This is a genomic window from Pseudomonas sp. F-14 TE3482, assembly GCF_053629455.1.
The window spans coordinates 4,433,753-4,491,423 of the sequence record NZ_JBRJII010000001.1; the positions used below are offsets into that span (position 1 = coordinate 4,433,753).

Annotated in this window: 48 protein-coding genes and 2 pseudogenes (2 of these 50 running past the window's edge); 32 read left to right on the forward strand and 18 right to left on the reverse strand. The window is 60.1% G+C overall.

The genetic code is table 11. From position 1 onward, the window contains the following. The 5 genes and pseudogenes from argE to AB7M26_RS19930 form a co-directional block, all read left to right on the forward strand. Positions 1 to 379 carry the 3' portion of an acetylornithine deacetylase gene (argE, locus tag AB7M26_RS19910; RefSeq protein ID WP_123494843.1) on the forward strand. 779 nt of this gene lie to the left of the window's left edge, so only the last 379 of its 1,158 coding nucleotides appear in the window; its start codon lies beyond the left edge, outside the window; its stop codon occupies positions 377 to 379. 187 nt (positions 380 to 566) lie between these two features. Beyond that, positions 567 to 1,790 (forward strand): annotated as a pseudogene (locus tag AB7M26_RS19915) (nitrate- and nitrite sensing domain-containing protein); the annotation flags it as partial. Beyond that, positions 1,785 to 2,648 (forward strand): methyl-accepting chemotaxis protein, encoded by an 864-nt coding sequence (locus AB7M26_RS19920; RefSeq protein WP_429378173.1) that lies wholly within the window; start codon positions 1,785 to 1,787, stop codon positions 2,646 to 2,648. The pseudogene AB7M26_RS19915 and the gene AB7M26_RS19920, both read left to right, overlap by 6 nt. Before the next feature lie 156 nt (positions 2,649 to 2,804). Then, the gene (locus tag AB7M26_RS19925) at positions 2,805 to 4,262 is read left to right on the forward strand and encodes an NAD-dependent succinate-semialdehyde dehydrogenase (protein WP_429376309.1); all 1,458 of its coding nucleotides are present in this window, start codon (positions 2,805 to 2,807) and stop codon (positions 4,260 to 4,262) included. 41 nt (positions 4,263 to 4,303) lie between these two features. Then, the gene (locus AB7M26_RS19930) at positions 4,304 to 5,383 is read left to right on the forward strand and encodes a tartrate dehydrogenase (RefSeq protein ID WP_429376311.1); all 1,080 of its coding nucleotides are present in this window, start codon (positions 4,304 to 4,306) and stop codon (positions 5,381 to 5,383) included. Between the two features lie 409 nt (positions 5,384 to 5,792). On the opposite strand, the gene AB7M26_RS19935 is transcribed toward AB7M26_RS19930, so the two are convergent. From AB7M26_RS19935 to AB7M26_RS19960, 6 genes are all read right to left on the reverse strand, one after another. Further along, positions 5,793 to 6,458 (reverse strand): aminotransferase class V-fold PLP-dependent enzyme, encoded by a 666-nt coding sequence (locus AB7M26_RS19935; protein ID WP_259698662.1) that lies wholly within the window; start codon positions 6,456 to 6,458, stop codon positions 5,793 to 5,795. A 29-nt stretch (positions 6,459 to 6,487) separates the two neighbouring features. After that, positions 6,488 to 6,712: a twin-arginine translocase TatA/TatE family subunit gene (locus AB7M26_RS19940; RefSeq protein WP_123494839.1), complete on the reverse strand. Its 225-nt coding sequence runs from the start codon at positions 6,710 to 6,712 to the stop codon at positions 6,488 to 6,490. Between the two features lie 82 nt (positions 6,713 to 6,794). Further along, positions 6,795 to 7,502, reverse strand: coding sequence for a cupin domain-containing protein (locus tag AB7M26_RS19945; RefSeq protein ID WP_123494838.1), 708 nt, complete (start codon positions 7,500 to 7,502; stop codon positions 6,795 to 6,797). A gap of 57 nt (positions 7,503 to 7,559) precedes the next feature. After that, the gene (locus AB7M26_RS19950) at positions 7,560 to 8,417 is read right to left on the reverse strand and encodes a GNAT family N-acetyltransferase (protein WP_123494837.1); all 858 of its coding nucleotides are present in this window, start codon (positions 8,415 to 8,417) and stop codon (positions 7,560 to 7,562) included. 337 nt (positions 8,418 to 8,754) lie between these two features. Further along, positions 8,755 to 10,095 carry an OprD family porin gene (locus AB7M26_RS19955; protein ID WP_429376314.1) on the reverse strand — a complete coding sequence of 447 codons (1,341 nt, stop codon included), beginning with the start codon at positions 10,093 to 10,095 and terminating at the stop codon, positions 8,755 to 8,757. 420 nt (positions 10,096 to 10,515) lie between these two features. Further along, on the reverse strand, positions 10,516 to 11,442 hold the full coding sequence (locus AB7M26_RS19960) for a 2-hydroxyacid dehydrogenase (protein ID WP_429376316.1): 927 nt from the start codon (positions 11,440 to 11,442) through the stop codon (positions 10,516 to 10,518). 288 nt (positions 11,443 to 11,730) lie between these two features. On the opposite strand from AB7M26_RS19960, the gene gabT reads away from it, so the two are divergent. From gabT to otnI, 10 genes are all read left to right on the forward strand, one after another. Beyond that, the gene (gene gabT, locus AB7M26_RS19965) at positions 11,731 to 13,023 is read left to right on the forward strand and encodes a 4-aminobutyrate--2-oxoglutarate transaminase (RefSeq protein ID WP_123494833.1); all 1,293 of its coding nucleotides are present in this window, start codon (positions 11,731 to 11,733) and stop codon (positions 13,021 to 13,023) included. A 93-nt stretch (positions 13,024 to 13,116) separates the two neighbouring features. After that, positions 13,117 to 13,773 (forward strand): HAD family hydrolase, encoded by a 657-nt coding sequence (locus tag AB7M26_RS19970; protein WP_123494832.1) that lies wholly within the window; start codon positions 13,117 to 13,119, stop codon positions 13,771 to 13,773. Positions 13,774 to 13,820: 47 nt separating this feature from the next. Next, a complete protein-coding gene (locus AB7M26_RS19975) occupies positions 13,821 to 14,309 on the forward strand; it encodes an Lrp/AsnC family transcriptional regulator (protein ID WP_008146530.1) in 489 nt (162 codons plus the stop codon). A gap of 149 nt (positions 14,310 to 14,458) precedes the next feature. Beyond that, positions 14,459 to 16,582, forward strand: a complete 2,124-nt coding sequence (locus AB7M26_RS19980) for a TonB-dependent siderophore receptor (protein ID WP_429385844.1) — start codon at positions 14,459 to 14,461, stop codon at positions 16,580 to 16,582. 407 nt (positions 16,583 to 16,989) lie between these two features. Next, a complete protein-coding gene (locus tag AB7M26_RS19985; protein ID WP_429376320.1) occupies positions 16,990 to 17,694 on the forward strand; it encodes a FadR/GntR family transcriptional regulator in 705 nt (234 codons plus the stop codon). A 41-nt stretch (positions 17,695 to 17,735) separates the two neighbouring features. After that, entirely contained in the window at positions 17,736 to 18,641 is a 906-nt protein-coding gene (gene ltnD, locus AB7M26_RS19990) for an L-threonate dehydrogenase (protein WP_429376322.1), read from the forward strand. A gap of 10 nt (positions 18,642 to 18,651) precedes the next feature. Next, positions 18,652 to 19,944: a 3-oxo-tetronate kinase gene (otnK, locus tag AB7M26_RS19995; RefSeq protein WP_123494828.1), complete on the forward strand. Its 1,293-nt coding sequence runs from the start codon at positions 18,652 to 18,654 to the stop codon at positions 19,942 to 19,944. A gap of 8 nt (positions 19,945 to 19,952) precedes the next feature. Then, a complete protein-coding gene (otnC, locus tag AB7M26_RS20000; protein WP_185022088.1) occupies positions 19,953 to 20,591 on the forward strand; it encodes a 3-oxo-tetronate 4-phosphate decarboxylase in 639 nt (212 codons plus the stop codon). 184 nt (positions 20,592 to 20,775) lie between these two features. Beyond that, entirely contained in the window at positions 20,776 to 22,236 is a 1,461-nt protein-coding gene (locus AB7M26_RS20005) for a GntT/GntP/DsdX family permease (RefSeq protein ID WP_192344561.1), read from the forward strand. Between the two features lie 21 nt (positions 22,237 to 22,257). Further along, a complete protein-coding gene (gene otnI, locus AB7M26_RS20010; RefSeq protein WP_429376325.1) occupies positions 22,258 to 23,040 on the forward strand; it encodes a 2-oxo-tetronate isomerase in 783 nt (260 codons plus the stop codon). Between the two features lie 4 nt (positions 23,041 to 23,044). On the opposite strand, the gene AB7M26_RS20015 is transcribed toward otnI, so the two are convergent. Next, a complete protein-coding gene (locus AB7M26_RS20015) occupies positions 23,045 to 23,863 on the reverse strand; it encodes a DeoR/GlpR family DNA-binding transcription regulator (RefSeq protein ID WP_063343788.1) in 819 nt (272 codons plus the stop codon). Positions 23,864 to 24,165: 302 nt separating this feature from the next. Between AB7M26_RS20015 and AB7M26_RS20020 the strand changes: the two genes are divergently transcribed. From AB7M26_RS20020 to AB7M26_RS20040, 5 genes and pseudogenes are all read left to right on the forward strand, one after another. After that, positions 24,166 to 25,023, forward strand: coding sequence for a sugar phosphate isomerase/epimerase family protein (locus AB7M26_RS20020; protein ID WP_123494824.1), 858 nt, complete (start codon positions 24,166 to 24,168; stop codon positions 25,021 to 25,023). Beyond that, positions 25,016 to 26,065, forward strand: coding sequence for an isopenicillin N synthase family dioxygenase (locus AB7M26_RS20025; RefSeq protein ID WP_123494823.1), 1,050 nt, complete (start codon positions 25,016 to 25,018; stop codon positions 26,063 to 26,065). The genes AB7M26_RS20020 and AB7M26_RS20025 overlap by 8 nt, the downstream gene beginning before the upstream one ends. Positions 26,066 to 26,091: 26 nt before the next feature. Beyond that, positions 26,092 to 26,889, forward strand: a complete 798-nt coding sequence (locus AB7M26_RS20030) for a transporter substrate-binding domain-containing protein (protein WP_123495393.1) — start codon at positions 26,092 to 26,094, stop codon at positions 26,887 to 26,889. 154 nt (positions 26,890 to 27,043) lie between these two features. Next, positions 27,044 to 27,541: pseudogene (locus tag AB7M26_RS20035) on the forward strand (amino acid ABC transporter permease); the annotation flags it as partial. 66 nt (positions 27,542 to 27,607) lie between these two features. Continuing rightward, positions 27,608 to 28,474, forward strand: coding sequence for an amino acid ABC transporter ATP-binding protein (locus AB7M26_RS20040; protein WP_429378175.1), 867 nt, complete (start codon positions 27,608 to 27,610; stop codon positions 28,472 to 28,474). A gap of 52 nt (positions 28,475 to 28,526) precedes the next feature. Here AB7M26_RS20040 and AB7M26_RS20045 read toward each other — a convergent pair whose 3' ends face one another. The 3 genes from AB7M26_RS20045 to AB7M26_RS20055 form a co-directional block, all read right to left on the reverse strand. Then, complete coding sequence (locus AB7M26_RS20045) at positions 28,527 to 29,291, reverse strand: substrate-binding periplasmic protein (protein ID WP_123494821.1); 765 nt, start codon at positions 29,289 to 29,291, stop codon at positions 28,527 to 28,529. A gap of 129 nt (positions 29,292 to 29,420) precedes the next feature. Further along, positions 29,421 to 30,326: an alpha/beta hydrolase gene (locus AB7M26_RS20050; RefSeq protein WP_123494820.1), complete on the reverse strand. Its 906-nt coding sequence runs from the start codon at positions 30,324 to 30,326 to the stop codon at positions 29,421 to 29,423. 108 nt (positions 30,327 to 30,434) lie between these two features. After that, positions 30,435 to 32,210, reverse strand: coding sequence for a sigma-54-dependent Fis family transcriptional regulator (locus AB7M26_RS20055; RefSeq protein ID WP_123494819.1), 1,776 nt, complete (start codon positions 32,208 to 32,210; stop codon positions 30,435 to 30,437). Positions 32,211 to 32,496: 286 nt separating this feature from the next. Here AB7M26_RS20055 and AB7M26_RS20060 point away from each other — a divergent pair, with 286 nt between their 5' ends. The 6 genes from AB7M26_RS20060 to AB7M26_RS20085 all read left to right on the forward strand — a co-directional run bounded on the left by AB7M26_RS20060 (position 32,497) and on the right by AB7M26_RS20085 (position 41,576). Next, positions 32,497 to 33,972: a benzaldehyde dehydrogenase gene (locus AB7M26_RS20060; RefSeq protein ID WP_123494817.1), complete on the forward strand. Its 1,476-nt coding sequence runs from the start codon at positions 32,497 to 32,499 to the stop codon at positions 33,970 to 33,972. Between the two features lie 59 nt (positions 33,973 to 34,031). After that, positions 34,032 to 34,799 carry a coniferyl-alcohol dehydrogenase gene (locus AB7M26_RS20065; RefSeq protein WP_123494816.1) on the forward strand — a complete coding sequence of 256 codons (768 nt, stop codon included), beginning with the start codon at positions 34,032 to 34,034 and terminating at the stop codon, positions 34,797 to 34,799. A 101-nt stretch (positions 34,800 to 34,900) separates the two neighbouring features. Next, entirely contained in the window at positions 34,901 to 36,550 is a 1,650-nt protein-coding gene (locus AB7M26_RS20070; RefSeq protein ID WP_123494815.1) for a DUF1302 domain-containing protein, read from the forward strand. Between the two features lie 15 nt (positions 36,551 to 36,565). Beyond that, positions 36,566 to 37,927, forward strand: a complete 1,362-nt coding sequence (locus AB7M26_RS20075) for a DUF1329 domain-containing protein (RefSeq protein WP_123494814.1) — start codon at positions 36,566 to 36,568, stop codon at positions 37,925 to 37,927. Between the two features lie 69 nt (positions 37,928 to 37,996). Further along, entirely contained in the window at positions 37,997 to 39,100 is a 1,104-nt protein-coding gene (locus tag AB7M26_RS20080) for a WD40/YVTN/BNR-like repeat-containing protein (protein ID WP_123494813.1), read from the forward strand. Between the two features lie 52 nt (positions 39,101 to 39,152). Continuing rightward, complete coding sequence (locus tag AB7M26_RS20085; protein WP_123494812.1) at positions 39,153 to 41,576, forward strand: efflux RND transporter permease subunit; 2,424 nt, start codon at positions 39,153 to 39,155, stop codon at positions 41,574 to 41,576. A gap of 75 nt (positions 41,577 to 41,651) precedes the next feature. On the opposite strand, the gene mhpT is transcribed toward AB7M26_RS20085, so the two are convergent. After that, positions 41,652 to 42,869: a 3-(3-hydroxy-phenyl)propionate transporter MhpT gene (gene mhpT, locus AB7M26_RS20090; protein WP_123494810.1), complete on the reverse strand. Its 1,218-nt coding sequence runs from the start codon at positions 42,867 to 42,869 to the stop codon at positions 41,652 to 41,654. A gap of 334 nt (positions 42,870 to 43,203) precedes the next feature. On the opposite strand from mhpT, the gene AB7M26_RS20095 reads away from it, so the two are divergent. Continuing rightward, positions 43,204 to 44,514 carry an OprD family porin gene (locus AB7M26_RS20095; protein WP_123494809.1) on the forward strand — a complete coding sequence of 437 codons (1,311 nt, stop codon included), beginning with the start codon at positions 43,204 to 43,206 and terminating at the stop codon, positions 44,512 to 44,514. A gap of 58 nt (positions 44,515 to 44,572) precedes the next feature. Here the strand turns inward: AB7M26_RS20095 and AB7M26_RS20100 are convergent, their stop codons facing one another. After that, complete coding sequence (locus tag AB7M26_RS20100) at positions 44,573 to 45,061, reverse strand: MarR family winged helix-turn-helix transcriptional regulator (protein WP_008073734.1); 489 nt, start codon at positions 45,059 to 45,061, stop codon at positions 44,573 to 44,575. Positions 45,062 to 45,273: 212 nt separating this feature from the next. Here AB7M26_RS20100 and AB7M26_RS20105 point away from each other — a divergent pair, with 212 nt between their 5' ends. The 5 genes from AB7M26_RS20105 to AB7M26_RS20125 all read left to right on the forward strand — a co-directional run bounded on the left by AB7M26_RS20105 (position 45,274) and on the right by AB7M26_RS20125 (position 51,766). Further along, positions 45,274 to 46,104, forward strand: a complete 831-nt coding sequence (locus tag AB7M26_RS20105; RefSeq protein WP_007895816.1) for a p-hydroxycinnamoyl CoA hydratase/lyase — start codon at positions 45,274 to 45,276, stop codon at positions 46,102 to 46,104. Positions 46,105 to 46,232: 128 nt separating this feature from the next. Beyond that, positions 46,233 to 47,681, forward strand: coding sequence for an aldehyde dehydrogenase (locus AB7M26_RS20110; protein ID WP_123494808.1), 1,449 nt, complete (start codon positions 46,233 to 46,235; stop codon positions 47,679 to 47,681). 156 nt (positions 47,682 to 47,837) lie between these two features. Next, the gene (locus AB7M26_RS20115; protein ID WP_123495391.1) at positions 47,838 to 49,721 is read left to right on the forward strand and encodes a feruloyl-CoA synthase; all 1,884 of its coding nucleotides are present in this window, start codon (positions 47,838 to 47,840) and stop codon (positions 49,719 to 49,721) included. Continuing rightward, positions 49,718 to 50,959, forward strand: coding sequence for a thiolase family protein (locus AB7M26_RS20120; RefSeq protein ID WP_123494807.1), 1,242 nt, complete (start codon positions 49,718 to 49,720; stop codon positions 50,957 to 50,959). The genes AB7M26_RS20115 and AB7M26_RS20120 overlap by 4 nt, the downstream gene beginning before the upstream one ends. Before the next feature lie 93 nt (positions 50,960 to 51,052). After that, positions 51,053 to 51,766 (forward strand): GntR family transcriptional regulator, encoded by a 714-nt coding sequence (locus tag AB7M26_RS20125; RefSeq protein WP_007895809.1) that lies wholly within the window; start codon positions 51,053 to 51,055, stop codon positions 51,764 to 51,766. Between the two features lie 11 nt (positions 51,767 to 51,777). Here the strand turns inward: AB7M26_RS20125 and AB7M26_RS20130 are convergent, their stop codons facing one another. From AB7M26_RS20130 to AB7M26_RS20155, 6 genes are all read right to left on the reverse strand, one after another. Beyond that, positions 51,778 to 52,728, reverse strand: a complete 951-nt coding sequence (locus AB7M26_RS20130) for a PDR/VanB family oxidoreductase (protein WP_429385853.1) — start codon at positions 52,726 to 52,728, stop codon at positions 51,778 to 51,780. Beyond that, positions 52,725 to 53,771: a Rieske 2Fe-2S domain-containing protein gene (locus tag AB7M26_RS20135; RefSeq protein WP_429376348.1), complete on the reverse strand. Its 1,047-nt coding sequence runs from the start codon at positions 53,769 to 53,771 to the stop codon at positions 52,725 to 52,727. Before AB7M26_RS20135 ends, AB7M26_RS20130 begins: the two co-directional genes overlap by 4 nt. 198 nt (positions 53,772 to 53,969) lie before the next feature. Beyond that, the gene (locus AB7M26_RS20140) at positions 53,970 to 55,193 is read right to left on the reverse strand and encodes a DUF3422 domain-containing protein (protein ID WP_429385855.1); all 1,224 of its coding nucleotides are present in this window, start codon (positions 55,191 to 55,193) and stop codon (positions 53,970 to 53,972) included. A 171-nt stretch (positions 55,194 to 55,364) separates the two neighbouring features. Then, complete coding sequence (locus tag AB7M26_RS20145; RefSeq protein ID WP_429385857.1) at positions 55,365 to 56,579, reverse strand: pyridoxal phosphate-dependent aminotransferase; 1,215 nt, start codon at positions 56,577 to 56,579, stop codon at positions 55,365 to 55,367. Further along, positions 56,576 to 57,214 (reverse strand): RraA family protein, encoded by a 639-nt coding sequence (locus AB7M26_RS20150; protein WP_429385859.1) that lies wholly within the window; start codon positions 57,212 to 57,214, stop codon positions 56,576 to 56,578. Before AB7M26_RS20150 ends, AB7M26_RS20145 begins: the two co-directional genes overlap by 4 nt. Continuing rightward, positions 57,214 to 57,671: the 3' portion of an RraA family protein gene (locus AB7M26_RS20155; protein ID WP_123494800.1), read on the reverse strand. The gene runs 205 nt beyond the window's last position; the window shows 458 of its 663 coding nt (coding positions 206-663); the start codon falls outside the window, past its right edge; its stop codon occupies positions 57,214 to 57,216. Before AB7M26_RS20155 ends, AB7M26_RS20150 begins: the two co-directional genes overlap by 1 nt.

Consider the following 57,671-nt stretch of genomic DNA (forward strand, 5'->3'; position numbering starts at 1 on the left):
CTTGCCGGCGGACGATCTGGATCAGTTTCTGGAGCAGATGCGCGAACGTGCCGAAGTGATCGTGCGCGAAGCTAAAAAGCTGTCCAGTGTGGCGGATATCGAAATTGAAACGCTGAACGTCTATCCCGGTCTCGATACCCACCCGAGCGTTGAAGCGGTGCGTTTTCTGAAGAACTTTGCCGCGCCGGATACCGGCACTGCCAAGGTTTCCTTTGGCACCGAAGGCGGGTTGTTCAAACAGCGGCTGGATGTGCCGGTTGTAGTCTGCGGCCCAGGCTCGATAGAACAGGCGCACAAGCCTGACGAGTTTATCGAGATCAGCCAGATGGAGGCGGGCGAGCACTTCCTGCAAGGGTTGTTGGGCTCGATGCGGTTTTAGAGTTCTGTTTGCCTATGCCGAATACTTGCACACCACGCTTGTGTCTCGGTTATGGCATGACGCCCGAGCTCGAGTTCACCCCTTCAATGTAGCTGACAGTGTGGGAAGTGCTGAGAAAGACTTCCCAGGCCTGACTGCGCCTATTCAGAAAACCGTTAGCCACTCGCAACCCTTCCGGAGTTTCACCATGAAAGTGCTTGAGCGCCTGTCATTCTCTGGCAAATTTGTCTTGCTCGGCTTGCTAGCCGTAACCCTTATTGCCATTCCAACCAGCCTCTACGTGCTCGGCGCCTATCAGAATAGCTCCCAGACAAACCAGGAGCTTCGCGGCATCCGGCCGGTGCAGGCATTGCTCCAGCTGATCCATTTGACGCAGCAACATCGCGATTTGTCATCCGTCGTGCTGGGCGGCAACCGGACTTTCCACGAGGCTCGTTTGAACAAGCAGGCTGAGGTGGATCAAGCCTTCGAGGCAACCGAGCGCGTGTTACAGGAGGCCAAGGTCAGCCCCGACATCCTGGCTGCCTGGGGACGGGCGCAGCAACAATGGCGTGAGCTGGCCGGCGAAGTGGGCCAGACCACAATCAAAGGTCCGCAGAGTCTGGCCCGACATAGCCAGTTGATCGCAGCCTGCCTGCTGATTGAGGATGCGTTGCTCGATCACTTCAAACTGTCGCTGGATCCGGTTCTAGAGACTTACTCGCTGATGGCGGGCGCCTTGATCGAGTTGCCGCAATCCACCGAGCTGTTGGGACAGTTGCGCAGTGCCGGTGGCCTGTATCTGGCGCAGGGGCGGATCCTGCCCGAACAACAAGGCGCATTGCGAGGCTTGGCCACCCAGGCGCTGAGCAGTGTTGACAAGACGGCACGTGCCTTGACCAAGGCGAGTGCCGCCGAGCCGGAACTCAAGGCTCTGCTGGAAGCGCCGCTAGCGGCGTTAGGTCCGCACATCCAGCAGGCGCTTGAACTCAGTAATGCGCGATTGGTATCGGCTGTCGAAATGGATCTGGATTTCGTGCCCAGTGCAAACCCCGCAGGAATTAACGAGCCTGCCGATGCCTTGTACGCGCTTAAGCTCAACTACCCGGTCGGCGACTACCTGACTGCTTACAACAAACCGGTTGATGCCTTGTATGCCCTTGGCCACTCAGCGCTGGCGGCGCTCGATGAGGCGCTGATGAAACGCCGCGACAGTGATCGGCAGAGACTCATCCTGATGTCTTCAGGTTTGCTGGCGCTGCTGTTAGCGGGCGGGACCTTGGCCACCTTGATCGTGCTGCGTCTGCTTGGACAGTTGGCGATTGCCATGGCGGCAGCCGAGCGTATCGCCAAAGGTGACCTGACCCAATCACTGGATGTCGTTGGGATGGATGAGGCGGCGCGGCTGCTGCAGGCGCTTGAGCGCATGCGGATAAACCTGCGCAATACCGTCAGGCAGGTGTTGAGTTCTTCCGAGCGACTGGCCACGACCTCCGCTCAGTTGAGCGCCGTGACCGATGACGCCACCCGTGGTGTGAGACGCCAGAGCGCCGAACTCGATCAGGCGGCCAGTGCCGTGACCCAGATGACGGGTGCGATCGAAGACGTTGCGCGCAATGCCGCCTGGGCCTCAAAGGTTTCCCTGGCAGCAGACCAGCGCTCGCGTCAGGGGCAGGAGAGCGTCAGCCGTACCGTCGGCGCCATCGAATCGTTGACCGAGGATATCGAGGATACCGCGGGAGCTCTGCAGACCCTGGCCGGCCAGATAGGTGATATCGGCTCGGTGTTGGATGTGATTCGCGGCGTTGCCGAACAAACGAACCTGCTGGCTTTGAATGCGGCGATCGAGGCGGCTCGCGCGGGCGAAAGCGGACGCGGTTTCGCCGTTGTGGCGGACGAGGTCCGGGCGTTGGCGCAACGCACCCAGGCATCGACCAAACAGATCGAGACGATCATCGATTCGGTGCAAAAAAGCAGTCATGGCACCTTGCGAGCCATGCAAAGCAGTAACGGTAAAACCCGGGAAACCCTGAAGGTCGCCCGAGCGGCAGGCGCGGCGCTCAATGCGATCGTCGATGACATCGCCCAGATCAACGAACGCAATCTGTGTATTGCAAGTGCCACCGAAGAACAATCCCATGTTGCCCGTGAGGTGGACCGCAACCTGCTCAATATCCGTGATGTTTCCCAACAGGCTTCGGCCGGGGCCAATCAGAGCCAGGCCTCTAGCCGGGAACTCGCGGGCTTGGCCAGCGAGTTGAACAGCATGGTCAAGCATTTTATCGTCTGACCGAGCTCGTCGTGTTCGATCATCACAAACCAACGGTAGAGCCTGCTGTCGAATGCCGATTTTCAGCATTCAAAGGCTGCTGGGGTGGCGCTTTCAGCATCCTCGTCCGGGACGACCCAATAGACTGAAGGCTGTCTCGGAACAGGACTCGACACCATGCTCAAGAATCGCCTGAAAGACCCCAGCCTGCTGGTAGAACTCGCTTACATCGACGGTCAGTGGATCAGCGCCGACAACGCCGCCACCCTTGACGTCATCGACCCGGCCAGCGGCCAGTTGCTCGCTCGTGTACCCGCGATGCAAGGCAGCGAAACCCGACGCGCCATCGAAGCCGCCGAACGCGCCTGGCCAGCATGGCGCGCACGCCCGGCGGCAGAACGGGCGGCGCTGCTGGAGCGCTGGTATCAGGCCATGATCGACAACCTCGACGACCTGGCGCTGATCATGACCTGCGAACAGGGCAAACCGCTGAATGAAGCCAAGGGCGAAATTCGCTACGGTGCCGGCTTCGTCAAATGGTTCGCCGAAGAAGCCCGACGGGTCTACGGCGAAACCATTCCCGCCCCCAGTGGTGATCGTCGGTTGCTCACGCTCAAGCAACCGGTCGGTGTCTGCGCCGCGATCACCCCGTGGAACTTTCCCAATGCAATGATCACCCGCAAGTGCGCGCCGGCCCTGGCCGCCGGGTGCACGATCATTGTCAAACCTTCTGACCTGACCCCGCTGTCGGCCCTGGCGCTGGCCGTACTCGCCGAACGGGTCGGCATTCCGTCCGGCGTGTTCAACGTAGTGACCGGCATGCCCGCCGGCATCGGCGAAGAACTGACCGGCAACCCGACGGTGCGCAAAATTTCCTTCACCGGTTCCACTGCTGTCGGTCGGCTGCTGATGCGTCAGAGCGCCGAACACATCAAGCGCTTGAGCCTGGAGTTGGGCGGCAACGCACCGTTCATTGTGTTCGACGACGCTGACCTTGAGCAGGCAGTGGCCGGCATCATGCTCAGCAAGTTTCGCAATGCCGGGCAAACCTGCGTCTGCGCCAACCGGATTCTGGTGCAGGACGGTATCTACGAACGCTTCGCCCAGCGCCTGGTAGAAGAGGTGGGCAAGCTCAAGGTCGGCAACGGCCTGGACGCCGACGTCAGCATCGGCCCGCTGATCAACGCGGCGGCGGTGACCAAGGTCGCCCGGCACATCGATGATGCCTTGAGCCTGGGCGCGCGTTTGCTCTGTGGCGGCATCCCCGAAGGCGACAGCCAGTTTGTTCAGCCGACGGTGCTCGGTGAGGCCCATGCCGGGATGTTGCTGGCCAATGAAGAAACCTTCGGCCCGGTTGCACCGCTGATGCGCTTTACCACGGAAGAAGAGGCGCTGGCGTTGGCCAATGCCACACCTTATGGCTTGGGCGCTTATTTCTTTACCCAGGACTTGCGCCGTTCATGGCGGTTCGGCGAGGCGCTGGAGTTCGGCATGATCGGTCTCAACACCGGGCTCATTTCCATGGAAGTCGCCCCATTCGGCGGTATCAAGCAATCGGGCCTGGGCCGTGAAGGCAGCAAGTACGGCCTGGATGAATACCTTGAAGTCAAAGCCTTCCACATCGGTGGGCTGTGATCCGGTCACAGTTTTGAACAGACATTGAGGAGAGCCGATTGATGAGCAAACCATTCAGAATCGCCGCGATTGCCGGCGATGGCATCGGCAAGGAAGTCTTGCCGGAAGGGCTGCGGGTACTGGAGCAGGCCGCGAAAAAATGGCAACTGGATTTGAGCATCGAAGTGCTCGACTGGGCTCACTGCGATTACTACCTGGAACACGGGCAGATGATGCCCGCTGACTGGTTCGAACAACTTAAGGGCTTCGACGCGATTTACTTCGGCGCCGTGGGTTGGCCGGACAAGGTGCCAGACCATATTTCCCTGTGGGGTTCACTGCTGAAGTTCCGTCGTGACTTCGACCAATACGTGAACATCCGCCCGGTGCGGCTGTTTCCTGGCGTGCCGTGTCCGCTGGCCGGACGCGAAGCGGGGGATATCGATTTCGTGGTGATCCGCGAAAACACCGAGGGCGAATATTCCTCAGTTGGCGGCAAGATGTTCGAAGGCACCGAGCATGAGTTCGTACTGCAAGAGTCGGTGTTCACCCGGCGCGGCGTGGACCGGATTCTCAAGTTCGCCTTCGACCTGGCCCAGACCCGGCCGCGCAAGCGCCTGACCGCGGCCACAAAGTCCAACGGCATTTCCATCAGCATGCCCTACTGGGACGAGCGCACGGCACTAATGGCGCAGCAGTACCCTGAAGTCACCTGGGACAAGCAGCACATCGACATTCTGTGCGCGCGGTTTGTGCTGCAGCCGGATCGTTTCGATGTGGTCGTGGCGTCGAATTTGTTCGGCGACATTCTGTCCGACCTGGGGCCGGCCTGCGCCGGTACCATCGGCATCGCGCCGTCGGCCAACCTCGATCCCGAGCGCCGTTTTCCATCGCTGTTCGAACCGGTCCACGGCTCGGCCCCGGATATCTATGGGCAGAACATTGCCAATCCGATTGCGATGATCTGGTCCGGCGCGCTGATGCTGGACTTCCTGGGCAATGGCGATGAGCGTTATCGCGCGGCCCACGACGGAATTCTGCAGGCGATCGAGCAGGTTATCGCCCAAGGGCCGATCACTCCCGATCTGGGAGGGCAGGGCTCGACCCAGGATGTTGGTATGGCGATCGCCGCATTGCTTTGAGCCGAGGCAACAACTGCTCAGCAGGAAGCTTTATTCATTCTTGTGTCTCACCCTTTTAGCCCGTCTCACTGCGGGCTTTTTTTTATTGCGCGCAAAACCCCTCTGATAGTCTCTGCTCATTGTGGCCTGCTGGGCGTCTGCGCAGGTGAAACCGCTGCGAACGGCTTTTTCCGGTGTCGCGAAGGATCAGCGAAGAGGAATCAAAGGAATGTGGAGGACGTTGCGCGAGGGCGTCTTGCCCGGAATGATCTCAACGGGTTAGTTGATGTACTCCGGTGAGGCGGGTAGCTGGGTTATACCTGGCTCAATGCTTCGGCTTTCTCTTCATGCAACGTCTCGACAAGGTCCTGGAGTTGGAAGGAGATGAATGCATTGAGCGCATGGCAATGTCGTTGATGGGGCGGGCGGGCTAGCTGCTTGCAACCACTTGCCGTAGTGCCTCGACGAAGCGGCACAGATCGCTCTTCTGCGTGTAGATGCTCGGCGATACCCGAAGTCCGCTTATGTGTCTGATCTGGCGGAACTTGACATGCACCTTGTGGGTTTTTCGAAGTTCCTGCTCAACCCATCGAGCATCGCATTGATCGATAGAGAACAGGCTTACTGCGCCCAGCTCGACGGTATCAAGTGGCGTGTGGAGCCTGAAACCGGGAATGTCTTTGGCGAGGTCAACCCAGTAGCGGGTCAGCTCCTGAAGACGCGCGTGAATGGCTCGCGTGCCGATTTGCGCATGGAAACGGATAGCCGGAGCAATGCCCGCTTGTATCGCCGAGTTGTAGGTGCCGAGATTCCAGTGGTCGAACTTGTCGATCTGGAGCGGCGGAGGGTCGAAAGGCCCCAGTAACGGCCAGGTGCTGTCGATTCGCTCGCGCCTGACAATGAGCATGCCATTGCCGACCGGCGCACCGAGCCATTTGTGGAGGCTGGTGACGAAGTAGTCGAAATCCAGTTCGCGGAAGCTGAGCGGCATCTGCGCAAACGTCTGGGCACCGTCCACCACCGTGATAATCGCTTGCATCCGGGCTAGCGCACAGATGCGTTTTACCGGTAGGACCCGCCCGGTCCAGTGCAGCATGTGGGTCACTGGAGCTTGGGCACTAGGGGTTAGTATTTTTTTACCGGGTCATCGAGCGTGCGCGACTGAGCGTCAATGGGCGGGTCCTGGTGCTCCTCAGTGACTGGCTTATCATCGCCCAGGGATTTGCGGAACCCTCTGATCGTGTCGCCGATATCCGCCCCCAGGCCTTTCAGGCGCCTGGTTCCGAACAGCATCACCACGATCAACAGGATGATCAGGAGTTTTCCGGTACTGAAGCCGCCTAATCCCATTGTCTGTACTCCGCAAGGATTGATCAGTTTTGTGTGGGGCCGGCGGAGGAAAATTCATCCGCCGGCGTGAATGCGGATCGAGTTACTTGACGACGTAAAATTTGCGCACATACACGCTGCTATTCCAGGCACAGGGGGCACCTCGAGGCACGAACACCGTATCGCCAGTGTTGACCGTCAGGTGGGTCCCGTCCGCAATCTGGAGGGTCACGCTGCCTTCGAGCAGGTGCATCAGCTCATGCAGCATGTGCGGTCTCGCCCTGCGGGTATAGGGTGTCGAGTCCCAGACGCCGATGCGCAGATTGGTCGCTTCCTCGACAAACACATTGTGCGAGCGACATTGCGGTGCCGGGCTTAGCAGAATTTCTGCATCCGGTGCTGCCGAGGGAGAGAGCAGGGTTAACGGCGGGAGAGGTGTTAATCCGCGATTGCACGCCTCAACGGGCTGTGTATCGGCGCAGAATGCCCAGAAAGAGTCAGGTTGCGCCTCGATCTGGAGTGACGTGCCACGGGCGATCACCGCACTGTCACCAGGATTCAGTTGGAGCGTGCAATCCTGACTACGCAAAGTGACTTGTCCCGCGTGCACCACGATCGTTTCGCTGTAGGGATAGTCATCGACGCTGAATTGTCCGCTCGCCTGGACCACGCCGGCAGCCATATCATACGGCCCGACATAAGCGATCTGTCTGTCGAAAGGATCGTTTGCCCCCAACGAACCGGGGGTGAATTTTGTTAGAACGGGACTGCCGTCGGCGTGTGCCAACAGCACTGCAGTGGGCTCTAGCATGAAGGTGTTTCTCCAGGAAAATGCAGCGTGTAGCGTTGGATGTAACGGTGGGGTTTGTCAGCCGATGGCCTGAGTCACCAGCGCAAACTGGTGCACTGTGCCGATCGCCTGCGGCGGGGTACCGCGAGCCATTTGTGCAACGGTATCGACGTGCTTCAGTCCGGCCTCTTCCAGCCAAGGGGCCAGACCGCTGTCGGACGGTATATCCATGCGCACGAAGGCGTCCGGCACTTGGGCCAATAACACGGCGATCAAGTGCCTGGCCTGCTCTGGGTTTTCTGCGATGACCGGGCCGATGCAGCGACCACGGCCGAACGGACGCAGCATGGCGAAGGCGCGCAGCTGACCATCGCGTTCGATACCAACCGAGTGTTCAACAATATCGAACAGATCCTTGAGCACGGCGTCTCGGTCCAGGCCGCTGCCGGCGTTGGCCAGTTCAATCTGCACGCTCCGATCGGCTTCGGTCAGCGGGCGGCAGCGCTCACCAGCTGGCAAATCATTTGGTACCGGGGATAGCGCTTGCCCCTGATGTTGTTGAATATGCCCAAAGTCAACGAACCCCTGGCTGGCATAAAGCGGGGCACCGGCCAGCGTCGCATTGAGTATGGCGGTGCGCGATCCGCAAGCCTCAAGTGCCAGCTCCATCAGCTTGCGACCTATACCCTGGCCCTGATACTCATCACTGACGATCACCAGGCCGATGGTGGCGTAATCTCCCTGCGCACAAGTGAACGCGGTACCGATCAGGCGGCCTTCGTCTTCCACGACAAAACCCTGCGCGATGCGCTGCAACATGGCCCATTCTTCCAGGCGGTGGGGCCACTTCAACTGTACGGACAAGGCGTGGGCCGACGCAACATCGGCCGAGGTCATGGGGCGATAGGTATAAGCAGGTCGTTGCGAAATGGACATGGCAGGTCTCCATTGACAGGGCGCGTAATCGGTCGGATTTTTCCGCTGAAAGTATTGGTATCTCACCTGCGGCGAGGCCTGACAAGAGGCCCCCATTGATTCGGTAGATTCTTAAAGCGACAGCTCTGTAGGCCACATTTACTGCTCAAATGAGAAGCAGGATCGGCAGCAAATACTGGATCGACTTTCAGGATGCAGGCCAAAGCAAATGCACTTCTGATGGGGCGATTGCTTAAAAAAAAAGGCGCCCGGATGGGCGCCTCAAGGCTAAGGGAGCGAGGAGCAGACCTTCAATTAAACCGGCCGGTCCACAGGTAAAACCGGCCGGGGCCAAACGTTACAGAATGCTCAGCGGATACTCGATGATCAGGCGGACCTCGTCGATATCGCTCTCGAACGAGGTTGCGCGGTGTGTAGCTTGGCGCAGACGGAAGGACAGGTCCTTGGCGGCCCCTTCCTGGACCACGTATTTTGCTTCCAGGTCACGCTCCCACTCCTTCTGGTCGTCACCCACCTTGTTGGCATAGGCACCGTTCGGATCGGCCTTGGTGCCATCGATTTGATCACCTTTGACATAGCGGGCCATGAAGCTCAGCCCCGGTATGCCGAACGTAGCCATATTCAGGTCATAACGAGCCTGGATGGAACGCTCGTTGGGGGCGTTGAAGTCGGAATACTGAATCGAGTTGGCCAGCCAGATCGAGTCCACGCCTATGTAGTCGAAGTACTCGTCGCCATCGATTTTCTGATAAGCCAGGGTGAGCTTGTGGGCACCGAAGGCATAGGCCGCCTTGGCCGACCAGCTCGTGGTGTCCAGCTTGCCGGCACGCGCATCGCCTTGGTCCTCGGTCTTATAGACCGTCAAACCAAAATTCAGCGATTGCTGGTCAGCCAGCGGAATCGTATAAGAGGCACTGCCGAAGTGCTGACGCCAGACATTGACGGCCTCACTGGTGTACGCCATCAGGCTGAGGTTGTTGTTGACTTTATAGGTGCCGCCAATGAAGTCGACACTGTCAGCTTCGGTCCCCCCGTATGTGGTGAACAGCCCGTCATCGGAGTTGGTCGAGGCTCGATTGTTGAACGCTGTGAAATGGCCTGCTTCGAAAGAAAAGGCGTCGAACTCTTTGCTCGACAGTTGAAAGCCGGTAGCGGTTTCCGGCAGCAAGCGGTTGTCGCCGGTGGCGAATACCGGAGCGGTGGGGCGTTGCTCACCGTACTTCAGCACTGTAGAGGAAATGCGCATCTTCACTGCGCCGCCGATCTCGCCGTAGCTATCCGGCACTTCAGCTTCGGCGGTGCGGTTATTGCTGATCGGCAGCAGCCCGTTGCCGGCCCGGCCACGGCCGGTGTCCAGCTTGACCCCACCGTAGGCGAAGGCATCGGTGCCGAAACCAATGGTGCCCTGGGTGAAACCGGAGGCGAAGTTGAGCATGGCCCCTTGTGCCCATTCCTCCCGATAGCCATTGCGCTCGCTGGCCGGCTTGGAGCCGTTGGTACCTTGGCTATTGCTGCCGCCATTACGGAAGTCGCGATTCATATAGAAATTACGATTGAGCAACCCGAGGCTGCTGTCTTCAATGAAGCCATTGGCTTCCTGTTGCTGACCAGCTATTGCCAGTTGCGTGGTGGCGGCAATGACAGCCAAGGAGAGAGAGCTTAGTTTTGCGATGTTCATCGCTTACTCCATTAGTTCTTATTAGTGTTCGTTGCCTGCACGGCAAGCAACGCTCTTACGGCAGCTCAGGTAAACCTCTGCGAAGTAAACTCGGGAGAGTCCTGTCGATCAGCGTCTTGCAGTGGACTTGACCAGCAGCGGGGCTCCGCAGCGGTGGCTGTATCGCAGTTACGGCGAGACCTGACAATGGGGTGCAGTCAATTCGGTAGATTGCATAAGTTGCGGCTTGACGGGCCGCAATTACTACTCAAACGAGGGGGGAGATCAGCAGCAAATGTCGGCTTGTTTTTTGGGGGGGGATGCACAGAAACAACAAACGGGATGAACAATAGGTCCGTTTTGTATAACGCCAGATTTGCCTCGGGGAAGTAAAAAAATCTGGCGCCGGTTGGTTGTTACCGGTGGGTTGGTAGTCGTTGGTCAGTAACTTCGCTCGCGGTCAACCTGGCCAAGCATTGCCTCACCACGTTGATGACGGCGGATATTCTCCAGCAACACGCTAAACGCACTTTCCGGTTGGGTCATCGCAGCGATATGCGGTGTCAGCAATATCTGCGGATGATGCCAGAAGGGATGGTCCGGCACCGCCGGCTCCTGTTCCAGCACGTCTAGCACCGCCGCGCTGATCTGACCGCTGGCCAGGGCTTCAAGCAGATCTTCTTCTGCCAGATGCCCACCCCTGCCCATGTTGATCAAGGCAGCGCCTTTGGGCAGGTACTGGAATAACTGATGGTTGAGAATCCCTTTAGTCTGCTCGGTCAAGGGCAGGACACAAAGCACGATGTCGCACTGGCCGAGGAAGGCTGGAAGTTGCTCGGCACCCGCAAAGCAGTCCACCCCGGCAATGTGATGCTCGCTGCGTGCCCAGCCCGATAAGGCGAACCCAAAGGTCTGCAAGGTGGCCAGAATCTGTTGAGCCTGCGTACCGAGGCCCATAACACCTACCCGACGTTTAGCTGCCGGCTGTAGCAAGTGAGCCTGCCAGCACCGAGCCATTTGTTGCTGACGATAACGGAGCATATCCCGATGCAGGCTGAGCACCGCAAAACTGGCGTACTCGCACATGCCCCGGGTGATGCTTGGGTCGAGTAACCGGACCACCGGCAGGCTCGTGGGCAAGCGGTCAAGGTCAAGCTGATCGACCCCGGCTGACAAGGCGAACAGTACCTGCAGGTTTGGCAACAATGCTTCGAGATCGTCCGGCGCCTGCCAGGCCGCCAGGTAGCGAATATCCTTCGGATCGCCGATGTCCGGCCAGGCACGCCATTCGATATCTGGAGCGTGTTCAGCGAATAGACGCTTCCATTGTTCGCCGCGCACCGGGTCAGCTTTATAGAGCAGGGCCATGGGTAACATTCTCGCATTAGATAGGGAGTATCCAGCATGCCCGAGTGGCAGAGCAGGATATGTCGAAAGAATCTGCTTAAACGCATAACGTTGCGTTGTATGGGGCGCATGTCGGCAGATTCCATGGGGCTGGCTACAGCTGAAGGATTCTGCTGTTTACGGGGGTGAAAACAGTCGATCCGAATTTCTCAGAGGCCAAGTTCGGCTTAGACAATTGCGTCGAAAGCTTAACCTGTGAACCACATCGCAGCCGCTTTCCGGTTGCCAGGCCCACTATGAGAGATGCCTATGAACAGTAAAGTCGAAGAAACCCCGAGTTTGCTCCGTCAACGCGATCAATTCGTGCCACGGGGTTTGGTTACCGCACACCCGCTGGTCATCGACCGGGCCCAGGGTTCTGAGGTGTGGGACGTGGACGGCACGCGCTACCTGGACTTCGTCGGCGGCATTGGCGTGTTGAACATCGGTCACAATCACCCGAAGGTGGTCGCGGCGGTGCAAGCCCAATTGCAAAAGGTCAGCCATGCTTGCTTCCAGGTAGTGGCCTACAAACCTTATCTCGACCTGGTCCAGCGTTTGTGCGAGTTGGTCGGTGGTCGTGAAGCTTACAAAGCGGCGCTGTTTACCTCCGGTGCAGAGGCTGTGGAGAATGCGGTGAAGATCGCTCGCGCACATACCAATCGCCCAGCGGTCATCTCCTTTCGTGGCGGTTTCCATGGACGCACGTTGCTCGGCACGACCTTGACCGGCATGAGCCAACCCTACAAGCAGAACTTCGGGCCCTTCGCTCCTGAGGTCTTTCATACCCCGTACCCTAACGCCTATCGCGGTTTTACCAGCGAAATGGCCCTGCAAGCCCTGAATGAATTGCTGGCGACCCAAGTCCCTGTGGACCGAGTGGCAGCGATCATCATCGAACCGGTGCAGGGCGATGGTGGTTTCCTTTCCGCGCCGCCGCAGTTTCTCCAGGCGCTGCGGGCTCTGACCGAACAACATGGCATCGTGCTCATTCTCGATGAAATTCAGACAGGCTTCGGCCGCACCGGCAAATGGTTCGGTTTCCAGCACGCAGGCATCCAGCCGGACCTGGTCACCGTCGCCAAGAGCCTGGCCGGTGGCTTGCCAATCTCGGGCGTGGTGGGTCGTGCGCACATCATGGACGCGCCATTACCCGGCGGTCTGGGCGGTACTTACGGTGGTAATGCCCTGGCTTGCGCCGCGGCGTTGGCAGTGATCGAAACCTACGAACAAGAGCAGTTGCTCGCGCGCGGTGAAGTATTGGGCGAGCGCTTGCGCCAGGGCCTGCTGCGCCTGCAGACACGCCACCCTCGGATTGGTGACGTACGCGGCACCGGCTTCATGTTGGCGATCGAACTGATCAAAGACGATGAAGCCCGCAGCCCCGATGCCGAACTCACCCAGCAACTGATCGATCAGGCCAGGGTTGGCGGGCTGTTGGTGATCAAGTGCGGCGTGTACCGTAATGTGCTGCGCTTTCTTGCGCCTCTGGTCACCGAAGAGGAGCAGATCGACGAAGCGCTGACGATTCTTGAGGCAGCATTGTTACGCGTGTTGAATTAATCTCAGGCTTCGGTTGGCGTAACGTAACACTGCGCCAACCGGGGCATTTGGAACGCATGGATTGATGAAATGCATCATGGGAGGCAACACACCATGTACCTGACTGATTATCGTGCACTGCTGATCGATTGTGATGAGGTTCTGGTCGATCGGGATTCCGGTATCTGGACGGCGCTGCAACCGTTGCTCGAAAATCATTCGGGTGTGCCGGGCAGGGAAGAGGTATTGGCTGCGTTTGACGAGGCGGTGCGTACGCTCTATCCACGTTTTTCCGAGCTGGGTTTCAGTGGCTTATTGTGCTTTGCCCATCGTCAGTTGGCAGAGCGTTTCGGGCTCAAAGCCAGTTGGGAGGAGGGGATGAGTTTCGCCCGATCGGTGGGCAACTGGTCGCTGTTCGAAGATGCGCCCGGTGCCATGTTGTATCTGCGCAAGTTCTATCGGCTGCTGGTGTACTGCGATCGTGATGCCGAGGATCGCGAGCAGCTCTGCGAGCGTTTGGGGATTGTGCCCGAAGACCTGCATGCCCGAGCCAGTAATCCATTGGAGGACGGCGAATGGTTGCTGGCCAACAATCTGGAGCCGAAAAATATTCTGCAGGTTTCCCGACCTCCTGCGCAGTCGCCAAAAGAGGCCGGTTTGTGCCTGATTTGTCGTGGCCATGGGACCGATAGCCAGCCATGTCCTGCGGATTTTTGCATTAATAGCATGGCCGACCTGGTCGCTCAGCATCAACTATCTTTGCGACGCTGACTTTGCTAAAACCACTGTATAACTGAATGGCAATCAAGAGGTACACGATGGAAGGTTTAATTAAACTAGACCGAATTGATATCAGTATCCTGGTTGAACTTCAAAAAGACGGCCGAATGACTAACGTCAGCCTGGCCGATGCAGTGGGTCTGTCCTCTAGCCCCTGTTTGCAACGGGTCAAGCGGCTAGAGTCGGCCGGGTATATTTCCGGGTATAGAGCCCATCTCAATCTTGCCAAGATTACCGACTCGGTCACGGTATTCACCGAGATCACGCTCAGCGACCATAAGCGGGAGGACTTCGCCAAGTTCGAGTCCAATATCCGTTTGGTCGATGAGGTACTGGAGTGCCACTTGATCAGCGGCGGTTACGATTACCTGGTGCGTTTCATGACCTGCAGTATCCAGCATTATCAGGAAGTGATTGAAGGCTTGCTGGACAAGAACATCGGTATATCCAAGTACTTCAGTTACATCGTCATCAAATCGCCAGTCCTCAAAGATGGGGTTCCGCTGCGTAGACTATTGCGTCACTGAGGCCTCGGCCATGAGCCGCAATTAATTTTGCACTTGCCCCTGTTTTACAGAGATAAAACGTATCAGCAGAGAATGGGAATTGATATTATTCGTCATCAATTCTCGCCGGGTTCCTGAAGTCCCCGGCATCTTCTGAAGGTCGTCTGTCGATGCGTCGAACTCTCGTTTCTCTGTGTGTGATCCAAGCCATTTCCCAGACCACTTGGGCTGACCAGGCACCGACTGATCCTGCGTCAATAGAGTTACAAGCGATCGACATCAACGGCACACTCGAAGAGTCGGCCCAGGGCCCGGTCCAGGGGTATCGGGCGACTCGTTCGGCCAGTGCGACACGCACCGACACTCCGATTCATGAAACCCCACAATCGATCAGCGTGGTCACCCGGGATGTCGTGGAAGACCTCGGCGCCACCCGCCTGCAAGACGCACTCGATTACGCCGGTGGCGTGGGCCGTGCGAACAATTTCGGTGGCCAGGGCCTGACCACGTTCACCGTGCGTGGCTTTACCACCGGTGAGTTCTACCGCAACGGTTTCCCGATCAACCGCGGTTATCCGAACATGCCCGACGCCAATACCATCGAGCGTCTGGAGGTCCTGCGCGGGCCAGCCACCACGCTCTACGGCCGTGGCGACCCAGGCGGCACCTTCAACGTGGTGTCCAAACAGCCCCTGACCGAGCGCACCGTCACCCTGGGCAGTCAGCTCAATGATCAGGGCATGCGTCGCGCAACGATGGATGCCTCAGGGCCGCTGGACGATGAAGGGCGACTGGCCTACCGGCTGAACGTGATAGGCGAGGGTGGCGACACCTTCCGTGATCACGTTGAAAACGAGCGTTATGGTGTGGCGCCGGTCCTCGGTTGGCAGGTCAACGACACTACCCGTATCACCTTCGAAGGCGATTTCATGCGCAACAACGCGCCGCTCGATCGGGGTGTGACCCGCTATCGCAATCAGATCGGTGTCGCGTCGCGGGATACTTTTTTCGGTGAAAAGGATATCGGCAAGCTGCACAACGACAACAACATGGCGCAACTGCGTTTCGAACATTTCCTGAACGACAACTGGACTTTGGGCGGCGGCACGCAATTTCTCGACGGCAGCCTGCAAGGCAATGCCATCGAAGCCAACGGTGTCGCTGCCGATGGCCGAACGCTGGGACGCAACTTCAACTACCGCAAGCTGGAGTGGCGTGACGTTGATGTGCAGTTGAACCTGACCGGGCATTTTTCCACTGGTGGATTCGATCACACGTTGCTCACGGGCATCGAGTATGAGGACTACGATTACAAGTCGATCATCCGTCGCTCCAGTGGGGCTGTGAGCGCCTACCCCATCGATATTTTCAATCCGGTCTACGGCCAGCCGCGCCCGGCGTTGACTCGCACCACCACCCACGATCAGGAAAACCTCAAGACCTATGCCGCTTTCGTGCAAGACCAGGTGACCCTGGCCGAGGGTTTGAAAGCTTTGGCTGGCGTGCGTTTCGAACGCTTCGAACAGGATTACGACAGCTACCTCGTCAACGGCACAAGCTGGACCAACAGCGACAACGCTGTCACCCCGCGCCTGGGGCTGATCTACGACTTGACCCCGACCGTGGCGATCTATGCTGACACGGCGCGGTCCTTCAAGCCCAACAGCGGTGCCAGTCGAACGGGCGGCGGCTTCAAACCTGAAGAAGGCAAATCCTACGAGGTGGGCGTCAAGTGGCAGGCCCTTGATCGTCAGCTAAGCGTGGATGCCGCGGTGTATCAGATCGAAAAGCGCAACGTCCTGACGACGGACCCGGTGGACTCGACCTTCAGTGTTGCGGCGGGTGAAGTTCGTAGCCGTGGCTTTGATCTGAACGTGGCCGGCAACCTCACGCCAGAGTGGCGCATGATCGGTGGCTACGCCTACGTGGATGCCGAAGTCACCCAGGATAACGTGCTGAAGTCAGGCACCCGCCTGGTGAACATTCCGCGCAACAGTTTCAGCCTGCTGAACGTCTACGAGTTTCAGGACGGTAGCCTCAAAGGACTGGGCCTGGGGCTGGGTGCCAAGTATGTCGACGAGCGCGCCGGCCAGACCGCGGCTAATGCCTTCTCCATGGATAGCTACGAGGTGTTTGACCTGCTCAGCTTTTACAAAGTCAACGAGCACCTGCGGCTTAACCTCGACCTGAAGAATGTGTTCGACAGTCACTACGATGAAGGCGCCTTTGGCAACGTTTACGCTTATCCGGGCGCGCCGAGAACCGTGCAGATGGGAATTTCATACACCTTGTAGAGAGCGCTTCAGGGCGCACTTTTATAAAGCGCCACACGAACAACCTGCATCAGTCGGAGGCGGCGTCATGAACGTTCGCCTTCAACTTCGAGAAAGGGTGGCCTGATCATTCGCTTTTCCAGCGACGTTGGCTCACCCGTGTCTGCATTCGCAGCCCTCGGTCAATGACGATCGATTGGGAAATGAACTGTGGCGAGGGGGCATAACTCAAATCGCCCACCGACTCACTCCTCGATAACAAACACTCCTGCCAGTTGGATCCCACTGAGCAGTGTTTGCCCGTTCCTCCAGTTCGCATGTTAAAAAATGTTATTTTAAAAAAAGACTTCACATAATCCGTTCATTGGAGGATTATCTGCTCAACCTGTATGACAACCTGATAACAAGACAAAAACAGGATGGCTACGATGTTCGACAAGGTCCCGACTCACGTGCTGAGTGACAGCGTCGCTCAGCAGTTGCTGGATAAGATTGACCGCGGTGTGTTCGCCACCGGCAGCAAACTGCCCAGTGAAGCCATGCTCTCGGAAGCCTTCGGTGTCAGTCGCACCGTGGTCCGCGAAGCCATCTCCCGTCTCAAGAACGAAGGCGTGCTGCAGCCTCAACAAGGGCGCGGCATCTTCGTTACCGCCAACGCCAATATCCGCCCGCTGCGTATCGATTACGCCGAAGCCAATCTGCCCGGCAGTGTCTTTCACCTGTTGGCGCTGCGACGTGCCATTGAGGCGGAAATCGCCAGCGAGGCGGCGCTCAATCGCAGCGAGGCCGATCTGGTGCAGATTGACGAGGCGCTGGCTCATATCGATGAAGAGGTCGATGAAGGGCAGGACGGTGTGCGCGCCGACGTGGCTTTTCACCGCGCCATCGCTCAAGCCACGGGCAATCCCTACTTTCTCAAGACCCTGGAATTCGTCAGTCAGTACCTGGAGGCCGCGACTCGCATCACCCGCACCAACGAGGCGGGCAGGGCGGATTTCTCCCGTCAGGTGCATGAAGAACACCAGGCGATCGTGGCGGCCATTCGGCTGCGCGATCCGCTCGCCGCCGGGCATGCCGCCCGTGCCCATATCTACAACGCGGCCCGCCGCCTGCGCCTTGCCGGCGTGGAATAGGCCGCTGTTTTCCTCGTAAGCCGGTAACTAAGGAGTACCCCATGAATAACAAGAATGTCGGTGTTGTCGGTCTGGGCGCGATGGGCCTGGGCATTGCCCGCTCACTGTTGCGCAGCGGCTTTAATGTGCATGCCTGCGATGTGCGTGCCGCGGTGACGGAGCAGTTCGCCAGCGAGGGTGGTGTGGCGTGTGCTTCACCCGCGCACATGGCAGCTGAGTGCGACGTGATCATTACCGTGGTGGTGAATGCCGAGCAGACCGAAACCGTGTTGTTTGGCGAGGGTGGTGCCGTCGCTGCGTTGCGCTCTGGCAGCCTGGTGATCGGTTGCGCCACCGTCGCGCCGACCTACGCCGTGGACTTGGGCCAGCGCCTGACCGAGCAAGGCTTACTGTATCTGGATGCCCCGATATCCGGTGGCGCGGCCAAGGCGGCTGCCGGTGAAATGACCATGATGACGTCTGGCCCGGCCGATGCTTATGCCAAGGCCGAAGCAGTCCTTGCAGGCATGGCCGGCAAGGTCTATCGCCTGGGTGACGCCCATGGTCTGGGCTCGAAGGTCAAGATCATCAACCAGTTGCTCGCCGGGGTACACATCGCTGCGTCTGCCGAAGCCATGGCGCTGGGCCTGCGTGAAGGTGTCGATGCCGATGCGCTGTACGAAGTGATCACCCACAGCGCTGGCAATTCCTGGATGTTCGAAAACCGTGTGCCGCACATTCTCAAGGCCGATTACACACCGTTGTCCGCGGTGGATATTTTCGTCAAGGACCTGGGCCTGGTGCTGGATACCGCACGGGCCAGCAAATTCCCGCTGCCGTTGTCGGCCACCGCCCACCAGATGTTCATGCAGGCTTCCAGCGCCGGTTTCGGTCGTGAAGACGACTCGGCGGTGATCAAGATTTTCCCTGGCATCGAGTTGCCGACTGCCAAGATTGAGCCGGTTTGAGGAACGCCCAATGAACACAACCACTGCACGCCCATTGCTGGGTTGCATCGCCGACGATTTCACCGGCGCCACGGACCTTGCCAACATGCTGGTACGCGGCGGTATGCGTACCGTGCAAAGCATCGGCATTCCGAGCAGCGAAGTGGCGGCGGGACTTGATGCCGATGCGATTGTCATCGCACTGAAGTCGCGCACCATTCCAGTCGCCGAAGCGGTCGAGCAGTCCCTCGCGGCGCTGGCCTGGCTGCGTGAGCAAGGCTGCGAGCAGATCTTTTTCAAATATTGCTCGACGTTTGATTCCACCGCAGCCGGCAACATCGGCCAGGTCAGCGAAGCGCTGCTGGCGGCATTGGGTAACGATTTCACCTTGGCGTGCCCGGCGTTCCCGGAGAATGGCCGGACGATCTTTCGCGGCCACCTGTTTGTGCAGGATCAATTGCTCAACGAGTCGGGCATGCAGCATCACCCGCTGACGCCGATGACTGACGCCAACCTGGTTCGGGTGTTGCAGTCGCAGACCGGTCTGAACGTCGGATTGTTGCGTTACGACACCATTGCCCAAGGGGCCGAGCAGGTGCGTGAGCGCATCGCAGAACTGCGGGCTCAAGGTGTCGGCATGGCGATTGCTGATGCCTTGTCAGACAGTGATCTGTACACCCTCGGGACTGCCTGCGCTGATTTGCCGTTGCTGACCGGTGGTTCGGGGCTGGCCCTGGGGCTGCCGGAAAACTTCCGTCGCGCCGGCAAACTGCGTGACCTCGATGCCTCGAAACTCCCGGCAGTATCAGGCGGTGAAGTGGTGTTGGCCGGCAGCGCTTCGATCGCTACCAATGGGCAAGTGGCAGCCTGGCTCGAAGCCGGTCGGCCAGCGTTGCGGATTGATCCGTTGGCCCTGGCTGCCGGGGAGCCGGTGGTCGCCCAGGCCCTGGCTTTCGCCAAGGACAATGAACAAACCGTATTGATCTACGCCACCAGTTCACCGGATGAGGTCAAGGCCGTGCAACACCAGTTGGGCGTCGAGCAGGCTGGCAGTCTGGTGGAAAACGCGTTTGGCGAAATTGCCGAGGGCCTGCGCCAGAGTGGCGTACGGCGCTTTGTGATTGCCGGCGGTGAAACCTCGGGCGCCGTGGTTCAGGCGCTGGGTGTGCAACTGCTGCAGATCGGCGCACAAATTGATCCGGGCGTGCCGGCCACCGTCAGCAGCACCGATGAGCCGCTGGCCCTGGCACTCAAATCGGGCAACTTCGGTGGCCGGGATTTCTTCAGCAAAGCCTTGAAGCAACTGGCCGGGGATGTGCAATGAACGGTGCAGTGAGTAATGAAAACGCCCTGCGCGAAGAAATCTGCCAGGTCGGCCGCAGCCTTTATGAGCGCGGTTACACCGTTGGCAGCGCTGGCAATATCAGCGCGCGTCTGGATGACGGCTGGTTGATCACACCGACCGATGTCTGCCTCGGCCGCCTCGACCCGGCGACCATCGCCAAGGTCAATCTGGCCGGCGAATGGGTGTCCGGTGACAAGCCCTCAAAGACATTGGCGCTGCATCGCCAAGTCTACGACCGTAACCCGAGCGTCGGTGGCGTGGTGCATACCCATTCCACCCATCTGGTGGCGTTGACGCTGGCCGGTGTCTGGCAGCCGGACAACATCCTGCCACCGCTGACGCCGTATCAGGTGATGAAAGTCGGGCCTGTCCCGTTGATTGGTTACCAGCGCCCCGGCTCGCCGAAGGTGGCCGAACAGGTCGCGCAATGGGCCAACCGCGTTCGCGGCGTGATGCTCGAACGGCTGGGGCCGGTGGTTTGGGAAAGTTCAGTGTCCAGGGCCAGCTACGCCCTGGAAGAACTCGAGGAAACTGCGCGGCTGTGGCTGATGAGCAATCCCAAGCCCGAACCGCTCGATCAGGCAGCACTGGACGAGCTGCGAGTGACTTTCGGCGCGCACTGGTAGAGCCCTGTTTTTTTAACACGACAGATCGATAAGGCAGGCCCTGATCGGGAGACGCACAGCGACTCCCCACGCCCCCGGCTTGCCTGAAAAATACAATAACAAGAGGACATCCAGGCATGACTCACCTTCACTGCGACATTTTCAGTACAACCCTTTCGTTTACCCGATGTGGAGGGCTTCTGAAATGAGCCCGCTAATCCTGATGGTTACCGCGGGGCTAGGGATCGCTCTGTTGTTGTTTCTGGTGCTCAAGTATAAGTTTCAGCCCTTCGTGGCCTTGATGCTGGTGAGCATTCTGGTGGCGCTGGTGGCCGGGGTGAAACCGGCTGATCTGGTCGCCACCATCGAAGGCGGCATGGGCAAGACCCTGGGTCATATCGCGATCATCATTGCCCTGGGCGCGATGATCGGGCGGATCATCGAACTTTCCGGCGGTGCCGAGGCGCTGGCCAAAACGTTGATTACCCGATTCGGCAATCGCCGCACGCCTTTGGCGCTGACGATTGCCGGGTTCATGGTCGGGGTGCCGGTGTTCTTCGAGGTCGGCGTGATCATCCTGATGCCGCTGGCCTATGGCGTCGCTCGCAGTGCGCGTAAGCCGCTGTTGGTGTTCGCGCTGCCGATGTGCGCTGCATTGTTGACCGTCCACGCCTTCCTGCCACCACATCCGGGGGCGGTGGCCGCTGCCAGCCAATTAGGTGCCGACCTCGGTCGCGTGTTGATGTTCGGTCTGCCGATCACTGCGTTCCTCTGCTATGTCGGCTACCGCGTGGCCGGGCGCATGACCCGTCGTGTGTACCCGATGACCGACGATATCCGTGCCGAGGTCTATGGCCCGCATGTCACCAACGAGGATCTGGCTGCCTGGTCCAATGGCAACGACAAGAGTCCTGAACGAGCGGCCGTGGCCGCGTCTCACATGGGCCTGGAAGAAGCCACCAGCAGCATCGTCTCCAAACTGCCGTCGGCACCGCCACCGGGTTTTGGCCTGATCGTCAGCCTGATTGTGTTGCCGATCATTCTGATTCTGCTGGGAACGCTGTCCACCTCGTTGCTGCCTGCCGACTCGGTTCTGCGCGGCATCATGACCGTGCTCGGCGCGCCGCTGGTGGCGCTGCTGATCGATACTTTGCTGTGTGCCTGGTTGCTGGGTTCGCGTCGGGGCTGGAGTCGTACTCAGGTGTCTGACGTGATCGGCTCGGCCTTGCCTGGCGTGGCCATGGTGATTTTGATTGCCGGCGCCGGTGGTGTGTTCGGCAAGGTGTTGGTCGATACCGGAATCGGCGCGGTGGTCTCCGATATGCTGCGCACCACCGGTCTGCCGGTACTCGCGCTGGGCTTTCTGCTGACCATGCTGTTGCGTGCGGTTCAGGGTTCGACCACGGTGGCGCTGGTGACCACCGCCGGCATTATCAGCCCACTGATCGCTACCCTCGATCTCACGGCAAACCACATGGCACTGTTGTGCCTGGCCATGGGCGGTGGCGGGTTGGCCATGTCCCACATCAATGATGCCGGTTACTGGATCTTCACCAAATTGTCCGGGCTGAACGTGGCCGACGGCTTGCGCACCTGGACCGTGTTGACCACCTTGCTCGGCACGTTGGGTTTCGGTATTACCTTGTTGATCTGGCCGTTTGTCTAACCTTCTAACCAAGGAGCTACCATGCCTCGTTTTGCTGCAAACCTCAGCATGCTCTATCCGGAACATGAGTTTCTGGACCGCTTCGCCGCCGCTGCCGCCGATGGTTTCGAAGCCGTGGAATACCTGTTTCCCTACGACTACAGCGCCCAGGAACTCAAACAGCGTTTGAACGATAACGGCCTGGTTCAGGCCCTGTTCAACGCACCGCCCGGCGATTGGACGACGGGCGAGCGGGGCACGGTGTCGTTGCCCGGGCGGGAGAGTGAATTTCGTAGCGGTTTCGATCGCGCGCTGGAGTACGCCGCGGTGCTGGGCAACTCACGCATCCATGTGATGGCTGGCTTGCTGCCGTCGGAAACAGATCGCCCACGGCATCACGGCGTGTACCTGGAGAACCTGGCTTACGCCACCGCGCAGGCCGCCAAGGCTGGCATCACGGTGCTGCTGGAACCGATCAATACGCGGGACATGCCGGGCTTTTTCCTCAACCGCCAGGATCAGGCCCAGGCCATCTGCAAGGAAGTAGGCGCCACTAACCTGAAGGTTCAGTTCGACTGCTACCACTGCCAGATCGTCGAAGGGGACCTGGCCACTAAACTGCGTCGGGATTTCGACGGCATCGGCCATATCCAGATCGCCGGCGTGCCGGATCGACATGAACCGGACCTGGGCGAAGTCAACTATCCCTACCTGTTCGAGCTGATCGACCAGTTGGGTTATGACGGCTGGGTAGGGTGCGAATACCGGCCGCGTGGTAACACATCGGCCGGTTTGCAATGGCTGCGTGACTGGAAGGCGCGCTAACGCCTTACACGTTGTTATCGCCGGGCAACAGCAGTTCCACACCCTGCTTGCGGATGCTATCGGCCGCGGCAGGGGTCAGCGCGTCGTCGCTGAGGATGATGTCGAACTGCTCGAGCCCGGCGATCCTGTACATGCTGAACGTGCCGTACTTCGAACTGCTGGCCACCAGCACCACTTGCGAGGCCGATTGCATCGCGACCTGCTTAACCTCCACCTTCAGCGCCGAAGGCGTGGTGAGGCCGCGACGCAAATCCCAGGAACTGGTGGAGATGAACGCGATATCGGTGACGATTTGGCGCAACGTGGCCACCGCCAGACCGCCCACGCACGATTGATTGGAGTGATCCAGTTGCCCGCCGGTGTGAATCACCGTGACATGGGGCGCATCGATCAGCGCCTGGACAATCCCGAAATCGTTGGTCACCACGGTCATGCCCGACAGCGCCTTGATATACGGGACGATCTCCAGCGTACTCGTCCCCGCATCCAGATAAATCGTCATATCGGCATGCAGTAACCGTGCGGCGAGCTTGGCCATCGCCTGCTTCTGCGGCAACTCGACCACCGCTTTGAACTGATGGCTGGGCTCGCTATGGAGCTGGCTGGCGATTCGCACGCCGCCGGTGACCGAGTAAGCACGGCCTTCCTGTTCCAGCAGCGCGATATCGCGGCGAATGGTCATGTGCGAACAGTCGAACATTTCCATCAATTGATGAACGCTCAGCACCTGATGCTTGCGCAACTGGCGCAGCATCAATTCACGGCGCTGTTCAGGGATCATCGGTGCGCCGCTTTCGGCGGCGATGTCCTTTTGACTAGGCATTCGGGCTCCAGAATGAAGAAAACCGCAGACAAGGAAAGCGGGGGCAAACATAGTAGCGAATCTACGGTGAAGGGACGAGGTGTTGCGGATCACTGTTCCCACGAGGAAACCCGCCAGCGTTAGTTCATGAATTTCTGAACTAACTATTTGCTGCAGCCTATTCAATCATTTGCCGACATGATCTTAGGATCCTCCCCACGGGACTGACGCCATCAGAGCAGCAGCCCGCAGCAACCCTTTCGACTGCCCAGTAACGCCACCAGCCCAATCCGCTAGTGGCCCGACGCAGCCGGGAGGAATGCATGAAGCTAGAGATTTTCCGCACGTTGTGGGGCTATACCGCCAGCAAGGCACAGGCCCTGGATGAATTGCTCGCCGCCGGCTTCGATGGCATCGAAGCACGCCTGCCGCTGCAGGCCAATGAGCGTGGTGAGTTCGGTGCTTTCCTGCGCAGCAATCGGGTTCCCTATATCTGCACGCTGTTCAGTGCTTACGATGTATTGCCCGACCAGAACGCCACACCCGCCCAACACTTGGCCGACATTGATCGCAAGCTGGGCTGGGCCACGGAGCTGACCCCACGTTTCGTCAATCTGCTGGCCGGCAACGACCGCTGGCCGCAAGCATTGCAGGTCGAGTTCTTCGGCCAGGCCATGGAACTGGCCGCCAGGCATGGGGTGTTCTGCAGTTTCGAGACTCACCGCGCCCGTTCCCTATACAGCCCTTGGGTAACCCTGGAACTGATCCGCCAACTGCCGGGACTGCGTTTCACCAGTGACATCAGTCATTGGGTGGTGTGCTGTGAGCGATTGCTGGACGACCCGGCCGACGATCTTTCGACCTTCGTCGAGCGTGTGCATCACCTTCAGGCCCGGGTCGGCTATGACCAGGGCCCGCAAGTCCCCCATCCCGCCGCCCCGGAATATGCCGGTGAACTGGCGTTTCATCAGCGCCACTGGGAGGCCGTCTGGGCCTCTCAGCTTCAGCGCGGGTATTCGGTCAGCACCCTGACGCCGGAGTTCGGTGCCGACGGTTATCTGCATCACTTGCCCTTCACCAATATGCCGGTGGCTGACCTTTGGACCTTGAACCAGTGGATGGCCCGGACCGAGCGCGAACACTTCGACCGTTTCACCCGTGAAGGAACCCGCCATGAGTAATACCTCATCAACCCAGGCCAACTTCAGCAGCATCCCGGTGGTGAACATCGCGGGACTCTTCAGTATTGAACTGGAGCACCGCCTTGCAGTGGCCGAGCAACTGGGGCGCGCCGCCAGCGATGTGGGCTTTCTGTACATCACCGGGCATGGCATCGATCCGGCGCTGATCGAGAGGCTGCGCCAGGCGGCCAGCAATTATTTTGCACAGCCGCTGGAAGCCAAGATGCGCCACTACATCGGCACCTCGCAAAGCCATAAGGGGTTCGTGCCCGAAGGTGAGGAGGTGTATTCCAAGGGCAAACCGGACCATAAAGAGGCCTTCGATATCGGCTTCGAAGTGTCAGTGGATGACCCCCTGTTCCTCAACCGTACGCCGCTGCTGGGGCCGAACCACTGGCCCGACGTGCCGGGCTTCCAGGGCGCGGTACAAAACTACTATCAGGCGGTGTTTGCCCTTGGCCGCCGGCTGTTTGATGGCTTCGCGTTGGCCCTGGGGCTGAAGGAGGGCTATTTCGATGCGCTGGTGACTCGCCCGCCCTCCAAGCTGCGACTGATCCATTACCCCTTCGACACCAAAGCCGTGGATGCCCCGGGTATTGGCGCGCATACCGATTACGAGTGCTTCACCATCCTGCACGCCGACCAGCCGGGGTTGGAGGTGCTTAACGATCAGGATCAATGGATCGATGCACCGCCAATGCCCGGGGCGTTCGTGGTGAACATCGGCGACATGCTGGAAGTCATGACCGCAGGTGCCTTTGTCGCCACCGCCCACCGGGTGCGCAAGGTCGCTCAGGAGCGCTACAGCTTCCCGCTGTTCTACGCCTGCGACTATCACACGCTGATCAAACCGCTGCCGGCTTTCGCCAAGGATGCCGGGGATTACGAGGCACTGGCGATTGGCGAGCACATGTGGAGCCAAGCGCTGCAGACCTACCAGTACCTGCGCAAACGCGTGGAAAACGGCGAGCTTGAGCTGCCGTCCCGGGCTCGAAAGCCATCGAGCTTCGGCCGCCTGAAAAACACCACCACTCATTCCTAAAAAAACAACCAACGGAGCTTCCCATGATGAAAACCCCCTACACCCTGACCCGACTGAGTCTGCTCGCCGCTGGCCTGTTCTGCGCCAGTACCGCCTTCGCCAGCACCGCGACCCCCGGTGTGTTGAAGGTCGGTATGGAAATCACCTACCCGCCGTTCGAGTCCTACGACGCTGACAAGAATGTGGTCGGCTCCGACCCTGAGTTGGCTCATTCCCTGGCCAAGGCGATGAGCGTCAAGGCCAACTTCGTCGATACCAAGTTTCCCAATCTGATCAACGGCCTCAACGCCGGGCATTACGACGCGATCATTTCCGGCATGTACATCACTCCCGAACGCCAGCTCCAGGCCCGCACCATCGCCTATGCCAACACTGGCGCCGCGATCATGGTGCCCAAGGGCAGTGAGTTGACCCCGCAGGTTCCCGAGGACTTGTGCGGCCTGAAGATCGGTCTGGAGCAGGGCACCACCTGGGTGGCCAAGTTCAACCAGTTGTCCAGCGACTACTGCGTGCCGAACAACAAAGGCGCCATCACCGTCAACGAATACCCCTCGGCTCCCGAAGTGACGCAGGCGCTGCTCTCGAAAAACATTCAGGCGCAGGTGGAAATCGCCGGTGCCGCGCACATGATCGCCCAGCGCACCAACGGGCGGGTCGTGGTCAGTTCGCAGAAGCTGGTTTATCCGCAGACCTTGGGCATCTACGTGAAGAAAGACGCCGACGCTACCTATCAGGCGCTAGTCAAAGCCCTGGCCGACAGTAAAGCCAGCGGTGAGTACACCGCCATTCTCAAAAAATATGATCTGGAACCGGTCTCCGAGTAATGGCTGAAACCGCGCCCTCGGTCGAGGGCGCGGCTCGTACGAGGTGTCTATGCAATTCGACTGGTCTTACTTTATTTCGCTGTTCTCCAAGACTGACTTCTGGGCGGCGAGCCTGACCGTCATCGAACTGAGTGCCCTGGCCTGGTTCCTGGGGATGGTGCTGGGCTTCGTTCTGGCATCAGCCAAGTTGTCCAGCTTGCCCTGGCTGCGCATGCCGGCGTCACTCTACATCTGGTTCTTTCGCAGCATTCCGCTGCTGGTGCTGGTGGTCTTCATCTACAACCTGCCGCAGTTACTACCCGGTGCCGGGCCGATCCTGTCAGTACCGTTCTATTCCGGCCTGTTGGCGCTGGTGGTCACTGAGGCCGCCTACATGGCCGAAATTCATCGTGGCGGACTGATCTCGGTCGCCAAGGGGCAGAAGGAAGCCGGCCGTGCTCTGGGTATCGGCCTGTTCGGCCTGCAACGGTTGATTGTGATTCCCCAGGCGTTTCGTATCTCACTGCCGACCTTGATCAACGAATACATCACAGTGGTCAAACTGACCTCGTTGATCTCGGTGATTTCACTGACCGAGCTGCTGACTGTGGGTCAGCGCCTGTATGCCCAGAACTTCCTGGTGATGGAAACCCTGGCGGCCGTGGGTGTGTATTACGTGCTGATCGTCACTGTGTTCGGCTTCGCCCTGCAACGCCTGGAACGCTACCTGGACCTCAACATGCGGACACCGCAAACCCTCGATAGCGCCTCTACAAAAGTACTGCGTGACAGTCTGGCGCCTGTCGCAACGAGCACGTTCAACCCCCCGGCCAAAGGCGCCGCCCCGGCCCTGCAACTGCAGGGCGTGCACAAACGCTACGGCGAACATCATGTGCTCAAGGGCATCGACCTGAAGGTACAAAGTGGCCAGGTGATTTCTATTATCGGCCCGTCGGGCTCCGGCAAGACCTCACTGATTCGTACGATCAATGGCCTGGAGCACATCGATCAAGGCGAAATCCTGTTGTTCGGGGAAAGCTTCATCAATGCCGGGGACAAACCGGATGGCCGTCGGGTTCGTCAGGGCGTACGGCGCATCGGCATGGTGTTCCAGAACTTCAACCTGTTCCCGCACCGGACACTGCTGGACAACATCAGCCTCGCTCCCCGTTATCATGGCATCGGCCGCGCACTGAGCGAACAACTCGCCTGCCAGTTGCTCGACAAGGTCGGCTTGTTGGCGCACGTCCACAAATATCCGCATCAACTGTCCGGGGGCCAGCAACAGCGCGTGGCTATTGCCCGGGCCATGGCCATGGACCCGGACATCTTGTTGTTCGACGAACCCACCTCGGCGCTGGATCCGGAGCTGGTTGGCGAGGTGCTTACGGTCATCAGCAATCTGGCCCGGGAAGGCATGACGCTGCTAATCGTCACCCATGAGATGGACTTTGCCCTGTCGATTTCCGACCGGGTGATCTTCATGGACAACGGCCACATACAGCTGGATGCCTCACCACAGGCGATCCGCGAGGAGCCTGAGGCTCATCGAGTGCGGCGGTTCATGGGGTTGCAGGAGCCAGCGCAGGAGGTATGTCTGTCTTGAATGGGTTTAGCCGCCCCGGCAATACGCAGACTGAGCGGCGCTGGCGGTTCCGTTACTGCGACAAATAGCTCTGTTGTATACGCGCCAAGGTGCCGTCATCGCGAAGCTTTTCTACCGCCTCACGCAGGTCTTGCACCAGTTGAGCGGAGCAAAGCCTGGAGCAAGCCAGATAGAGCTCCGCGCTGCTCATGACCGGGCTCATGAACAGTTTGCGTTCAGACATCTTCGACCAGATGTATCGACTCTCGGGAACACCGTTGAACCAGGCATCAATGCGACCTTTCAAGAGCATCTGCGCGGGGTTGTCGCCAATGGTCAGGGGGTAGATCTGCTCGTCGCTGAAGCCTTGTGCACGCAGGATTTCCTCCTGTGCACTACCGAGGCCGACGCCGATTACCCGGTAGGTTTTTTTCGCTTGCGCGACGCTGCTCACCGGCCGGTCGAGGCTGAAAAACGCGCGCTCCATGGGCATGATCGACGCGATCCAGGTGAAGTGATCTTCGCGTTCAGGCGTGCGAGACAATGGGGCTATCAGAAGATCCTGCTTCTCGCTGACGTGTTTTTGCGATCGGGCCCAGGGAAGCCCATGGACATGAGCGACATAACCAGCGTTGGCAATGGCTGTCAGGACGGCTTCTCCGACCATTCCGTGACCCTTGGCGTCATCGACAAACGTCAGTGGCGGAGCGTCAGGGATATACAGTTCGAGCGGCAAGGGGGCGCCACACGCGTTGTAGGCAATCAGCAGCGATCCCGACAGAAAAAATCTGCAAAGTGCTTTTGCGTAGGCATTTAATACCCATGAGCTTGCGCTCATGGTTGATAGTTCAGGCATTGAACGTAGAAGGGCGCCACAAGTCACCAGTGGATCACAAGGGGGGATGAGTCTACCGGCCGTTGTTTATTATTGGATACGGTCCGCCCCGCATTCTACGCAAACTTGAGGTCAGGTCACATCTTCCCCCAGGTGCCGAAGGAGGAAGGCGCTGATCTGGTCCAGTGCCCGGCGGGCTTCTTCGAGTTGATCGCTCATGGTCTGGAAGACATGAATCATTCCCGGCCAGACGTCCAGGTGTACCGCCACTTCGGCGCTGGCCAGGCGGCTGGCGAGCCGGGTTGAATCATCCAGCAGGCATTCCCGGCTGCCCACCTGGATCAGCACTGGCGGTAGACCCTGAAGGTCGCCGTATAGGGGGGAGGCCAGCGGATTCAGTGGCTCGGCGCCCTGCAGATAGGTGTCGGCCATAAGGGTCTTGCCAGCAAGCGGGCCGAGCAATGGATCTCGAGCCTTCTGCAAATTCCACGACTCTCCGGTCTGAGCCATGTCCACCCAAGGCGACATCACCACCGCAGCCGCGGGCAGCGGCAAACCAGCGGCCTTGGCAGCCAGCATCAGAGCCATGCACAGACCGCCGCCGGCACTGTCGCCGGCCAGCACCAGATGCTCGGCGTTCACACCGTTTTCGAGGAGTGCACGGTAGACATCCAGAGCGTCCTCTACGGCGGCCGGGAAAGGGTGTTCCGGGGCCAGGCGGTAATCGATGCACAGGGTACGAATCCGGCTGCGGGCAGCCAATTGGCTGGTGAGCGGGCGATAGGCCTGGGCACTGCCGAACGAATAGCCTCCGCCATGCAGATACAACAACACGAAGTCGGGCCGGGCATGTGTGGGAATGGCCCAAAGCCCGCTGACGCTGGCCAGATTGGCGGCCTCAAAGGTCACGCCCTCGGCACAGGAAGCGCTGCCGAAGAGTCGTTCGGCCTGTTGACGTTGTTGATCGATAGTCAGCGAGCCGAGGGGGGGCAGTTGGCTGAGTTGTTCGATGAGGCCGTCGATGTTGTTGTAGGGCATGTGGACTCCGGGCGCGTGTTATGAGGCAAACAAGTTAACTTTCAATATAGTTAATGTTAATAACTATATTGGCAAGTTAATTTCGTTTCATCCACAGCTCGGCCTGCATCAGGCTGATGCCTGTCGGTACTTCTTCAATCGGTAGGCAAACTGCGCACGACTTAATCCCAGCAGTCGCGCGGCGGCGGCCAGGTTGCCTTCACTCTTTTGCAGCGCTTCGTCGATCAAACGCGACTCCAGACCTTCAATGGAGAAGCCGTGTTCCAGACGAGCCAGAGTTTCCAGCAAGGCTGGACGAGGTTGCGTGCTGGCGGGGCTTGGGTCAGTGGCTGCGAGGCTGCCATTGCCGTCCAGAGAGTACGCCTCCTGCGGCATCGGTTCGTTACGAAACAGGTGAACCAGATCGATGGCTTGACCGTCTTCGCTGGCGATCAGACCACGCTCCACCAGGTTTTGCAGTTCCCGCACATTGCCGGGGAAGTCATAGCGCAACAACACCTTGAGCGCGCGCATGGTCAGCCCGGCCGGCTTGCGCGCGTAGGCCTGGCAGTAGCGCCGCAGGAACGCATTGACCAGCAACGGGATGTCGTCACGACGTTCGCGCAGTGGCGGCAACGTGATGGGGTAAACGTTCAGGCGGTAGAACAGGTCCTCGCGAAAGTCTCCGGCCGCCACGGCTTTGCGCAGGTCGACATTGGTTGCTGCCACCACCCGGACATCGACCTTGATCGGCTGGCTGCCACCGATGCGTTCGATCTCACGCTCTTGCAATGCACGCAGCAGCTTGCCCTGCCCGGGCAGGCTGAGGCTGGCGATTTCATCGAGAAACAGGGTGCCCCCGTGAGCCCGTTCGAAGCGTCCAGGGCGCGAATGAGTCGCGCCGGTATAGGCTCCGCGTTCGACCCCGAACAGTTCGGCCTCAATCAGATTGTCCGGGATCGCGGCGCAGTTGAGGGCCACGAACGGCGCTTGATGGCGTGGGCTGAACTGGTGCAACTGACGGGCGAACAATTCCTTGCCGACTCCGGACTCGCCGCTGAACAGCACCGTGGCTGGCGTTGGCGCAACCCGCTGCAAGGCGAGGGTCGCGGCGTTGAAGGCGGCGCTGGCCCCAATGGGTTTTGGCCCGCCGGGCATTTCGCTGTCGTCGTCCTGGGGCGCGGGCGCCGGGGCTGGACGCTGCTTGGGGGCGACGCTGGAAGGCGTGGCGGTGAGATAACTCAGATCCTGTTCGACATCGCCCCATTGCTCGGCAGTCTTGCCGATCACCCGGCAGCTCTCATGGCCCATGCCCCGGCACTCGGTCTCACGGAAGATCACCAGGCGGCCGAACAGTCCGCTGACATAACCGATGGCATAGCCCAGTTCGGTCCAACACACCGGATCCTGGCCGATCCCGTAGGCGGCGATATGCTCGTCGGCCTCGCAGGAGTGGTGCCAGAGGAATTCACCCTCGTAAAAGCCTGAGTCGGCGTCGAATTTGAAGTGCAGGGGTTCAACCTTGGTCATGCCTTCGAGTGTGTGCAGGCGCGTGCCGGCCGAGAAAACCGCCGCGGCATCGGCGTCTGGCCAGCGCTCGCGGATCAATCGCGCATCACGTGCGCCAGACAGATAGCCGGTGCGGGTAAACAGACCGCGGGTCTGTTCCAGTCCCTGGCGCTCGATAATCTCCCGCCGCAGCGCGCCGAAGGATGAACTGTGCAATAGCAGCATGCGCTGGTCGTTGAGCCAGATGCGCCCGTCGACAGGGGAAAAGAACAGGCATTCGGTCAACTCGGCCAAGGTCGGTGAGTTGCCCTCGGTCAGTTGAGTGCTGTCTCCTCGGGGGGAGAAATGTTCCTCCTGCACCGCGAGATGAGGAAGCAGCGAATGGGGATTATTCATTGTTATATGCCCCTGAGCGAGTCCACTGATCGAAATGATCAATTAGCAAAACAGTTATTAAACATAACTTTATCATTTGGACAAGTGGCCGGGTGTCGACCGGGCGCCAAACGGCTTGCCCTATTCATCAGTGCTCCCCTCAAACCTTCAGACCAGAGCCGTCGCCACTTAAAACGCGTGGCAATGGAGGAAGTCGGCACAGCCCTTGCTCTAGTGCTTTCACGACGCTGCATCGTTCTCGCGAGGCGCGTCAGGCAATTACAAACACAAGAGCCGGGAGACCGAAATGTCGGTAAGTGAACCATCTGATTTTCTGCGGGACGAGCTGTGGTGCGAACGCATCTTCAATGGCGACTGGATACGTCCATTGGGCGGCGTGAACAGAGTCATCGAGCCGGCCACCGGCGAGGTACTGACCGTCACCGGTTTAGCCGATGCGGCGGACATCGCGTTTGCCACCCTGACTGCCGCCCGTGTTCAACCGGCCTGGGCGGCATTGGGGCCACGGGAACGCGCAGAGATCTTTCGCAAAGCCGCAGACCTGGCCCAGCAACATTTTGCCGAACTGGCGCTGTACATCGCCCGGGAAAGCGGCGGCAGCCTGTTCAAGGGTGAACATGAGGTTCGCGAGGCGATCGTCTTGCTGCATCAGGCCGCCGGTCTGCTGTCGCAACCCCATGGTGTGGTTCTCCCAAGTGAAGCGGGGCGTTTGTCCTATGCACGGCGGTTGCCCCATGGCGTGGTCGGGGTGATCTCGCCGTTCAACTTTCCCCTGGTGCTCTCCCTGCGTTCGGTGGCACCGGCGCTGGCGGCCGGTAATGCGGTGGTGCTCAAGCCCGATCCGCAGACCCCGGTCAGTGGCGGTTTCATCATTGCCCGGTTGTTCGAGGCGGCCGGTTTGCCAAAAGGGTTGCTGCAGGTTTTGCCGGGCGCAGCCGTGGCCGGTGAGGCCCTGTGCCGCGACCCGCATGTTCGGATGATCGCGTTCACCGGTTCGACTGCAGCCGGACGCAAGGTCGCGGAGGTGGCTGGCCGTCATCTGAAAAAAGTCGCCCTGGAGTTGGGCGGCAAGAACTCGTTGATCGTGCTCGAAGATGCCGATCTTGAGTTGGCGGCGAGCAATGCCGCCTGGGGAGCCTGGCTGCATCAGGGGCAAATCTGCATGGCCACCGGACGCATCCTGGCCCATGAATCGATCGCTGAGGAACTGGTCCGCCGGCTGGCAGAGAAAGCCCGGGCAATCACGGTCGGCAATGCCGCTCGTGGCGAGGCGGTATTGGGGCCTTTGATCAACAAACGACAGTTGCAACGCGTGCATGAAATCGTCACGGAGAGTGTGACTGCCGGCGCAACACTGGAAGCCGGCGGCGAGTTTGAACAGCTGTTCTACCAACCCACCGTGCTTTCCGGCGTGCGCCCGGGCATGCGCGCATTCGACGAGGAAGTCTTCGGCCCGGTCGCCACGGTGGTGAGTTTTGCCAGCGACGATGAGGCCATCGACCTGGCCAACCGCACCGAGTATGGCTTGTCCGCGGGGATCATTTCGCCTTCGGTCGGGCACGCGATGGCGATTGGTGAGCAACTCAATTGCGGTCTGCTGCACATCAACGATCAGACGGTGGCCGACGAGTGCATCAACCCGTTCGGTGGGCGCGGCAGCTCGGGAAATGGCGGTAGCGTTGGCGGCCCGGCCGACTGGGACGAATACACCCAATGGCAATGGGTGACGGTCAAGGATAAGGCGCCACGCTACCCGTTCTGACGGACAGGACCAGACCGACGAGGTCGGGCGAGTACACAAAAATAATAAGAGGACTCAACATGAAACTCGACAACAAGATTGTGCTGGTGACCGGGGTCTCCTCGGGTATCGGCGCCGCTACTGCAAGCCTGCTGCGCGCCCACGGCGCCCACGTGATTGGCGTCGATCTGAAGGCCCCGCACATGACCCTGGATGGTTTTGTTCAGGGCGATCTGAGCAGTGCCGAGAACATCGACCGGCTCCTGCCGCAGTTACCGGCACGGATCGACAGCCTGTGCAATATCGCCGGGGTACCGGGCACTGCGAACCCGCAATTGCTGGCGCAGGTCAACTACCTGGGGTTGCGTCACCTGAGTCAGGCATTGCTGCCGCGCATCACCGCTGGCGGCAGCATCGTCAATATCGCCTCGATCCTCGGCGCCGAGTGGCCATTACGCCTGGAGCAGCACAAGGCGCTCGCACGCATCGAAGGTTTCGCCGCCGCGCAAGCCTGGCTGGCCGAGCACCCTGTACCGGACACGACCTGCTACCAGTATTTCAAGGAAGCCTTGATCGTCTGGAATTACCTGCAGGCCCAGCCCTGGTTTCTTGAACATTCAGTGCGCATGAACAGCGTGGCGCCGGGCCCGGTCTTCACGCCCATCCTCGGCGACTTCGTGAGCATGCTCGGTGAAGCACGAACCCAGGCCGATGCCCATCGCATGAAACGCCCCGGTTATGCCGATGAGGTGGCGGCGGTGATCGCTTTCCTGTGTGCCGACGAGTCGCGCTGGATCAACGGCGTGAACCTGGCAGTCGATGGCGGATTGGCCTCCACCTACATCTGAAACGCACACCTGTAGACAGCGGCGCAAGCCGCTAACTGAGCGTGTCGGCTGGCGCCATGCGTGCAAAGCCATGCCAAAAATAAAAATAATGAGGAGCGTCCATGGACAACGTTAAACGTTGCTTTCGTTTCAAGCATTGCACCCTGTTTCTGGCGTTATGCAGTGCAGGCGTGATGATCGAAAGGGCCGAGGCCATGCAAATGGACCTGGGGGATTCGGACTGGAAACTGCGTTGGGACAACACCATCAAGTACAGCCAGGCCTGGCGTCTGCAAGGTCAGGACAGCCGATTGGTCAACGCACCGACCGCCAATGGCCTGTACCCCTCGATCCAGAGTCAGGGCGATAAAAACTTCAGCCGCGGACTGGTCTCCAACCGTCTGGATCTGTTTTCTGAAATGGACCTCAGCCGGCAAAACTATGGGCTGCGTGTGAGCGGCGCGGCCTGGTACGACGATATCTACAACCAGGACACCGACAGCAGCGAGCAACCGCATTTCCTCAGCGAAACCCGCGAGCTCCACGGTCGCGACGCGGAAATTCTCGACGCCTTCGTGTTCCTGCGCGGTGACCTCGGTGAAGATTCCCAGGGCGTGGTGCGTCTGGGCCGGCACAGCCTGATTTACGGTGAAAGCCTGTTCTACGGTGGCAACGGCATCGCCAATGCCCAGGGGCCGACCGATGTAGTCAAGTTGCTCAGCGTGCCGGGGACCCAGTTCAAGGAAATCCTGCGCCCGGTCAATCAAATCTCCGGGCAGTTGCAGATCAACCCGCAGTTGTCGGTGGGCGCTTACTACCAGTTCGAGTGGGAGCGTTCCAATCTGCCCGGCGCCGGCAGCTACCTGAGCGATGCCGATGCCATCGGTTATGGCAGCGGTTCCCTGCGCGAAGTGTTCGGCAACGACACCGTGAATGGCGGCGATCTGAAACCGCGAAATTCGGGGCAGGGCGGCATGCAGATTCGCTTCAAACCGACCGGGACCGAACTGGAGCTGGGTTTCTACGCCGCGCAGTATCACGACAAAGCCCCGATTGGCTTGTACGCCTACCTCGACGGTGCAGCCGCGGCGGCCACCGGGCTGCCGATCCTGAGTTCCTATCGTCAGGTCTACGCCGAAGATATCAAGACTGCCGGCGTCAGCTTCTCTACTGCCTATGGGCCGTTCAACTTTGCCGGTGAAACCTCCGTGCGCTGGAATGCGCCACTGGTGAGCAACCTGCAAGTGGTGACCCCAGGCATGGAGGCCGATGGCGGCGATGACTCACTGTTTGCCCGGGGCAAAACCGCTCACGCCAACCTGTCGGCAATTTACCTGCTATCGCCTGGTGCTTTTTGGGATGGCGGCTCGGCACTGGCCGAACTGGCGTGGAACCGCACTCTGAGTGTCACCGAGAACGCCGCGGCCCTGGATTCCAACACCACCCGCGATGCCACTGCGTTGCGGGTATTGATGGAGCCTGCGTACTTCCAGGTTGTCGACGGGATCGACCTGACCGTGCCAATCGGCATGGGCGTGGTGCTCGACGGGCGTTCTTCGGCCGTCAACAAGTCGGGCTTCGGCAATACCCATGCTGGCGACTGGAGTGTCGGACTCAAGGCCACGTATCTGCAGCGCTGGGATGTCGGCCTGAACTACGTGAACTTCTTCGGTGCGCCGAAAGCCGGGCTGCGCGAAGACGGGAATTTCAGCTATGGGCAGTCGCTGGCCGACCGCGACTTCGTTTCGCTCTACGTGAAAACCTCATTCTAATAAGGTGGATTCGCCATGCAGAACAACGCTTTCCTGAACACTTGCGTCCTCACCCTGGCCCTGGCTGGCATCAGCCTGGCGCAGGCAGCGGTGTCGCCTGAACAGGCTGCACGTTTGAAGTCTGAACTGACGCCCCTTGGCGGTGAGCGGGCCGGCAACGCCGATGGCAGCATCCCGGCCTGGGATGGCGGCTACACCAAGGTCGCGCCGGGCTACAAGCCGGGTGACAAACGTGCCGATCCATTCGCCAGCGAGAAACCGCTGTATTCGATCAAGGCCTCGAACATGGAGCAGTACGCCAGCGGATTGGCCGAAGGCACCAAGCTCCTACTGAAGAAATACCCGGACTATCGCCTGGACGTATACCCGACCCATCGCTCGGCAGCGGCCCCGCAATGGGTGTATGACAACACCGGCAAGAATGCCACCCGTGCCACGCTGGATGTGGACACCGAGAAAGTCAGCAACGCCTATGGCGGTATCCCGTTCCCGATCCCGGATAACGGCGCGCAAGTGCTGTGGAACTACCGGTTGTCCTGGCAGGGCGGCGAGACCATCAGCGCACCTTTTGATACCTGGCTGATGACCGCCGGTGGCAAGAAGGTCCAGGCGACCCGAGCCCTGTTCAGCTATCAGTTTCCCTACTACTCCGAAAGCGGCAGCCTGGAAAATTTTGCCGGCAAGTACCAGATCGGCAAGCTGCTGACCGAACTGCCGTCATCCAAGGCTGGCGAAGGCCTGATGACCCATTGGGACATGGACCCGGCCAACCGTGCAGCCTGGCAGTATCTGGTCGGCCAGCGCCGGGTACGCCGAGCGCCGAACATCGCCTATGACACCCCGGACTTCGTCACCTCTGGCGTCGGTCTGTTTGACGAAGCGTTCATGCTGTTCGGGCCTACCGACCGTTACGATCTCAAGCTTGCGGGCAAGAAAGAACTGATCGTCCCTTACAACAATAACCGCGCCGGCCTGGCCAAGAGCGACGACCTGGTCAAACAGAACTTCCTCAATCCTGATCTGGTGCGCTGGGAGAAGCATCGGGTCTGGGTGGTCGAGGCCACGCTCAAATCCGGCAAGCGCCATGTGGTGCCGCATCGGACCTACTACGTCGACGAGGACTCCTGGCAGATCCTGATGGTCGACGGGTATGACGCTCAGGGCAAACTGGGTCGGCAGATGTATTCGCTGACGCTGTTGGCACCGGACTTGCCGGCGCTCACTGCGCAAGTCATGTGGGGCAGCTACAACCTCGATACCGGCGCCTACTTCCTTAACTCTTCGAGCAACGATCTGGCGGTCCAGTACCAGACGATCGCAAAACCTTCGGCTTCCTTTTACACACCGGATGCCATGGCCAACGAAAACATGCGTTGAACTATGGAGCGCCGTGACGAGCGAAAAACTCGTCGCGGTCGCTGGCGATTTTCCAGGCGGGATAAAGACATGAACGTTGAAAAAATCTTTGCGAGTTTCGGTCTGCGATGGAGTGCCTGCGCGCTGGCGCTGTGTCTGTTGGCGAGCACGTCCATGGTTGCACAGGCCGCGACGTTTGCTGTGCTACAGCAGCCGGCACTGCCGACCGCCAAGGCCGCGCGCGCGGTATTGCTTGGGTTGGCCCGGGCTGGCGAGCGTCTGGTGGCGGTCGGCGAGCGCGGCATCGTGTTGCTCTCGGATGACTCTGGAATGACTTGGCGCCAGGCCCGTGTGCCGGTCAGCGTCAGCCTGACCGCGGTGCAATTCGTCGATGCCGAGCAGGGCTGGGCGGTCGGTCATCTGGGGGTGGTGTTGCACACCGAGGACGGTGGTGAAACCTGGCACAAGCAACTCGACGGTGAGCGTGCCGCCGCGCTGGCGGTGCAGGCCGCGGAGCGCGATGCCCATCAGCCGGGCGGCGCCAGCAACCTTGCGCAGGCACGGCAGATGCTGGATGACGGGCCGGATAAACCGTTTCTCGACCTGTACTTCAGTGACCGCCTGCATGGCTACATCGTTGGCGCCTACAACCAGATCTATCGCACCGACGACGGCGGGCGAAACTGGCGGCCGTGGATGCAGCATGTGGACAATCCGCAGGGCCTGAATCTTTATGGCATTCGCGCTTCGGGTAACAACCTGCTGCTGGTAGGAGAGCGCGGTCTGTTGTTGCGTTCGACCGATGCCGGGCATTCGTTCCAGCCTCTGAAATCACCTTATGAAGGCAGCTTCTTCGGTCTGCTTGGCACCCGCGCAGGAGCGTTGATTGCCTATGGATTGCGCGGCAACGCCTGGTGGTCCGAGGACCGTGGCAGCAGTTGGCGACGCCTCGACACCGGCATCGAATCAACACTGGCGACCGCCATCGAGCTGCGTGACGGCAGCCTGCTGTTGGCCAGTCAGAGCGGTGAACTTTTGTTCAGCCATGACCAGGGTCGCAGCTTCGACAAGCGCCAGAGCCGAAGCGGCGGGACGGTCGCTGCCGTGCAACAGACAGCCGACGGCAGTCTGGCCAGCGTCGGCTTGAGTGGCGTGGCCACTGATCAGGATCCGCGGGCCTCCGCCAAACCTTGAAACTTCACGGTGTAGCGCTATCGGGCCATGGCCCGTGCAACAGGAGTCAGACTTGAAAGACGACAAAACCCAAACCGTGATCGGCCGCCTGGAAGACTTCGACCAGGCGTCGGGCAACTTCGCCGAGCGAATGATCTTCAACCATCGGCCGCTGGTGATCCTGCTGTGTCTGCTGGTGACGCTGGTGCTCGGTTGGCAAGCCACACGCATCGGCATCAACGCCAGCTATGAGAAGACCATCCCTACGGGACACCCCTATGTCGCCAACTTCCTGGAGAATCGCAGCGAGTTGAGCGGTCTGGGCAACTCGTTGCGGATTGCCGTGGAGGTCAAGCAGGGCAGCATCTTCACCAAGGATTACCTCGACACCCTGGCCAGGCTCAACGACGAGCTTTATCTGCTGCCGGGTGTCGATCGGCCCTATATGAAGTCGTTATGGACCCCGACCACGCGCTGGACCGCCGTGACCGAGGAGGGGCTCGATGGCGGCACCGTGATCCCCGACGATTACGATGGCTCGGCGAGCAGCATCGAGCAGGTGCGGACCAACGTCGCCCGTTCCGGTGAGGTCGGCCAATTGGTCGCCGGCAACTTCAAGTCCAGCGTGATCTTCGTGCCGTTGCTCGAAGTCAGTCCGCAGACCGGCAAAGCCCTGGACTACGGCGAGTTCTCCCGGCAGCTGGAGGCGCTGCGGGACAAGTACCAGACCGATGAACTGCGAATCCACATCACCGGGTTCACCAAAATCGTTGGCGATCTGATCGAGGGGCTGACCCAGGTCTTGTTGTTCTTCGTGATGGCCGTAGTGGTGACCGTGGTGGTGCTTTTCGGTTACACCCGCTGCGCGCGCAGCACCCTGGTGGTTGTGACCTGTTCGCTGGTGGCCGTGCTCTGGCAGATGGGCCTGCTCGCGATACTTGGGTTTGAGCTGGACCCGTACTCGGCGCTGGTGCCGTTTCTGGTGTTTGCCATCGGCATGAGCCATGGCGCGCAGAAGATGAACGGTATCATGCAGGACGTCGGTCGTGGCACCCACCGGGTAGTGGCCGCGCGTTATACCTTTCGCCGACTGTTTGCCGCCGGGATGACCGCTTTGCTCTGCGATGCGGTGGGCTTCGCCGTATTGCTGCTGATCAACATCCGGGTGATTCAGGACCTGGCGATCACCGCCAGCCTCGGCGTGGCGGTGCTGATCTTCACCAATCTGATTCTGCTGCCGATCCTGCTCAGCTATATCGGTGTCAGCCCGGCAGCGGCGCAACGCAGCCTGAGTTCGGAAACCGCCGAACTGCAAGCACAGATCAAGCATCCATTGTGGCGTGTGCTCGATCTGTTCACCCAGCGGCGCTGGGCCATTGGCGCCATGCTGGGCGGCCTGCTGCTGGCAGCATTCGGTTTTGCCGTGAGCCTGAACCTGAAAATCGGCGATCTCGATCCTGGCGCCCCGGAGTTGCGCGCCGACTCGCGCTACAACCGCGACGCGCTGTTCATGACCCAAAACTATGCGGCCAGTTCGGATATTTTCGTGATCATGATCAAGACGCCGGAAGATCAGTGCACGCGCTACGCCAGCCTGTCTGCGGTGGACGCGTTGGCCTGGCAACTGGAGCAATTGCCTGGCGTGGAGTCGACCACTTCAATGGCAGCGCTGAGCAAGATCGCCACGGCCGGTTACAACGAAGGCAACTTCAAGTGGTATGAGCTGATCCCCAATGACGGCGCGCTGGGCGCCGTGCAGACCCGTGCACCGCGGGAACTGTTCAATCAGGGCTGTTCGATGCTGTCGCTGTACGTTTACCTGTCCGATCACAAGGCCGATACCCTGAATCGGGTGGTGGAGGCGAGCGAAGCCTTCATCGCTGCGCATCAGGTGCCAGAGGTCAAATTCATGCTGGCCGCCGGCAGCGCCGGCATCGAAGCCGCGACCAATATCGTGGTGAAAAAATCCATGCACGAGATGCTGTTCTGGGTCTATGGCGCGGTCAGCCTGCTTTGCCTGCTGACCTTCCGTAGCTGGCGTGCAACCCTTTGCGCGATGCTGCCGCTGATGCTCACCTCGATTCTTTGCGAGGCGCTGATGGTGGGGCTGGGCATGGGAGTAAAAGTGGCGACACTGCCGGTCATCGCGCTCGGCGTGGGGATCGGCATCGACTATGCGCTCTATGTGTTGAGCGTGATCCTGGCTCGAATGCGTGCCGGTGACACTCTGGCACTGGCCTATTACCAGGCGCTGTTGTTCACCGGCAAAGTGGTTCTGCTGACCGGCATGACACTGGCGGTTGCAGTATCAACCTGGGCCTTCTCGCCGATCAAATTCCAGGCCGACATGGGCATCTTGCTGGCCTTCATGTTCCTGGTGAACATGCTCGGTGCCTTGATCCTGCTGCCGGCACTGGCCTGGCTGCTGTTGCCGCAGAAGGTCTTCGCAAAAAAGCCTGAGGCGAGCGTGCTTGTGGAGTGGGTCAAGGAGAGCTGAAGGGGCTCGGCACGCCGGCCCCTGTGGGAGCAGGCTTGCTCGCTACCACAGGTCTCGCGTTTTAACTGACGGGAATCAGGCCTTGGCCTTTTCCATCGATACAGTTAGTGGGACCGAACGGGCAATCACGCTGATGATGGTCAGTGCTGCAATCACCAACCCGGGGGAGGTCGCCAGCAATACGCCGGTGGTGCCGGCCCCGGCCGCCAGAATCTGCCCAGCGGCCAAGGGCCCGGCCACTGACCCCAGGCGCCCGATGGCCACTGCCGCGCCGACGCCGGTGGCACGCACCAAGGTTGGGTACGACGGCGGTGCCAGGGCGTAAAGCACCAGTTGCGCAGCCATCACAAACAACCCTGCGGCAAACCCGGCGATGCCCATCGGGACAATGCCCACCGACAGGCCGACCCCGGCCAGCGCCACCAGTAAACCGGTATAGACAAACAGCACCACCTTGATGCCGTTGCAGCGATCCAGCAGCAGCCCGCCGAGCAGGGAGCCGAGGGCGCCGCCGATATTGAACAGCATTTGCACCAGGCCCGCCTGGGGTTTGCTGAAGCCCTGTTCCAGCAGCAGTGATGGCAGCCAGTTGAGCAACATGTACATCACGGTCAGGGTGAAGAAGTAACTCAGCCACAACGCCAGGGTAACGCGAGCCCGGCCTTCGCCGAACAGTGCCTGGCCGGTTGAAACGCGCGCCACATTGACAGTCCCTTGCTGCTGGCGAAAGGCGCTGGACTCGGGCAGCAACAGGATCATCAGCGGCACCACCAGCAACGGCGCGAGACCGCCGATGATGAAGGTCGCCTGCCAATGATCGGTGAACAGCATGGCGACCACCGCCGCCAGTGCTCCACCCAATGGCACGCCGGCATACATGATGCTGATGGCGGTACCTCGGCGTTGCTCTCCCACGGCTTCGGCGCACAGGGCGATCAGGTTGGGCAGGGCGGCGCCCAGGCCCAGGCCGGTCATGAAACGCGCCAACAGCAGGCTGGAGAAAGTACTGACGTAGGCAGTGCTGAGCGAGAACACGCCGAACAGCAGCACCGCTGCGATGAGGATTTTCTTGCGACCAATGCGATCGGCAATCCAGCCGCCGAAGAAGGCGCCCGGCAGCAAACCGATGATGCCGGCACTGAACACCCAGCCCATCATTTTCGGGTCCAGGGCAAAGGTCTGGCGCAAGCCCGCGGCAGCAGTGCCGGCAGCTTGCAGGTCGAAGCCTTCAATCAGTGCAACGATAAAACACAGGGCGATGGTCAGCGTCGTACGACGTGATGGGGTGTCCATGGCGAACCTCATTATTGTTTTTGTGGGTGTGCTGACGGGTGAACGCGAGCCTGCTCGCCTAAAGCGGTGACAGGTTGAAATTAAGATTAACAAAGATAACTAAAAAATGAACGGTCAAGGATATTCGCTAGAAAATGTCATTAATTCCATATAAATCAATGTCATGACGTATGACTTAAGATGGATCTAAAAAATAGATAATAATATTAATGTTCGTTTATCGGTCATTATGGATTGACGCCACCCTCAGCTCTTTCCATTCTCTGGCCTGAGATTTCTGGGGCAACCCTAGCGATCCCGTTCAAAAAACAACAACAATAAGTGGACATCGAACATGCCAACGCTCCCTTGGAACGCCCTTGCGGTGACTTCAGCCTTACCTGTTCGCGCACCCCGTCTGGTCCTGTTGGGCTTGAGTGTGATTGCCACCCCGGTGCTGGCCGAAGGCTTTATTGACGACAGCCACGGCACCTTGACCTTGCGCAATTACTACCTGGACCGGGACTACAAGGATGACGGGGCGAAAACCGCGACCAGGGAATGGGCTCAGGGTTTCATCATGAATGTGGAGTCGGGCTTTACCCCGGGGGCTGTCGGCTTCGGCCTGGATGCCCGCGGGCTGATGGGGGTGAAGCTGGACTCGTCGCCGGACCGCAGCGGCACCGAGTTGCTGCCGGTATCCCGCAGCGACAAACGGGCGGCGGACGAGTATTCGCGCCTGGCCATGACCGCCAAGATGCGTTTTGCCCAGACCACGGTTAAAACCGGTGATGTGTCGATCTTCCTGCCGTTCGCTTTCGCCAGCCCGTCGCGGCTGTTGCCGCAGACTTTTCGCGGCACCACCCTAAGCTCAAAGGACATCGACGGACTGACCCTCAACACTGGCTACATCGATCGTATCAACAAGCGTGATTCCACGGACTACCAGCCCATGAGCATCGCCTCGCCGAACCGGCGTTTCAACGGCGCGGCCACTTCATCGCACATGGCCTATGTCGGCGGCGATTATCAGGTGAACAAGGACCTCAGTCTGCGTGCCTATCACGCCGAAGTGGCAGACCTGTACCAGCAGAACACCCTGGCCTTGCTGCACAATCTGCAGGTGGGCGAGGGTACGCTGACCACCGATCTGCGCAGTTTTTTCAGCGACGAAGATGGTAGCGCCAAGGCCGGCAAGGTGGACAACCGCAACTTGTCGGCGCTGTTCGGCTATCGCTTCGGCGGTCATCGCCTGAGCCTGGGCTATATGCACGCCAGTGGCGACACGGCGACGCCTTATGTATCGGGCACCGAGTTGATGGGCATGAGTGAGCTGACCATGAGTTCGGACTTCCTCAATGCGAAGGAGCGGACCTGGCAAGCGATGTACGACTATGACTTCACCGCCGTCGGGGTGCCCGGGCTGAAGAGCCGGCTACGTTATGTGCGCGGTGACCATATCGAGCTGACGGCACTGAATGCCGACGACCGTAAGGAGCGAGAGTTCCAGATGGAACTGGGGTATGTCATCCAGAGTGGCCCGCTGAAGAACGTCGGGCTGATGGCGCGCAAGTCGATCTATCGCAATGACTTCCCCGCCGGCGCGGCATTTCGCGATGAAAACCAGACCCGCTTTCTGGTGCTCTACACCGTACCGATCTGGTAAGTCGTTTTACCTGCCACGAGGCCGGCCGTTCCCCCAGGAACGCGCCGGCGTTGGCGTTTCAGACCTGATAGACCTTCTTCAGCAGCCTGAGCAGTTCTTCGCGTTCCTGGCTGTCGAGGTTGGACGTTGCATCCATGTCGCTCTCGGCCGCGATCAGTTTCAGCTCCTTGAGCAAGGCCTCGCCGGTCTTGCTGAGAAAAATCCCATAGGAGCGCTTGTCCGGTTTGCAGCGCACCCGCACCGCCAGTGCCCGGCTTTCCAGTTTGTTCAGCAGCGGCACCACTTGCGGTGGCTCGATGGTCAAAGCCTTGGCCAGATCGGCCTGCATCAGCCCGGGATTCTGGTCGATGATCGCCAGGGCCGAGAACTGCGCCGGTCGCAAGTCATGGGCCGAGAGCCGGCCAATGAGGTTCTGGAACAGTTTCAGCTGCGCCCGGCGCATGGCGTAACCGATCAGATCGTCCAGGGCGGAATCCAGCGGCGCCTGGGTTTCGGCGCTGTCGGCAGGGGCCTCGGGGGCGGCGGCAATCTTGGAAGACTTGGCCATTGCAGGGTGAATCCTCAGGCTGGCGGTTAAGAAGACTATCTAGTTTGCCGAGATTGGCCGGGGATAGCCATGACCTCTTTCAGATCTCTGGGCGTTGCGCTTGTTTTAGAGACAAAAAATATTCGGTTAATTTGATTAATAGTTAATTGACATAACTAATATTGGGGTTTAGTTTTTACCCATCGTCAAGCCAAGAACAAGAGAGCAACGCCATGAGCAATTACGAAGGTCGCTGGACAACGGTCAAAGTGGAAATCGAGGAAGGCATTGCCTGGGTCATCCTCAATCGCCCGGAAAAACGCAACGCCATGAGCCCGACATTGAACCGCGAGATGATCGACGTTCTGGAAACCCTGGAGCAGGATCCGGACGCCGGTGTGCTGGTGCTGACCGGTGCTGGCGAAGCCTGGACTGCAGGCATGGACCTCAAGGAATACTTCCGCGAAGTGGACGCTGGCCCGGAAATCCTTCAGGAAAAAATTCGCCGTGAAGCCTCTCAATGGCAATGGAAACTGCTGCGTATGTATGCCAAGCCAACTATCGCCATGGTCAACGGTTGGTGCTTCGGTGGCGGTTTCAGCCCGCTGGTGGCCTGCGACCTGGCGATCTGCGCCGATGAAGCGACCTTCGGCCTGTCGGAAATCAACTGGGGCATCCCGCCAGGCAACTTGGTGAGCAAGGCCATGGCCGACACCGTGGGCCATCGCCAGTCGCTGTACTACATCATGACCGGCAAGACCTTTGGCGGGCAGAAAGCCGCCGAGATGGGCCTGGTCAACGAGAGCGTACCCCTGGCGCAACTGCGTGAAGTGACGATCGAGCTGGCGCGTAACCTGCTGGAGAAAAACCCGGTGGTGCTACGGGCGGCCAAGCACGGCTTCAAGCGTTGCCGCGAACTGACTTGGGAGCAGAACGAAGATTACCTCTACGCCAAGCTCGATCAGTCGCGCCTGCTGGACACCGAAGGTGGCCGCGAGCAGGGCATGAAGCAGTTCCTCGACGACAAGAGCATCAAGCCCGGTTTGCAGGCTTACAAGCGCTGAACCCCGGCATTGAATCAGGGCGAGCTGGCCGGGCGATCGAGCGTCTGCCAGCTGTTTGCCCCGGCGCCCAGGCGCTACTGTGAACCCCTCGAACGTATTCCCGATAAAGACAATAAAGAGGAATCACCATGCTGGACGTGCCCCTGTTGATCGGCGGCCAGTCGTGCCCCGCCCGCGACGGTCGAACCTTCGAACGGCGTAATCCGGTGACCGGCGAAGTCGTGTCGCGGGTTGCCGCCGCCACCCTGGAAGATGCTGACGCCGCCGTGGCCGCGGCCAAAACGGCATTCCCCGCCTGGGCGGCCCTGGCCCCAAATGAACGACGCACCCGGTTGTTGCGTGCGGCCGAGCAGTTGCAGGCCCGCAGCGCGGAATTCATCGCGGCAGCCGGCGAGACCGGCGCCATGGCCAACTGGTACGGTTTCAATGTGCATCTGGCGTCCAACATGCTGCGCGAAGCCGCGTGCATGATCACTCAGATCACCGGCGAAGTTATTCCCTCGGATGTGCCCGGCAGTTTCGCCATGGCCCTGCGTCAACCCTGCGGCGTGGTGCTGGGCATCGCGCCCTGGAACGCCCCGGTGATCCTCGCTACCCGCGCCATCGCCATGCCGTTGGCCTGCGGCAACACCGTGGTGCTAAAGGCGTCGGAACTAAGCCCGGCGGTGCACCGGCTGATCGGCCAGGTGTTGCAGGACGCAGGCCTCGGTGATGGCGTGGTCAACGTCATCAGCAACGCGCCCCAGGATGCCGCGGCGATTGTCGAGCGGCTGATCGCCAACCCGGCGGTGCGTCGGGTCAACTTCACCGGCTCGACCCATGTCGGGCGTATCGTCGGTGAATTGTCGGCACGTCATCTCAAACCGGCGTTGCTGGAACTGGGAGGCAAGGCGCCGTTCCTGGTGTTGGAGGATGCCGACCTGGACGCAGCGGTGGAGGCTGCGGCCTTCGGCGCCTTCTTTAATCAGGGGCAGATTTGCATGTCCACCGAGCGCCTGATCGTCGATGCCAAAGTGGCCGATGCCTTTGTCGCCAAACTCGCGGCGAAGATCGCCACCTTGCCCGCCGGCAACCCCAACGCCGAAGGTTCGGTGCTCGGTTCACTGGTTGACAGCAGCGCCGGTGAACGCATCAAACTGTTGATAGACGATGCCCTCGACAAGGGAGCAACCCTGGTCACGGGTGGTCAGCTTGCGGGCAGCATTCTGCAGCCGACCTTGCTTGACGGCGTCACCGATGCCATGCGCCTGTACCGCGAAGAGTCCTTCGGCCCGGTGGCGGTGGTGTTGCGCGGCGAGGGCGATGAAGCACTGCTGCGCCTGGCCAATGATTCCGAGTTCGGTCTGTCGGCGGCGATTTTCAGCCGCGACACCAGCCGCGCTCTGGCCCTGGCCCAGCGGGTCGAGTCGGGCATCTGCCATATCAACGGCCCGACCGTGCACGACGAGGCGCAGATGCCCTTCGGCGGGGTCAAGTCCAGCGGCTATGGCAGTTTTGGCGGCAAGGCGTCTATCGAGCATTTCACCCAGTTACGCTGGGTGACTTTGCAGAACGGCCCGCGGCACTACCCGATCTGAGCATCCGCCGCACCGTCGGGCAAGCGAACGCTTGAGAGCAATCGTTGCCCGTGTGTAGGCAGACATAACAATAAAGAGGCTGCAGCCACTGGCTGCCATGCCCCGGTTGAACGCATTTCTGCGAGCCGGTGGCGTGCCTTGATGGAGAGCAAGCACGTGAGTTCCGAATTCAGATCGCCACCCCAGACCGAAGCCAACGCGCCGCGCTATCGCCAGGTGTCCATCGGTCATCCTGCGGTCGAGGTCAGCGAAGTGCAGGGCATCCTGCATATGCGCTCCCTGGAACCCTTGGCCAAGTTGCCTGTACGTTTGCTGGATCGCCTGGTGCATTGGGCCCATGTGCGCCCGCAACAGACCTTTATCGCTGCTCGCCAGAACGGCGGCGACTGGCGCCGCGTGAGTTACGCCGAGATGCTGACCAGCGTCCGCGCCATTGCCCAAGGCCTGCTCGGTTATGGGCTTTCGGCCGAACGACCGCTGGCGATCCTCTCGGGCAACGACATCGAGCATTTACAGATTGCCTTGGGCGCGATGTATGCCGGGATTCCTTACTGCCCGGTTTCTCCTGCCTATTCATTGTTGTCCCAGGATTTCGCCAAGCTGCGGCATGTCTGCAATCTGCTGCAACCGGGCCTGGTGTTCGTCAGCGACGCTGCGGCCTATCAGCGGGCGATCGATGCGGTGCTGCCGGCCGAAACGCCGCTGATCACCGTGCGCGGTCAAATTCCTGGCCGTAATCAGGCGAGCTTTGCCAGCCTGCTGGAGCAACCCGGCAGTGCCGAGGCCGATTGCGCTTTCGCGGCTACCGGGCCGGACAGCATCGCCAAGTTCCTGTTTACCTCAGGCTCCACCAAATTGCCAAAGGCAGTGATCACCACCCAGCGCATGCTCTGCGCCAACCAGCAGATGCTGTTGCAGACTTTTCCGGTGTTCGGCGAAGAACCTCCGGTGCTGGTGGACTGGCTGCCGTGGAATCACACCTTCGGCGGCAGCCACAACGTCGGGATCGTACTGTACAACGGCGGCACTTTTTATCTGGACGACGGCAAGCCGACCGTTCAGGGTTTTGCTGAAACACTGCGCAACCTCAAGGAAATATCGCCCACCGCGTACCTCACCGTGCCAAAAGGCTGGGAAGAACTGGTCAACGCGCTGGAGCAGGACGGCGAGTTGCGTGAATGTTTCTTCTCGCGCATCAAGCTGTTCTTTTTCGCCGCCGCCGGTTTGTCCCAACGCGTTTGGGATCGCCTGGACCGGGTCGCCGAACAGCATTGTGGCGAACGCATTCGCATGATGGCCGGGCTCGGCATGACTGAGGCGGCACCGTCCTGCACGTTCACCACCGGGCCACTGTCAATGGCCGGCTACATCGGCCTGCCGGCACCCGGATGCGAAGTGCGGCTGGTGCCGGTGGACGGCAAGCTGGAGGGGCGTTTTCGCGGGCCGCACATCATGCCGGGTTACTGGCGTGCGCCACAGCAGACCGCCGAAGTGTTCGACGAGCAGGGTTTCTACTGTTCCGGCGACGCATTGAAACTGGCCGACGCCCGCGATCCACAACTGGGGTTGATGTTCGACGGGCGCATCGCCGAGGACTTCAAGCTGAGCTCCGGCGTGTTTGTCAGCGTCGGCCCGTTGCGCAATCGCGCAGTGCTCGAAGGTTCACCCTACGTTCAGGATTTGGTGGTGGCCGCGCCGGACCGCGAGTGCCTGGGTGCGCTGGTCTTTCCCCGTCTTTACGAATGCCGACGTCTGGCCGGTTTGAGTGCGCACGCCAGCGATGCCGAAGTTCTGGCCAGCGCACCGGTGCGAGAATGGTTCGGCGATTGGCTGCAAAGGCTCAATCGCGACGCCACCGGGAATGCCAGCCGCCTGGAATGGATCGCGCTGCTCGACGAACCCGCCTCCATCGACCGCGGTGAAATCACCGACAAGGGCTCGATCAACCAGCGCGCGGTGTTGCAGTGGCGCGCCGACAAGGTCGAGGCGCTGTATCGCGGCGAAGAACCTTCCATCTTGCGTGCCGGACCTCTGCCGTGAGCGGTGCGGGGCAGTATTCGTGCTTTGGCGATGTGGCCATTTTCGAAGCACTGCGCACGCCTTGGGTCGATCTCGGCGGCGCCTTGGCCCAGGTTTCGCCGATCGACTTGGGGATCAAGGTCGGGCGCGAGGTGCTGGCCCGCGCTGCTATCGATCCATCCTCGGTCGATAGCGTGTTGGCCGGTTCCATGGCTCAGGCCAGTTTCGATGCTTACCTGCTGCCTCGGCATATCGGCCTTTACAGTGGCGTGCCGCAAGAGACTCCGGCACTGGGTGTGCAGCGCATCTGCGCCACCGGTTTCGAACTCTTGCGGCAGGCCGCCAGGCAGCTGGATGACGGCGTGCAGTTGGCCCTGTGCGTGGCGGCCGAATCCATGTCGCGCAACCCGATTGCCGCCTACACCCACCGCAGCGGTTTCCGGCTCGGTGCGGGCGTGGAATTCAAGGACTTTCTCTGGGAAGCCCTCTACGACCCGGCCCCGGGCGTAGACATGATCACCACCGCCGACAACCTGGCCCGGCGGCACGGCCTGAGCCGCGAAGAGGTGGATCGCTATGCCCTCGACAGCCATCAACTCGCGCTGCAGGCCCAGGCTGACGGCTGGTTTGAACCGGAACTGGTGGCGCTCGGCAATGAGCGCTTTGAACTGGCCAGCTATCAGCCTCGCAGTATCCTGTTGCCACGGGGCGTGGACCGCGTCACGCGTGATAGCCACCCGCGACCCACCGATCTGGACGGCTTGGGCCGGTTGCGGGCGGTGCATGCCGGCGGTGTGCAAACGGCCGGCAACAGTTGCGCGGTGGTCGATGGCGCGGCGGCCGCGCTGGTGGGGCGAGCGTCTGCCGCCCGGCGTCCGGTATTGGCCCATTTGCTGGCCAGTGCCGTGGTAGGCGTGGCACCGGAATTCATGGGGATAGGGCCAGTGCCAGCCATCCAGCTGCTTCTGCAACGCAGCGGTTTGGCCCTGGGTGACATCGGCTTGCTGGAAATCAATGAGGCCCAGGCCGCTCAGGTATTGGCTGTGGCCCAGGCGCTTGAACTGGACGGTGATCGGCTCAACCGGCGGGGCGGCTCGATTGCCTTGGGACATCCTTTGGCCGCCACGGGTTTGCGCCTGGTGCTGACCCTGGCCAGGCAATTGCGCGAGGGCAATCTGCGCTATGGCATCGCCGCCGCGTGTGTCGGTGGCGGGCAGGGCATGGCTCTGCTGATCGAAAACCCGGCGTATCAAGGCTGAAGCAAAACCCCGAGGTCTTTGCTGCAGTCAGCCCAATCCTTGCGTCACTGTCTTGCGTTACTATGCAGACCCACCTTTCTGGAAGTTGCCTGGATGAGTAAGCCCGGTCAAACGGTGCTGGTCGCGTTGCGCAAGATGATCGCCTCAGGCGAGCTGGCGGCTGGCGAGCGCTTGATGGAAATTCCCACAGCAGAGTTGTTTGGTGTCTCGCGAATGCCGGTGCGCATGGCGTTCCGCACGCTGGAGCAGGAAGGTTTGCTGGTGCGCTTTGGCGGGCGCGGGTTTCAGGTGCGTTCGGTCAGCCCCGATGACATTGCCGGTGCGGTTGAAGTGCGGGGTGTACTCGAAGGCCTGGCAGCGCGACAGACCGCCGAGCGCGGGCTATCGGACGAGGCCCGGGCGACCCTTGAACAGTGCCTGATGCAAGGTGATCAACTGTTCGACAAGGGGTTTGTGACCATCGAGGACCTGGAGGTCTATCACGACCTCAACATGCGTTTTCACGAAGTGATTGTCGAAGGCAGCCACAACCCGGCGATCGCCGACGCACTGGCGCGCAACGATCATTTGCCCTTCGCTTCGGTTACAGCCCTGGCAGTGGACCGCAACGACATGGTCCGGGAATACCGACGCTTCAACTACGCCCACATGCAACACCATTCGGTGTTCGATGCCCTGGTCAACCGCCAGGGCGCACGTGCCGAAGCGATCATGCGCGAGCACGCCAACGCCACGTTGCGTTATGCCGAGATATTCGGCTCGGCGACGGCCGAAGAGCGGATGAAGGTCATCCTCCGCTCGGAATAGGCGCGACTCTTTCAGATATCCAGCACCAGCAGCGGTGTTTTCGAGCGCGAGCAGCAAGGGGTGAACTGGTCGTTGCAGGCCTGTTCATCCTCGGTGAGGAACAGGTCACGGTGTTCCGGCACGCCCTCCAGCACCCGCGTCAGGCAGGTGCCACAGATGCCCTGTTCGCAGGAAATGGCGATCTCGATGCCCTGATTTTGCAGCACCTGCACCACGCTCTTGTCGGCCGGCACCTCGAAGACCTGCCCGCTGCTGGCGACCTTGATCGAGAAACTGCCATCGGCGCCAGTGTCAACGGGGCTGGCGGCGAAGTACTCGCGATGCAGGCATTGCTCCTGCCAGCCTTTGGCCTTGGCCGTGTCCAACACGTGCTGCATAAAACCGCCGGGGCCACACACATATAAATGCACATCGTTCTGAGGTGTGGCCAGGACCTTGGCCGCGTCCAGCGCAGTGTCGGGTTCCTGATCGAAATGCAGGAACACCCGGTCGGCAAAAGCCGAGTGTTGCAGGCGTTCGACAAAGGCCGCTCGCTCTCGCGAACGGGCGCAGTAGTGCAACTCGAAATCCGCGCCGCTGTGGGCCAGGCGCTCGGCCATGCACAGGATCGGGGTAATGCCGATACCGCCGGCGAAGAGCAGGCTGCGCCGGGCCTCATGCGCCAATGGAAACAGATTGCGTGGCTCGCTGATAGACAGCCGCGTGCCGGGGTGGATCTGCTCGTGCATGGCCAGTGAACCACCGCGAGAGGCCGGATCCTTGAGCACGCCGATCAGGTAGCGATGGCGTTCTTCGGGGTGGTTGCACAGGGAATATTGCCGGATCAAGCCGCCGGGCAGGTGCACATCGATATGGGCACCGGCGCTGAAGGTCGGCAGCGGTTGATCATCGAAGCTGGCCAACTCGTAGCTGCAGATGTCCTGGGCTTCGTTGTTGCGGGATACCACCAGCACTTCGATCATGCCATTGACTCCTGCAGCGTTTGTTCCTGGGCGATCAGGCGTTCCAGAACACGGCGCGACTGCACGCCGCCGGCGTCGATATTGAGCTTGAGCAAGTTGCGCTGGGGATGGCTGAGCAGGTTCTGTTGCTGGCGTTCGAGCATCTCCAGGTCCTCGCTGAAAATCTTGCCCTGACCCTCGCGAATGCTCGCGGTCAAGGCTTCATCCTGCGGGTTGAAATTGCGTGCCATGCCCCAGAAGTACCAGATAGAGGTTTCGGTTTGCGGCGTGATGAAGTCGACGACGATGCTCGACGCCTTGAACTGTTGGGGGGCGTGATAACCGCCTTTGCCGGCATGGGCTACGCCGACTTCGATCAGCACATGGCTGGGCGGGGTGAAGCGGCAGATCTGCCAGCGGTCCACCGGCACATCGTCGGCCAGATTGTTGCCGCGCAGGGCCATGCGCCAGAAAGGCGGGGCCATGATGTTTTCCATGTGCCGGGCGGTCACCACCTCGTCGCCGTCGACCGTGGTCACCGGCGGTGCTTCGTCGATTTCCTTTTGGCCGATGCTGGACGCGTGAACGTAGGTTTCGTGAGTCAGGTCCATCAGGTTGTCGATCATCAGGCGATAGTCGCACTGAATGTGGAACAGGCCGCCGCCATAGGCCCACTCATCGCTGACCGCCCATTCCAGATGATGGATCAGCGCCGGGTCGGCCAACGCCTGATCGCCGGGCCAGACCCAGATGAATCCGTAACGCTCGACCACGGCGAATGTCTTGTTGCACGGAAAGCCGCGAACCCGCTGCCCGGGCATTTCCACGGTCTTGCCGTCGCAGCCCATCACCAGGCCGTGATAGCCGCATACCAGGTTGCCGTTTTCCACATAGCCCAAAGACAGCGGTGCGCCGCGATGAGGGCAGAAGTCTTCGACAGCCGCCACCTTGCCTTCATGCCCGCGGTAAAAAACCATCTTTTCACCACAGATCTGACGGCCTAGCGGCTTGTCGGCAATTTCATCGGGCGTACAGGCGACGTACCAGGTGTTCTTGGGGTACATGGAGATTCTCCAAGGCTGTTTTTTGTTATTTAGTGGATCCATTAATGTTGATTTATAGGGTGTTTGTCAAACTAATTCTGTTTGTTAACGATTTTATGGATCCATTGGCATGGTTGTAGCCCTCTGCCAAGCCAGCCGGATCCGTAGCGGATCATCCCGGATGTCAGCTTCGTAATCGGTCGATTCTGGTGCCGCGTATCAATGCTCTTTGGCTTTCCTGATCCTGATCAAAATAAACAGCAGGACGCAGAGCGCGAGCGGAGTCATGGCTAGCAAAGCGTCTCTCGCAGAAATGTCCGCGCCCATGACGTGCAGCCCCGAGTAGAACAGCTTGAACAGGCTTAACAAGTAATAGGTGATGGCGATAATCGACAAGCCTTCGACGGCGCGCTGGATTTTGATTTGAGTATCGGCGCGGGCGTTGAGGCTCTTCAGGATTTCCGAGTTCTGCTCTTCCATTTCGACCTGGACACGGGCCTGCAACAAGTCCCCGAGGTTGGCCACGCTTTCAGCCAGTTGCTCCAGGCGTTGTTCGGTGACGGCGCAGTATCTGACCGTGGGTTTGAAGCGCCTTTCGATGAAGATACCCAGTCGCTGGCAATCACCCACATGACTTTCGCGCAGTTCACCCAGGCGTTCGAAAACCAGCTGTGCATAGGCTTGGGTGGCGCTGAAGCGGTGTCGGGTTTTTGCGTTGCTGCTGACCACTTGCGCCGACAGGTTGGCAATATCGGTCAGCAACGCTTTCGCATTTCCGGTATCGGGGCCGGCGTTACGTTCCGAAAGGTTGACCAGGGTCTTGTCGAAGACGTTGAGCTGAGTGCTCAGGGCTTTCGCGGTGATGAGGGAAAGCGAAGCCATCATTCGGTAGGTTTCGATTTCCAGCAGGCGGCGGATCATCCGTCCCAGGCGATAGGCATTCAGGCGTTTGTTAATGAAAAGAAAACGGTTGGTGCCATCCTCGCTCAGGCGAAAATCGCTCCAGACCGTCGCATCGCCACCGCCGATGCAAGAGCCGCTGGGATCCTTGAATCCATAAACGGACAGATCGCCGGAAAAAGACGTATCGGTGCGCACCACAATCTGCACAGCGTTGATCACGTGCTGCATGAAAGGCTCGACCCGGTCCATCAAGGCCCTGGGTGGCGGGCTCCAGCATGGCTCGTGACTGGAGGAGGGCACCACCAGCGTCAGTGTCAGGAACTCTGCGTGCCGTTCCCACTTCAAGGCATGGCCCTCCAACTCGGTGATGCCCTGAGCCGCTTCCGGGTCGACCGGGCCGGGGCAGCAGTGACTCAGCAAGGTGTCGCACTGCCCGTCATTCGCCAGAAACGCCAGATGAAACACGTGGGCGGGCTCGTCGAAATACAGAGAAGGGCGCGCGTGCAACTCGTTGTGCAGGATCAGTCTTTGCGGATGCATGCTGTTTGGGCCATGTTGGAGTTGTTTGTTCTTGGGACTGGGTGATGAATACCCGAGTCACAAACAAAACCTGGCGATTGCCACTGGCGGTCAGCCAGCCACGGAACCTGTAGGAGCGGGCTTGCCCGCTCCCACAGGGATTGCGTTTAACTGACCGGGCTCACGTAATCCTTAACGCAACGCTGTACAGAACGCACGAATCGCCTCGCAGGCCTGGTGCAACGAAGCGTCATCCAGCGCATAGGCAATGCGAATGTAGGGGCCAAGACCAAATGCACTGCCATGCACCACCGCCACGTCCGCTTCGTCGAGCAGCGCGTGGGCGACATCTTCGTCGGTGTGCCGCACTCGACCGGCAGGCGAGGTGCGGCCGATCAGCCCCGCACAAGAGACGAACGCATAGAACGCACCCGCCGGGCTCACGCATTCCAGTCCCGGCGTGTCGTTCAGCAGCGTCACCATCAAATCGCGACGAGCCTGGAAAGCGGAACGGCTTTCGCGAATGAAGTCTTTCGGCCCCTCCAGCGCGGCGAGTGCGGCTTGCTGCGAAACCGAGCTCGCGCCCGAGGTCTGCTGGCCCTGCAGTTTTTCCATGGCCTCCAGCAACCAGCGCGGCCCGGTGGCAAAACCGATGCGCCAGCCGGTCATGGCGTAGGCCTTGGAGACACCGTTCATGGTCAGGGTTCGCGGCGCCAGTCGTGGCTCCACCTGGGCCAGGGTGTAGAACGCTTGATCGTCGAAAATCAGGTGTTCATAGATGTCATCGGCCAGAATCAACACATGGGGGTGGTCCAGCAACACAGCCGCCAGGGCACGAAGTTCCGTCTCGCTGTACACCGCGCCGGTCGGGTTGGACGGCGAATTTAGAATTAACCAACGGGTTTGCGGGGTGATCGCGGCAGCCAGTGCCCAGGGCGTCAGTTTGAAACCCGTACCGGCATCGCACATGACGATCCGCGCTTCACCGCCGCACAGTTGCACCATTTCCGGGTAACTGACCCAGTACGGCGCCGGCACGATGACTTGGTCGCCCTCGTTGAGGGTGGCGGCCAGGGCGTTGTAGATCACCTGTTTGCCACCGTTGCAAACTAGCGTGTCTTGCCAGCTCACGTCCAGACCATTTTCGCGGCGGAACTTGGCCGCCACCGCTTCTCGCAACGAGCGAGCACCGGCCACCTGGGTGTAGCGGGTGTGGCCATGCTCGATGGCGTGAATGGCCGCTTCACGCACATGTTTGGGGGTATCGAAATCGGGCTCGCCGGCACACAGCGAAATGATCTTCGCCCCTTGTGCCCGGCGTTCCGCCACTCGATCCATGATCCGATAAGTCGCCGAGGGCTGTGCGCTGGCCAGGCGTTGGTTGAGGCGCTGAATGTCGATGCTCATGCCCGGGTTCTCCAGTCTGTCAGGTTCATCAGTTCCAGGGTCGAGCGGCCTTCGGTCAGTGCCTGCATCATTTGCGCTTCCTTGTTCGCGCGCGCTTCGCCTTCGGCGAGGGTACGTGCTGCATCGGCCTTGGGGATGATGATCACGCCGTCGTCGTCAGCCACCACCAGGTCGCCCTGTGCCACGAAAGCACCATTGAAATTGAACGGTTGTCCCACTGAGGGGGCGCAGGCCTTGACCGTGCCTTTCACCGAGATACCACGGGCAAATACCGGGAACTGGCGTTTCTTCAGCGCCGCGATATCGCGTACGCCGCCATCGATTACCAAACCAACCACGCCCGCCGCTTCGGCCGCCACGGTGAGCACCTCGCCCCAGTAACCGGCGATGAAGCCACCCGTACCCACGACCAGTACGCTGCCACGGGGCACGCGTTCCATCGCCAGATGCAGGGCCAGGTTATCGCCCGGCGAACATTCCAGCGGGTAGGCGGGGGCGGCGATAAAGGCGCCGTCCCAGATCGGGCGGATCGCACTGTCAACCGCGCAGGGCAGATGGGACGCTTCATACAGCGTCGAGGTGCCTAGTACTTTTGCCCGCGCGCGAAAATCCGGGGGGAAGGGGAGCGTGGTCATCAGATTTTCCTCTGCAGATTGTGGTAACCCAATGCAGCACGGGCTTCTTTGAGGGTTTTGCCTTGAGCGATCAGGGCGCGAATGTCGGCTTCGACCGATTCGATCTGGCGGGCACATGCCGCCACTTCAGCGGCACGGGCGCGAGGCACGATTACCACGCCGTTGGCATCGGCGACCACGATGTCACGGGAGCAGACCCGTGCCGTGCCGATGGACACCGGCTGGTTGACCGACTGCACTTGCACGCGGTCTTTGCCAGTACGCATGAAGCGACCTTTGCTGAAGATCGGGTAGCCATCACCCAGCGCCTTGTTCACATCACGGCACACCCCGTCGATGACCGTGGCGGCGATCTGTCGAGTGCCGGCGTACTGGGTCATGATGTCGCCCCAAACGGTGCAGTCGGTACGGCTGCCGTTGTCGATCACCACCACGTCGCCGGGTGCGACGTCTTCGA

Coding starts and splice junctions, on each gene's coding strand:
- AB7M26_RS20005 (WP_192344561.1), top strand. CDS start 20,776: ATGAGCCCGCTAATCCTGATGGTTACCGCGGGGCTAGGGATCGCTCTG.
- AB7M26_RS20140 (WP_429385855.1), bottom strand. CDS start 55,193: ATGCATCCGCAAAGACTGATCCTGCACAACGAGTTGCACGCGCGCCCT.
- mhpT (WP_123494810.1), bottom strand. CDS start 42,869: ATGGACACCCCATCACGTCGTACGACGCTGACCATCGCCCTGTGTTTT.
- AB7M26_RS20150 (WP_429385859.1), bottom strand. CDS start 57,214: ATGACCACGCTCCCCTTCCCCCCGGATTTTCGCGCGCGGGCAAAAGTA.
- AB7M26_RS20065 (WP_123494816.1), top strand. CDS start 34,032: ATGAAACTCGACAACAAGATTGTGCTGGTGACCGGGGTCTCCTCGGGT.
- AB7M26_RS20095 (WP_123494809.1), top strand. CDS start 43,204: ATGCCAACGCTCCCTTGGAACGCCCTTGCGGTGACTTCAGCCTTACCT.
- AB7M26_RS19960 (WP_429376316.1), bottom strand. CDS start 11,442: ATGGCCCTGCTCTATAAAGCTGACCCGGTGCGCGGCGAACAATGGAAG.
- AB7M26_RS19970 (WP_123494832.1), top strand. CDS start 13,117: ATGTACCTGACTGATTATCGTGCACTGCTGATCGATTGTGATGAGGTT.
- AB7M26_RS19945 (WP_123494838.1), bottom strand. CDS start 7,502: ATGCTAGAGCCCACTGCAGTGCTGTTGGCACACGCCGACGGCAGTCCC.
- AB7M26_RS20055 (WP_123494819.1), bottom strand. CDS start 32,210: ATGAATAATCCCCATTCGCTGCTTCCTCATCTCGCGGTGCAGGAGGAA.
- AB7M26_RS20075 (WP_123494814.1), top strand. CDS start 36,566: ATGCAGAACAACGCTTTCCTGAACACTTGCGTCCTCACCCTGGCCCTG.
- AB7M26_RS20060 (WP_123494817.1), top strand. CDS start 32,497: ATGTCGGTAAGTGAACCATCTGATTTTCTGCGGGACGAGCTGTGGTGC.
- AB7M26_RS19985 (WP_429376320.1), top strand. CDS start 16,990: ATGTTCGACAAGGTCCCGACTCACGTGCTGAGTGACAGCGTCGCTCAG.
- AB7M26_RS20020 (WP_123494824.1), top strand. CDS start 24,166: ATGAAGCTAGAGATTTTCCGCACGTTGTGGGGCTATACCGCCAGCAAG.
- AB7M26_RS20110 (WP_123494808.1), top strand. CDS start 46,233: ATGCTGGACGTGCCCCTGTTGATCGGCGGCCAGTCGTGCCCCGCCCGC.
- AB7M26_RS20100 (WP_008073734.1), bottom strand. CDS start 45,061: ATGGCCAAGTCTTCCAAGATTGCCGCCGCCCCCGAGGCCCCTGCCGAC.
- AB7M26_RS19955 (WP_429376314.1), bottom strand. CDS start 10,095: ATGAACATCGCAAAACTAAGCTCTCTCTCCTTGGCTGTCATTGCCGCC.
- AB7M26_RS20015 (WP_063343788.1), bottom strand. CDS start 23,863: ATGCCTAGTCAAAAGGACATCGCCGCCGAAAGCGGCGCACCGATGATC.
- AB7M26_RS19920 (WP_429378173.1), top strand. CDS start 1,785: ATGCGGATAAACCTGCGCAATACCGTCAGGCAGGTGTTGAGTTCTTCC.
- AB7M26_RS20045 (WP_123494821.1), bottom strand. CDS start 29,291: ATGAGCGCAAGCTCATGGGTATTAAATGCCTACGCAAAAGCACTTTGC.
- AB7M26_RS20040 (WP_429378175.1), top strand. CDS start 27,608: ATGCGGACACCGCAAACCCTCGATAGCGCCTCTACAAAAGTACTGCGT.
- AB7M26_RS19935 (WP_259698662.1), bottom strand. CDS start 6,458: ATGCTGCACTGGACCGGGCGGGTCCTACCGGTAAAACGCATCTGTGCG.
- AB7M26_RS20025 (WP_123494823.1), top strand. CDS start 25,016: ATGAGTAATACCTCATCAACCCAGGCCAACTTCAGCAGCATCCCGGTG.
- AB7M26_RS20080 (WP_123494813.1), top strand. CDS start 37,997: ATGAACGTTGAAAAAATCTTTGCGAGTTTCGGTCTGCGATGGAGTGCC.
- AB7M26_RS20135 (WP_429376348.1), bottom strand. CDS start 53,771: ATGTACCCCAAGAACACCTGGTACGTCGCCTGTACGCCCGATGAAATT.
- otnK (WP_123494828.1), top strand. CDS start 18,652: ATGAACACAACCACTGCACGCCCATTGCTGGGTTGCATCGCCGACGAT.
- otnI (WP_429376325.1), top strand. CDS start 22,258: ATGCCTCGTTTTGCTGCAAACCTCAGCATGCTCTATCCGGAACATGAG.
- AB7M26_RS20145 (WP_429385857.1), bottom strand. CDS start 56,579: ATGAGCATCGACATTCAGCGCCTCAACCAACGCCTGGCCAGCGCACAG.
- AB7M26_RS20050 (WP_123494820.1), bottom strand. CDS start 30,326: ATGCCCTACAACAACATCGACGGCCTCATCGAACAACTCAGCCAACTG.
- AB7M26_RS19925 (WP_429376309.1), top strand. CDS start 2,805: ATGCTCAAGAATCGCCTGAAAGACCCCAGCCTGCTGGTAGAACTCGCT.
- AB7M26_RS20030 (WP_123495393.1), top strand. CDS start 26,092: ATGAAAACCCCCTACACCCTGACCCGACTGAGTCTGCTCGCCGCTGGC.
- AB7M26_RS20125 (WP_007895809.1), top strand. CDS start 51,053: ATGAGTAAGCCCGGTCAAACGGTGCTGGTCGCGTTGCGCAAGATGATC.
- AB7M26_RS19930 (WP_429376311.1), top strand. CDS start 4,304: ATGAGCAAACCATTCAGAATCGCCGCGATTGCCGGCGATGGCATCGGC.
- AB7M26_RS19980 (WP_429385844.1), top strand. CDS start 14,459: ATGCGTCGAACTCTCGTTTCTCTGTGTGTGATCCAAGCCATTTCCCAG.
- ltnD (WP_429376322.1), top strand. CDS start 17,736: ATGAATAACAAGAATGTCGGTGTTGTCGGTCTGGGCGCGATGGGCCTG.
- AB7M26_RS20130 (WP_429385853.1), bottom strand. CDS start 52,728: ATGATCGAAGTGCTGGTGGTATCCCGCAACAACGAAGCCCAGGACATC.
- gabT (WP_123494833.1), top strand. CDS start 11,731: ATGAACAGTAAAGTCGAAGAAACCCCGAGTTTGCTCCGTCAACGCGAT.
- AB7M26_RS19940 (WP_123494839.1), bottom strand. CDS start 6,712: ATGGGATTAGGCGGCTTCAGTACCGGAAAACTCCTGATCATCCTGTTG.
- AB7M26_RS20070 (WP_123494815.1), top strand. CDS start 34,901: ATGGACAACGTTAAACGTTGCTTTCGTTTCAAGCATTGCACCCTGTTT.
- AB7M26_RS19950 (WP_123494837.1), bottom strand. CDS start 8,417: ATGTCCATTTCGCAACGACCTGCTTATACCTATCGCCCCATGACCTCG.
- AB7M26_RS20105 (WP_007895816.1), top strand. CDS start 45,274: ATGAGCAATTACGAAGGTCGCTGGACAACGGTCAAAGTGGAAATCGAG.
- AB7M26_RS19975 (WP_008146530.1), top strand. CDS start 13,821: ATGGAAGGTTTAATTAAACTAGACCGAATTGATATCAGTATCCTGGTT.